Raw genomic sequence first — 51,317 nt, 5'->3', positions numbered from 1 at the left:
CTCGGCGAAAACAGACCATAGAGCGCAGCTTTGCTGACGCTAAACAACATCACGGACATCGCTATGCAAGATTTAGGGGAAGAGCGCAGGTTCAAATGCAGTGTTTATTGGCTGCAACGGCTCAAAATATCAAGAAAATAGCGATAAAGCTATTTTTGTTACGTTTTTTTAGGCTATTTTTTAATTTATTTAATAAAATCCAAATTAAAATCCTATTTATGGTTTAAATAAAAAAATAAACCCCGAATTATATCGAGGTTTGTCATCAATCTGAGACCGCCCTAATTGGCGGTTTTTTATTGAGTGAATACCTAAAGTGTATACTTGTGAATAGTAAACATTTAAGTATACACCACTCAAACCCTTTTAGAATAAGGCTTCAAGCAGGTAGTGAACACCGTGCATACTTTTTTATAAAATTTTATTTTTATGGGGGGGAGGTATAAAAAATCTAAAACATAATTAACGGATACCGCTCACCTAGATAAATTTTTACACCGTCAAAATTCTAAAACCAATTTTTTTTAACCTTTCAATTCGGCAAGATTAAAATACCTAATATTGGGGTCACTTTTTGTTTTAGGTATACGTTTAGGTATACGATTCGATTTTTAAAAGTTAATCTTTCAGTATTTCCAGTGTGTTTATCTATATGATTCTGTTTCCCTTGGCTCAATATTCAGAAAGATTCTTTAAAACCCACTAAAGCACACAAAACCAAGCAATGACAAGCTTTAATGACTATTTCATTATCCTGTAAGTATCATTTACGACCAAAACTTTAGGTATATTCTTAGGTAAATAAACGCAATATACCTATATATCGTATACCTAAAATAATTAAGTAAAGAAAGGCGTATTTATTAGCAGACACTCAGAATTTAGTGACAAAATCAACTGTCACCAGTTAACCGCCCGCATAAAATTTAGGATATAGCCTATTTTACTAGCTCAACTATTTAACATTAATTATTTAAAATATGTTATCTATATCACACTATAGAGAAGATTTCTTTTAACTTTTGATAGCGCTATCACATTTCTATTATTTTTTAATATCTATTATTACTCAGTATGTTAACTTGTTAGTCATTATTAATAATAACAGTTTTAAGGGAGACAAAATGTTAGAAACATGGTTAACCAGTAAAACAGTCAACATTGTTGATTCGGTCAGCAATTGGAAAGAGGCAATACAACTTTGTGCTGCCCCATTATTAAAAAATAATACTATTACACCAAATTATATTAATTCTATTATTGAGTTACATGAATCAATTGGACCTTATTATGTATTGGCACCAGGTATTGCTATGCCTCATGCCAGACCAGAACAAGGTGTAAACCAATTAGGTTTATCCATGTTATTGGTCAAACAAGGCGTTAAATTTAACTCTCAAGAAAACGATCCCGTTTATTTAATTACTTTATTAGCTGCCAATGATAACACTAGCCATATTGAGATGTTAACACAATTAGCAGCACTATTTAGTGATTCAAATGATATCCAAACAATCTTTAATTCCCGAAGTTGTGATGAAATTTTAGCTGTTATTAAACGTTATTAAATTGAAATAAACAAAAAGGATAAAAAAATGAAAATTATGGCAGTTTGTGGTTCAGGTCTTGGTAGTAGTTTTATGGTTGAAATGAATATTAAAAAAGTATTAAAAAAAATTAATATTGATGCAGAGGTTACACATGCGGATCTTGCATCTGCAACACCAGAACAAGCAGATTTATTTGTCATGACAAAAGATTTAGCAACCAGTTCTGGAATTCCTGCCGATAAACTAGTTGTTCTAAACAATATTATTGATATCAATGACTTAGAATCTAAACTTGTTGAATTTTTTGCAAAACACTAATCAAATTATGGAGTGTTGCTATGATCCAAGAAATAATAAAGTTTATTGTTGATATTCTAAAAACACCAGCAATACTAGTTGGCTTTATTGCTATGGCGGGGCTTGTCGTCCAACGCAAATCATTTGCTGATACGGTAAAAGGAACAGTTAAAACCATTTTGGGATTTTTAGTATTGAGCGGTGGTGCTAGCGTACTTATCAGTGCTATAACTCCATTAGGTATGATGTTTGAACAAGCTTTTCAATTACAAGGAATTATACCTAATAATGAAGCCATTGTTTCTATGGCCTTAAATGAGTACGGTACAGCAACTGCATTAATTATGGCTTTGGGTATGATTGCCAATATCGTAGTGGCTAGATTTACACGTTTAAAATTTATTTTCTTAACCGGCCATCATACTTTCTACATGGCTTGTATGATCAGTATTATTTTAAAAGTTGCTAATTTTGATGGTTGGCAATTAGTATTTACTGGTTCATTAGTATTAGGGCTAATTATGGCTTTCTTCCCTGCTTTAGCTCAACCTCAGATGCGTAAAATTACAGGAAATGATGATGTAGCGTTTGGTCATTTTGGTACTTTAGGCTATGTATTAGCTGGTTATCTTGGTAAATTGTTTGGTAAAAATTCTCGTTCAACTGAAGATATGAATTTGCCTAAAAATTTAAGCTTTTTACGTGATAGTTCAATTTCTATATCATTAACTATGATGATTATTTATTTAATTCTTGCCATATTTGCGGGGTCTGATTATGTTCAAAAAACGTTAAGTAAAGGCGATAACTATCTTGTTTATGCAATCATAGAAGCAATCACCTTTGCCGCTGGGGTTTTTATTATTCTACAAGGTGTTAGGCTTATTCTTGCTGAAATTGTACCTGCATTTACTGGTTTTTCAGAAAAATTAGTTCCAAATGCAAAACCTGCCTTAGATTGTCCTGTTGTTTTCCCATATGCGCCAAATGCTGTTTTGATCGGTTTCTTATTTAGCTTCCTTGGCGGATTAGTAGGTCTATTTGTTTTAGGAAAATTAAATACTGTACTTATACTTCCTAGTGTAGTTCCCCATTTCTTCTGTGGAGCAACATCAGGAGTGTTTGGTAATGCTATGGGGGGGCGCCGAGGTGCAATGCTTGGCGCATTTGCTAATGGTTTATTAGTAACATTTTTACCGGTTCTTTTATTGCCTGTTTTAGGATCACTTGGTTTTGCAAATACAACTTTCTCAGATGTGGATTTTTGTGGTATTGGGATTATTTTAGGTAATATGGCAAAATGGTTTAATAAAGATATTATTATGAGTATTTTTATTGCTATTTTTGCACTATTAGTAATATTCAACTATATTTTTAAACCTAAAAAAAGTATCAGAGAGAATGTTGAGTAAATAATTACTATTTCATTTATAAAAAATATTATGCCAGACAATTTGTCTGGCATTTTTTCATAACCCCTTTTAATTGTTTAGTTGCTAACAAAAAAACCATAAGCAACAAACAAACCTATAATAATAATTGTTGAAACTGCAATGGTTACCATTCTTTTTATTTTATATTTTTTCATTTCACCAAGAGAAAGCTCTCTATTTTTATTTTTACCATAGTAATAATAATATATTGGCAAACCGATTAAAGTCAGTACGATAGAAACCATACCATTTATGGTTTGATAAACTAACATACCGTAAATAACATAAGCCGCCCCTAGCATTGCAATGATAGGAATTATTGGATAACCAATAACTTTATAAGGTCTATGTACATCTGGGTATTTTCTTCGAGCAACCATCACTCCAATAAACGTTAGTAAATAAAATACCCAAATTGAAAACATTGAGATTTCTGATAAGCGATCTGCATCAAGAAGCGTTGAATATAAAAAAGAAAAAATAACTAAAACAATAATCGCATTAACTGGTGAACGGCTATCATCATCAATAGTACTTAAATAACGCGCCCCAATAATAGTTCCCCGCTCAGCCATACTAAATATAGTACGAGATAGCGTCATAATATATCCATTAATTCCGCCAAGAATCGAAACCATAATACCAACAGCAACAAGATTCCCTCCAAAATGCCCAAACATGCGTTGTGAAGCAACGGATGATGCGTCATGACCAAGAGAAACCATCTCTTGCACAGGAAAAATTTTAAATAACGCGATATTAATACAAGCGTAAACAACTACAAGAAAAATAATGCCAAAAATAATTGCTTTAGGTAATACTTTTGATGGATTATTAATCTCACCAGCTACTGACGCAACTTGTGCCCAACCATCATAAGCAAAAAGAGTTGCCAAGATAGCTACTGCAAAAGGAGCATACGATTCAATACCTTGCCCACTAGCAGTGAATAACGCGACTTGGCCATTACCTTCACATAATCCAAATATAGCCAATAACAATATAGGAATAAGTTTACAAACTGTAGCAATCATCTGTAAATAACCTGCTTCTCTAATACCAATAGCATTAATAAAGGCAATAAAACCCAAAACACCAGCACTCACCGCCATTCTATAAGCATCATCAATACTAAATAATAGACAAAATACTGAACTAAAATATCCAACCAACGCTCCAACTAATGAAGGAGCAAAAATAACTGTCATCATCCAACCATAAAGATGAGAAATTTTGGTGCCATATATTTTTTCTAAATAAACCAGCATCCCTCCTGTTTTTGGGAACATTACACCTAATTCACAAAGTGTTAACCCGCCACAAATAGAAATGGCGCCACCTATTATCCACGCTAATAGTGCATAATTATAATCACCAGTAACTTCTAATACTGATGGTGGTTTCATAAACGCTCCTGCACCTAAAACCATTCCAACGACTAGTGATAATGCAGAAACTAAACCAAGATCCTTGCGCAAGTTATTCTCTAAATTGTGATCTGCCATAAAGTTCCTCTTAAAACATATAAAATTAACGGCGAAATTTTGATATAATAGGGAATTATTCATAAAACACAAGGAAGATTAGTTTTTTATATAAAAAACTTAATAAATCAAATAAATAATATTTTTATTTATAAAAAAAGCCAGCATATAGCCAGCTTTTTGAATTACAAATAAGGTTAACTTATTTAGTCTTCTTCATTTTCATATCTACAACCATACGACCTCGAATTTTACCTGCTTTCATTTCTTCGATCATATCATTGATATCTTCCAACGGTCTTTTTTCGACTATCGGCACGACCTTTCCTTCTGCACTAAACTGAAATGCTTCTGCTAAATCTTCACGAGTACCAACCAATGAACCTAAAACTTGAATACCATCTAACACGGTTTTAGGAATACTTAAATCCATATTTTCTGAAGGCAAACCTAAGGCTACCACTCGCCCTAAAGGTCGCACTGAATTGATGGCCTGATTGAATGCTGTTTTAGTCACAGAAGTTACAACAGCACCGTGCACTCCCCCCCCTGTGTGTTCTTTAATATAAGCGCCCACATCCTCAACTTTTTTAGGATTAACGACCAAATCAGCACCTAGTGTTTTACATAATTCTAATTGGCTATCGCTGTTACTAATAGCAACCACTTTATTATTAAACACTTTTTTACCATATTCGACAGCAAGTGTTCCCAAACCACCAATTCCAAATACTGCAAGCCATTGCCCTGGTTTAGTAGCAGCCACTTTAATACCTTTATAGGTAGTCACACCAGCACAAGTTACACTTGTTGCTTGTGCTGGATCGAGCCCTTCTGGCACTTTAACCGCATAATCAGCTTTAACAATGCACTGCTCTGCCATACCTCCATCAACAGTATATCCAGAGTTTAATGCATTACGACAAAATGTTTCATTGCCTGAAATACAATACTCACAAGTACCACACCCAGCATGGAACCAAGCAATGCTAACCCGATCACCAACTTTTAAGCTTTTTACATCTGGGGCAACTTTAGTCACAATTCCTACACCTTCGTGCCCAATAACACGACCTGGTTTTTTACCAAAATCGCCAGCCGCAACATGAAGATCAGTATGACAAAGACCACAATACTCAACATCAACTAAGGCCTCTCCTGCTTCTAAAGGACGAATAGGGATATCTTTGATTTCGACTTGACCATCACACTCTTGCTTAATAACTGCTGCTTTCATTTTTTCTCCTAGGAAATTTTAAAATTAAAATATCATTGAATTTATTTTAACCTAATCCCACTTAAAAAATTTGAGTTATTTCACAATTTTATAAAAAAATAATTATTTCTATAATTGTGTACTTACTACGTGATATTTGCACAAATATTCACTTTTCAGGTTATGTTTTTTGTAAAAAATATTCAGGAGTCTATACCGTTTCATTATCAAAAAACCGAAAATAACGATAGATACTTTTAATTGTTAGCATAATCAGTCAATATTTAGTCATGAAAAATAGAGATAGCAAAAGTTGGATTTTTTATTTTCTTATTAATTACTATATACTACAGCTTTAGCTATTTTTTGTACTATTTATGTTAAAACGAAGTGTTAACCTTTTTATTGCTTTATTTGCTATTTCTATCATTGCTTTTGAAACCTATATCTATTGGCATACTCAGTTACGCCCTTGGCAGCCTAGCTCTTCAATACAAAGGTTAGTTTATTATTATAGTTTTTTTACGGTATTATCAAATTTAATGTTAGCATTGAGCTGTTTTTGGCTAGCTATTAATCCCAATTGTTCTCGGTATAGCTTTAAAGTTATTCGATTAAATGGACTAGTTGGTGTGGTTATAACTGCAATTGTGTATAACATAATATTAAGAGGAATTCATACGCCTCCTAATATATTACTAAAAATTGCTAATGAAAGTTTGCATGTTGTTATTCCTACTTTGGGAATATTGACTTGGTTTATTTGGGGGCCATTTCGGCAAATCAATATTAAAGTCATCACCGGATCATTATTGTCATTAATGGGATATGGCATTTATATTTTTGTTCGAGGCTATTATACAAACCTATACCCGTACCCTTTTATTAATGTTGTGAAAATTGGCTATGCTAAAGCGTTGTTGGCTACGAATAATGTATTTTTACTATTTTTAGTGGTAGCTTTTTTATGTTGGGCAATTGACTATTTAAGGAGTCGAAAATGAAACTGTATATTTATGAACATTGTCCTTTTTGTGTTCGGGCAAGAATGATTTTTGGACTAAAAAACATACCCGTTGAACAGCAGGTATTACTTAGTGATGATTTTGCCACACCTGAGCGTATGATTGGTGAAAAAATGGCACCTATTTTACAAAAAAATGATGGTAGCTATATGCCTGAAAGTTTAGACATTGTTGATTATATCGATAATAATTATGGCAATAAACCCATTTTAACAGGCCCTAAATCGTCACATATCACAGATTTAATAAAACAGTTACAACAATATGACTATAAATTAGTGTGTCCACGTTATATAAAACTTGGTTTAGCGGAGTTTGCAACACAAAGTGCTATCGATTATTTTGTTACGAGTAAAGCAAAAAAAATGGGGTCTTTTGATGAGTGCTTAATGCAAACTGATTCATTAATTTCTAAAGTTTCAACTGCATTAAACAAACTTGAGTTGTTGATTGTTTCGTCTGATGCATGTAATGGCGAGTTATCTTTAGATGATATCTGTTTATTCCCAATTTTACGAAATTTAACATGTGTTAAAAACTTAACATTTCCGCCTAAAATTAAAGCTTACATTCAATCTATGGCAAGCCTTAGTAAAGTTGATCTGTTTTTTGATAAAGCCATTTAATGAGTTGGACAGAAATATAACATTGTTATTTGGTATTAAACCTGAACAGTAAAACTTAATCTTGTTAAAAAGAACAGGAAAAATAAATCCTGTTCTTTTTACTTACCAATAACATGTTACTAATGATTATTTAAAATAATTAGCTAATTACTTAATTTAACATCAATAACTTCAATATTTTCTTTACCGCCGTAAATATCATACCAAGGTGTTGCATATTGCTTTAATATTTTGTTGAGGTGCTCGACATTTTCTCGCCCCGTTTGATCTAACCAACGTTTCAAACCTTCTTTGCCACCATTTGCATAAGCAGCGACACCTTCAAACCATGTTGCACGGCCACCTAAAATACCACTGTACTTAGCGCCATTTTCACCAGCAAAAATAAGTTCTTCATGGAAAGTTTTTGTTGGTACTCCAGCACTTAAATAAATGAATGGACGAGTTGCGGCATCACTTGCTTGTTTAAAATAATCAGCAGCTTGTTTTTGAGTATAAACAACGATATTGTTGTCGTTAAAGCCTTCTACATTCTTAAACAATACGGGAACTTCGACTTTTAAAATATCAATATAATACTGTTCTTTAGTAAACTCTTTTATTGTATTGATGACTTTTTGAGGTTTGATTTTTGCAAATTCAGGACTTTTATCATCGGTTATCACATTGTCATATACAATTGGTTCAACAAATACAGGAATATCAGCAGCTCTAGCTTCATTGCCTAAACGTTCTAAAAATGCGTGTTTTTTATCTAAAATATCTTGAGGATCATCCGGATTATAATAAACCAATACTTTTGCGGCATCGGCACCTTTTTTTATTAGGCGTTGTAATGAATCCTCAGGCAAAATATCGGGTAATCGTCCTGGAGTACTAGCATCATATCCTGTTTTTTCGTATGACATGATTAATCCAGCATTGCTATTTTTGGCCGTCATGCCTTTAAAGCCATATTCTTCATCTAACAAAATTGCACTGACATATTTAGTTAATTCTTGAGAGACAAGTTCTTTAAATTCATACACCATATCGATATGATAACGATCTTTCCCCACAGCAGATTCCATCATTTTAACCATTGAACCGCGTTGATCGATCGCTAATGCTGCAATAATACCATCTTGGTTTGATAATTGTTGCATACGTGTAAATTTACCACGAGAAATACATTTTTTAGCCATTTTACGCTCCCCCATTTAATAAGAATTTTTATTGTAGTTTTTTTATTCGGTTAATTATTAATCATTTGTGCTAGTTTTAACCATACACTTGATAAAAATCAATCATTGTACAATGGCATCCTGATTAAATTGAATTGATAGCTTAATTAAATATATTCTTTAAAAATTTATGAGTTAAGGTATAGTAGTTAAGAATATTAAACTGTTTGTAAACAAAAATTTACAGGGATGACCATGTCAAATGCATTAACTCACATACCGACAAGAACCTTAAATTCTCAAGACTATAAAACATTAGTGCTTTCCGCATTAGGAGGAGCATTAGAATTTTATGACTTTATTATTTTTGTCTTTTTTTCAATGACTATTAGCCATCTTTTTTTCCCAAATGATATGCCTGCTTGGTTAAGCCAAGTTCAAACATTTGGTATTTTTGCAGCAGGATATTTAATACGTCCATTGGGTGGAATTGTTATGGCACACTTTGGTGATCGTTTAGGCCGCAAAAAAATGTTTACACTAAGCATATTGCTCATGGCATTACCCACACTATTTATAGGTTGTTTACCCACTTACATAAATATTGGTATTTTGGCTCCTGTATTACTTTTGCTTATGCGCTTGTGTCAAGGTCTAGCTGTAGGCGGTGAAGTGCCTGGAGCTTGGACTTTTGTTGCTGAACATGTGCCAAAAAATAAAATTGGCTTAGCTTGTGGCATTTTAACAAGTGGTTTAAGTCTAGGCATTTTACTTGGTTCATTAGTCTCAACAGCTATGAATAAATTTTTATCTTCTGAACAGATCATTGATTGGGGCTGGCGTATTCCATTTATTATTGGTGGTATCTTTGGATTGATTGCAATGTATTTACGTCGTTGGTTAAAAGAAACACCAATTTTTCTTGAAATTCAAAAACGTAAACAACAAGAATTATCTAAAAAAATACCTGTTATCACGGTATTAACTCAATACTTACCTCAAACCATTTTATCAATGCTACTCACGTGGGTACTTTCTGCGGGTATCATGGTGATCATGCTCATGACACCAATTTTGTTACAAAAACAGTTTGGTTATTCACCAATTGATGCGTTGCAGGGTAATATATTAGCAATTATTGGATTAATTATAAGCTGTACTTTCTATGGCATGATGATGGATAAATTTTCTATAGGCAATGTTTTGTTTATTGGATGTTTTATTGCTGCGATTATGATCATTATCTTTTATTTTTCGTTAGACAATCCTCATATTTTATTTATTACTTACTCGCTGACAGGATTTAGTATAGGTATAGTTGGTTCTTTTTCTTATTTTATGGTTAAAGTGTTTCCTGCACAAATTCGTTATAGTGGAGTCTCGTTTTCATTCAATATGGCCTATGCTATTGCAGGAGGTATAACACCTTTACTGATTTCATTTTTTAGTGATTTCGTCAGTAAAATGGCACCCGCTATTTATGTGGCTGGATTATTTTGTTTGGGCGCATTCATTGGATTATTTCTATTAATTAATAATAATTGCCAAAAATATCTTGCTAAAGATATGGAATAAACATAATTTGTAGAAATTGTTCACATTATTTACAGTAATTTGAAAAATTACTGTCATAAAGACTCATAAAAAATAAAATCAACGCGCTATCACAAACAAGCGATAGCGCGCATATCATAAAGAAAAATAACCGTCACTAATTGGGCTAAACGCTTATGATAAGTCGCTAGGTCTCTGATAACAGGCTAAATAAAGCCCAATTAGAGTTTTTCCCCCTTTAAGTAGTAAAAATGAATGTTACAAAACCATAACCATGGATTTAAATATATAATTAAAATCGAAAAATACATAAAAATAAATTAAGACGGCAAGCTAAAGGTGATAACAAAGGTTTGTCTTTACTTAAAAATCAAACAAAGCAACAAACTAGAGAATATTCACCCGATAGTATCTATTTTTAAGGTTTTTACACATAAACGTAGTACACTCCTGAAACTTTTTGATAAAATGACGTTGTTTTTATTTATTTAAATAAAATATCTGATTAGATAAACTACGTGATAACCAGCATATTTATTGACACCTAGTATATAATGTAAAAAATAACAGTAATGTAGAGATAATTTTGATGGTTAGCCAAAACACAACCGCCCAAAGCAAAATGCTAATAGAACAGTTTTTAGATTCATTATGGTTAGAAAGAAATCTTGCAGAAAATACTATTGAATCTTATAAGCTTGATTTGTTAGCATTAAGCCAGTTCTTACAACAACAAAATACTACATTTTTAACTGCTCAAACGATTGATTTACAAAAATTTTTAATGCAACGAGTAGAAGATGGCTATAAAGCAAGTAGTTCAGCACGCTTACTTAGTGCAACCAAACGATTTTTTCAGTATTTATATCAAGAAAATTACCGAACCGATGATCCATCAGCAGTATTGTCATCACCCAAACTACCTAAAAAGTTGCCTAAAGATTTAACTGAATCACAAGTTAGTGATCTACTTGAATCGCCTAGTATAGAAGATCCTATCGAACTTAGGGATAAAGCCATGTTAGAAGTGCTTTATGCCACCGGTTTACGCGTCTCTGAATTAGTAAATTTACAAATGAGCGATATGAGCTTACGACAAGGAGTTATAAGAGTTATTGGAAAAGGAAATAAAGAACGTTTAGTACCACTAGGTGAAGAAGCTGTTTATTGGCTTGAATATTATTTAAAATACGCCCGAAACGATCTTCTAAAAAATAACGCTATTGATGTACTATTTCCGAGTAGATTAGGCAAAAAAATGACACGACAGACCTTTTGGCATAGAATAAAATACTATGCCATATTGACAGGCATCAATGTTGAAGCTCTTTCACCGCATGTTCTTCGGCACGCTTTCGCAACCCATTTACTTAATCATGGGGCAGATTTGCGTGTTGTGCAAATGCTGCTTGGACACAGTAGTCTATCAACAACACAAATTTATACACATGTAGCAACAGAAAGATTAAAACAGTTACATAGCAAACATCATCCTCGAGCATAATGCTCGAAAAAATAAGGATAATTAAATGAGAAAATTAATTTTAGGTTTAGCATTAATATCAACTACCGCACTAGCAAATAATACCGATATTATTAAAACAATGGGTAAATTAGGCTACAGTAATAAAGATGTTAAAATTACAAATAGCCCTATAAACAATCTAAAAAGTGTCGAAACACCTGATGGCGTTTTTTATGTCACAGATGATGGTAAATACTTAACTCAAGGCCCTATTTATAACATTCAAAATAGCGAACCTGAAAATATCGCTAATAGCTACAATCTAAAAATGATAAAATCAATTGAAAACGATGCTATCGTTTACAAAGCTAAAAATGAAAAATATATCATTTCAGTCTTTACTGATTACACTTGTCATTACTGTAAACTACTACACGAAAATATCGATAAATATTTAGAAGCAGGTATTTCAGTACACTATTTTGCATTCCCTAGGGCTGGTGCTGATAGTGATGTTGGTAAAAATATGCAATCTATTTGGAGCATGACTAACCGAAAGGCAGCATTTGAAAATGCTTATAAAGGTAACACTATTTCTCCTGCTAGCAGCATGGTTCCTTATGTAACACAACAATTTAATGTTGGTAAAAAACTTGGCATTAATGGTACACCAGCAATTGTTTTACCTAATGGGCAGTTAGTTGCTGGCTATGTACCTGCTGATAAATTAATTGAAATTTTAGATAAAAAAGTGACTAAATAACAATTAGTAAGTTATTACTTGTTGAAAATTAGAACATAACGAAAAACACATGCTAGCGCCAATACGCTAGCATATAAAATATGAAAAAAAACAAACTAAAACATCGTAAATTATCAGGATTGCATCCAAAATTTTCAGATGATATTCCATTATTATTACAACGAATTTATGCTTTACGTGGCGTTACTAGTATGCAAGAACTTGACTACGCTACACGTAATTTATGTAATTACGATAAACTAGATGGTATAAAAAAAGCCGTTGAAATTCTTTATTTAGCGATGAAGAATAATGAAAAAATCATAATTGTTGGCGATTTTGATACAGATGGAGCAACAAGTACTGCTTTAATCATCAAAGCGCTTAAAAATATGGGGTGCCAGTCTGTTGATTATATCATACCTGATCGCTTTGAAGATGGTTATGGGTTAAGTGTTTCAATTGTAAAAAAAGCTATTTTACAAAATGTACGGCTTATTATTACCGTTGATAATGGTATATCTGCCATTGAAGCTGTTGATTTTGCTAAACAATCAAACTTATCAGTTATTATTACTGATCACCATTTATGTCCAGAACAATTACCCAATGCAGATGCGATAATTAATCCTAATTTACCCAATTGTAATTTTCCATCTAAGCATTTAGCTGGAGTCGGCGTAGCTTTTTATTTTATGTTGGCCCTACGTGCAAAATTACGCAAAGAAAATTGGTTCACGAATAATAATTTGACCGAATACAATGTAACAAATTTACTTGATTTAGTGGCACTAGGTACGATTGCTGACGTAGTTAAACTAGATCACAATAATCGTATTTTAGTTTACCAAGGCGTAAACAGAATCAGAGCGGGTTATTGTAGTGAGGGGATTAAGGCTCTATTACATATAGCAAAAAAAGAGCCTACATCTATTACTTCAACAGATTTAGCTTTTTATATTGCACCTAGATTAAATGCTGCGGGCAGAATGGATAATATGTCATTAGGTGTCGAATTGTTGCTTTGTGATAATTATGATTTAGCAATCAGCAAAGCAACCGATCTTGATAACCTCAATAGCGATCGAAAATTGATTGAACAAACCATGCATAAAGAAGCATTATTATTTATTGATGAAATTGAAAAACAAAACATATCAATTCCTAACTTACTTGTTTTTCATCACCCTGAGTGGCATCAAGGCATTATTGGTATTTTATCTTCACGTTTAAAAGATAAATATCATCGACCAGTTATATCTTTTGCTTCCACCCAAGACGGTTTTCTAAAAGGATCTGGGCGTTCAATTAAAGGGATTCATTTACGTGATCTTATGGATGAATTAAATCAACAACACCCTGATTTAATAGTAAGTTTTGGTGGTCACTCAATGGCAGTTGGATTAACCATACGAGAAGAAAATTTAGCGCGTTTTAAAAACAGCTTTGAGGTACTTTTAAACACACGATTACACCCCGAATTATTAGAACCTATCATTGAAACTGATGGTCAAATAGATACTAAAGATTTTACTTATGCAATTGCCAAACTATTAAAAGAATCAGGTCCATGGGGAGAAGGTTTTTATACACCAATTTTTGATGGTGATTTTATTATTCATCAACAGCGGTTATTTGCAGATAAGCATCTTAAACTACTGCTAGAACCTCAAAACGGTGGGCCTCTCATTGAAGGAGTGTTGTTTAATGTAAATAGAGAGCAATGGCCTGATCAGTCAATAAAAAATGTAAAAGTAGTTTATCACTTAGATGTCGATGAATTTCGTGGTAATCAAGCTCCGCAATTAATGATTAAACATCTATGGCCTATCGCATAAGCAAGTGGAATGGATTATAATTACATAATTACGTTAAATTTACACCTAATTACTAGCTAAATTGACAATAGTTATCCAACATTACCAATATAAAAATTATACTACGTATTAAGGACTAAAAATGCATATTCATATTCTTGGAATTTGTGGCACATTTATGGCAGGGATTGCTTTAATAGCTCGCTCTCTAGGTCATAAAGTAACGGGTTCAGATAAAAATGTTTACCCACCAATGAGCACACTTTTACAAAAAGAACACATTGATATCATTGAAGGATATGATCCATCACAACTGACATCAAGACCTGATTTAGTCATTATTGGCAATGCGCTATCAAGAGGTAACCCTTGTGTAGAATATCTTTTAGATAATAACATTCCTTATATTTCAGCACCTCAATGGTTACATGACAATGTATTACGGGATCGTTGGGTCATAGCTATTGCTGGAACTCATGGTAAAACTACAACTGCGGGTATGGTCAATTGGATTTTAGAAAAACAAGAATATAAACAAGGATTTGTGATTGGTGGCGTACCCGGTAATTTTGAAGTTTCAGCAAGATTAGGCGAAGGCAATTTTTTTGTCATAGAAGCTGACGAATATGACTGCTCATTCTTTGATAAACGCTCAAAATTCATGCACTACAGTCCTAAAACACTTATCATGAATAATTTAGAGTTTGATCATGCTGATATTTTTGATGATCTTAGTTCAATCCAAAAACAATTCCATCATTTAGTTCGTTTAGTACCAAGTAAAGGACTTATCATTTCACCGCAAGAAGATGTAAATTTAAAACAAGTATTAGCAAAAGGTTGTTGGAGCCAACAAGAATTTACGGAATCAGAAACAGGTTGGTTAGCGCAACGTATCAATAATGATGCAAGCCATTTTGCTGTTTACTATAAAAACCAAAAAGTAGGCGAAGTAAAATATTCATTAGTAGGCGAACATAATATGCATAATGCATTAATGGCAATCGCCGCTGCTCATAATGTAGGAATTGAGCCTGCGGATGCTTGTTTAGCATTAGGCTCATTTGTCAATGCCAAAAGACGTTTAGAACTCTACGGTGAAGTTAATAACATTCAAATCTATGATGATTTTGCTCACCACCCAACTGCAATTTTAGCAACATTAGAAGCATTACGTAGTAAAATAGGAGCTAATCGTCGCATTCTAGCCGTACTTGAACCACGCTCAAATACGATGAAATTAGGGGTATCTAAAGATGAACTAGCCCCATCACTTGGTCGAGCTGATGAAATTTTTATATTCCAACCTGAACAACTACCTTGGCTGGTTGCCGATGTGGTTGATGCTTGTATTCAACCCGCTTACTGGACTGGTGATATCGATTTATTGGTTGAAATGATCACAAAATCAGCTAAACCAACCGATGCAATTTTAATTATGAGTAATGGTGGCTTTAATGGTATCCATAAAAAGATTTTAGAAAACTTAAAGAAGAAACAAATAAAAAACCAAGAACAATAACCACTAGTCTAAAAATAATATAAATAGCAATATGAGATATGCCTCGTCATGTGGCATATCAAACAAAAAGGATATTTCATGAATGAAACTACCGACATGATTGCTATGCTATGTCGTAGAATAAAATTAGCCAGAATTGAGAAAAATTTATCTCAACTAGAACTTGCGCAAAAATCCGAAATTGGCATTGCAACAATAAAACGTATTGAACAAGGCGAATCAATTACATTACAAACATTAATTTCTGTTCTTCGTGGATTAGATGAGCTTGATCAGCTGAATAACTTACTTGCTTATAACGAAGTTATTCACAACATATCGATAGAACAACCAAAACGAAAAAGAAGACAAAAAACAATAAAAACAGAAAAAGTAAATGTGCTAACAGAAAATGATTTTCTACGTTCTAAAGTCAATACTATGCGTTGGAAGCATTAAATTCAATCAATTAAGTACACTTAATTAACTACCGCTGATTAAAACTATTTAAGTCTTGGCCGATTACAAAATCGACCAAGATAATACAACAAATAACACAAACTAATTACAATGGACTGTAATCGCAAGTCCACCACGCGATGTTTCTCGATATTTGGCATTCATATCTTTACCTGTTTCGTACATCGTTTTAATCACTTTATCTAACGATACTTTAGCTGCTGTGATTCGTCTTAAAGCCATTCTTGTTGCATTGATTGATTTTACTGCAGCAATCGCATTACGCTCAATACAAGGCACCTGTACTTGACCAGCTACAGGATCACAAGTCAATCCTAAGTTATGCTCCATCGCAATTTCAGCAGCCATACACACTTGTTCAGGATTCCCCCCTAAAAGCTCAGCAAGCCCAGCGGCCGCCATAGAGCAAGCAACACCAACCTCGCCTTGACAACCAACTTCTGCACCAGAAATCGATGCATTAATTTGGTAAAGTTGCCCAATAGCACCACATGTCAAAAAGAATCGAATGTAAATATCAGGTGTTACTTCGTTGATAAATTTATCATAATAAGCAAGTACTGCAGGAATAATGCCACATGCCCCATTTGTTGGTGCTGTCACCACACGTCCACCCGCGGCATTTTCTTCACTTACGGCAAGTGCAAACATATTTACCCAATCAATAATCACCATTGGATCACTAATAATTTTATCTTTAGTAGTAGACAATTGACGATATAATGAAAACGCACGACGAGGAACTTTAAGTGGTCCAGGTAATAACCCTTCTGTGTTCATACCTCGTTTAATACATTCCAAAATAGTTTGCCCAACGCGAGAAAAGTACGTTTCAATTTCTTCATAAGAGTGCAATTGCAGCTCATTTTTCATCATAATACTAGAAATTGATAATGAGTTATCTTCACAATGCTTTAATAATTGCTCAGCAGAGGCAAATGGATAAGGAAGTTTTACAGAATCTTGCTCTTGTTGACCAAATTTTTCCTCTTCAACAATTTTGCCTCCTCCGACAGAGTAATATGTTTTTTGAAATAATAATGTATTTCCATTATAGGCACTTAGCGTCATACCGTTTTCGTGTAACGGTAAAAATTTAGAATGAAACACCATACAACTATCCAAAGGAAAATCGATTTCGTAACGATTATTATAGATAGGTAAACGGTCAGTTTGACTTAATGTTTCGATAAAAATAGGAATATTATCAATATTAACCGTGTCAGGCATTTCACCAGCTAACCCCATAATGATAGCAATATCGGTTTGATGCCCTTTACCTGTTAGTGATAAAGAACCATAAACATCCGCCACAATTTTTGTTACTGACGGCATCATTTCATTACTGATAAGCTGATCTATAAACGCTTTCCCTGCTCTCATTGGTCCTACTGTATGTGAACTTGAAGGTCCAATACCAATTTTAAATATTTCAAATACCGAACTCATATTTTTCCTTTTTAAGGCAGCACAAATTAATCGTGCTAGCCTAGTTATACCTTTGTAAATTTACTTATAAGCTTTTTTATTAATAAAACACCACTCATCGACATATACTAACGAATTTTGTTGATAAAAAACGAATAGATTATCTATAGTCAATCAAGCAAATTTTATAGCAAATTATAGATAGCTGCTGAAATAGCAACAACTCCCATCACAACAATAAAAATATTACTTAGTTTGCCACGATATTTTGCCAATACAGGTAATTTATGAATTGCATACATTGGCATTAAAAACAACAACACAGCTAAAATTGGGCCACCAAGTGATTCAATAAGACCTAAAATACTTGGATTTAATGTTGCAACCCCCCAAGCAGTTACAAACATAAAGGCAATAGCTAATTTATCAAGTTTCTTTTCTGAAATTGTTTTATTACGGCTACGCAAGAATTTATTAACAACACCATTAAACCCTTCTTTACCACCAAGATAATGGCCTAAAAACGATTTAGCCATGGCAATAAATGCAATTGGAGGGCCAATATACTCAATAACAGGTGATTTAAAACGATTGGCCAAATATGATAACGTTGAGATATTTTGAGCTTTTGCATCCAAAAGTTCAGCAGGCGACAAGCAAAGCGCACAACTAAAAACAAAAAACATCACTGTTACAACCATCATGATATTGCTTGCTGCAATAATTCTAGTACATTTAGGTTCAGCATAAACCTCGCCATATTCTTTACGTTTAGCGACAGCTAAAGATGAAATAATTGGTGAATGATTAAATGCAAAAACCATAACAGGAATAACTAACCATAGGGTCATTAAAATACTTTGCCCACCATCGCTACCACTATTAAATGACCAATTAGCAAAGAGTTCACCATTCCACTCAGGAATTAAAAATAGTGCTAAAATCATTAAAACAGCAATAAATGGAAAAACTAATATCGACATAACTTTAACGATAAGCTCTTCACCAAATTGAACAATCAGCATTAAAAATGCGACTAAAACAAATGAAAGTAAAGCCCTTGGGATCGATGACATGCCCAGTTGATTAACCATAAAACTATCAACGGTATTAGTAATACCAACACTATATACCAATAGTATTGGATAAATTGCAAAAAAGTAAAGAACAGTGATCCAATTTCCTGCTGTGCGCCCAAACGCTTCTTCAACTACAACGGTAATATCTCCTTCACGACTTTTGCCCGATAAAACAAATCGACATAAAGCCTGATGCGCAAAAAAAGTCATAGGAAAAGCAAGAACCAACATCACTAATAGTGGAATTAAACCACCCACACCGGCATTAATTGGCAAAAAAAGCACACCTGCACCAATGGCGGTACCATAAAGACTCAGCATCCATAAAGAATCACTTTTTCGCCATTTAGGTAACGCTGACTCATTATTGGCATTTGTTACGCTATCATTTGTCCTGAGCTTACTCATTTTTGTTACAACTCCTTAATCTAAAATTCGGCGCATATAATATCAATTTAATATCTTTTACAAAGTGATCTTTATCACATAAATAACAAGAAAATAAATATAATCAATAATATAGATAGGATCAAATTTGATACATAATAAATTGAAAATAATTAAAATATCAATTTTGATTCAAAGAAAACTGAGCAAAATACTTGCTCTAACGCAAATTTAACTAATATTAAATAAAAGCACCTAAATTTAAGAAACAACTCAATAGATATTTATATAATCAAACGATTAGTAATTAATAGAAAACCTCAACGTTAAGTAATAAACGTGACGACAATAAAAACATGGGCTATGGTATTAAACACTTATTTTGGCTAACAAGGCTACAGCAGATATGTTTAAACAAAATTTTTTCGCAAGCACCAAAAGCAATATGCATAGGCACTTATGATAATTTATAGCATAATCAGCAAATAAGTCAGGATTTAAAAGATAGAAAACAAAAATTTAAGAACAATTTATTAATAATTAAATTACCGTAAAATCGCATAAAACGGTTTCCTGTAAAATGTCTTAAATGTTTTTAGAAGATTATTTTAACTATGAAGTGTAAACAACTGGGTGTTTTCCTACCTATTAAAGATTGTATTTCAATCAAGAATTGAATCATAATAACAAATTATTCCTGTTTCTAAATTCTCAATTTCTAATTCGCCGCCGGTTAGAATTTCACCGCCAGAAAAATAACTTGGCTTTGTTTTTAGGATAACTTTTCCCAAAAGCTTATCATTGTAATAAAAATACCCTTCATTACTAATTTTATAAAGATCATCAGGTTCTATTAATCCTGTGCCACAAGGACAATTGATATAATCTAACCGACGGCCATCTTTAGTTTCGCAGCCATCTCCTCTCCAACCAAAATCCAAAATTTCATCATAACTTAAATCAGTAAAATGATAGATAATAAATTTAATTGGCTGGTATAGTACCAAAACCACAAAAAAGGCAATAATGAAGTGCGATAAATTTAATTTCTTCACATCAATTCCATTTAATTACTAATGCTAATAATTTACAATTAATCTTTATTATTCACAATAATTATCAATAAAATTTCTTTAGTGTTGCGCTGGGTACTGCTAAACTAGCTCACATTTTTATTATATTTATAAATAAATTATTTTCGGGATAAATTTATGCGAACCAGTAAATATCTTCTTTCAACGTTAAAAGAAACCCCCGCTGATGCAGAAGTCATTAGCCATCAATTAATGTTACGTGCCGGCATGATCCGTAAAGTGGCTGCGGGTTTATATACTTGGCTTCCCACTGGTTACCGAGTACTAAAAAAAGTAGAAAATATTGTTCGTGAAGAGATGAACAAAGCAGGAGCAATAGAAGTATTAATGCCGGTCGTGCAGCCTGCTGATATTTGGCAAGAAAGCGGACGTTGGGAACAATATGGTCCTGAATTATTGCGTATTAAAGATCGTGGCGACCGTGATTTTGTTCTAGGTCCAACTCATGAAGAGGTCATTACAGACTTACTACGTAATGAAGTTAGCTCATATAAACAATTGCCACTTAACGTGTATCAAATTCAAACCAAATTTCGTGATGAAGTGCGCCCTCGCTTTGGTGTGATGCGTTCACGTGAATTTATTATGAAAGATGCCTATTCTTTCCACACTACACAAGAATCATTACAAGAAACTTATGATGATATGTATAAAGCCTATAGCTCTGTATTTACACGCGCAGGTTTAAACTTTAGAGCAGTGCGCGCTGATACAGGATCGATTGGTGGTAACTGGTCACATGAGTTCCAAGTATTAGCTGACAGTGGTGAAGACGACATCGTGTTTTCAACAGAATCGGACTATGCCGCTAATATCGAAATGGCACAAGCACAAGCTCCAACACAAAAAAGAGCAGAGCCAACTAAAGCCATGGAGCTTATCGATACGCCTAATGCCAAAACAATTGACGAATTAGTTGAACAGTTTAATGTACCGATTGAGAAAACAGTTAAAACGTTAATGGTCAAAGCCACAAAAGAAAGTGAACACCAACTTGTTGCATTATTAGTTAGAGGAGATCACACCTTAAACGAAATCAAAGCCGAAAAAATCGATATCGTTGCCTCACCACTAGAATTTGCAACCGAAGAAGAAATCCGTGCGATTGTGAATGCAGGGCCAGGCTCATTGGGTCCAATTAACTTAAATATGCCAGTTATTATTGACCGTGACGTGGCTGTGATGAGCGATTTTAGCGCTGGTGCCAATATCGATCATAAACACTATTTTAATATCAATTGGGAACGTGACACTGCTTTACCTCGCATTGAAGATATTCGCAATGTGGTTGAGGGCGATATTAGCCCTGATGGCAAAGGGACATTACAAATCAAACGAGGGATTGAAGTTGGGCATATCTTCCAACTTGGCACAAAATATTCACAAGCAATGAAAGCAACAGTCCAAGGTGAAGATGGGCAAAACCACGTTATGATTATGGGTTGTTACGGCATTGGCGTTAGCCGAATTGTAGCCGCTGCTATTGAACAATGTCATGACGATCGTGGTATTATTTGGCCTGAAGCAATTGCCCCATTTAGTGTTGTCATTATTCCAATGAACATGTACAAATCCGAAAAAGTTCAAGCCACTGCCGAAAAACTTTATACTGATTTACAAGCTGCTGGCATTGAAGTTTTATTTGACGATCGTAAAGAGCGCCCTGGTGTAATGTTTGCTGATGCGGAATTAATTGGGCTCCCTCACACTATCGTAATTGGTGAACGCAATCTCGATAATGGAGAAGTGGAATACAAACACCGAGCTAGTGGCGATAAAGAAATGGTAAAAGTTGACAATATTATTGATTTTATCAAATATCGCTGTCGATTAGTTTAACTTTTGAAATAACCATCAAAACACAACAGTAATAAGGCAATTGCTGTTGTGTTTTGATATCTAGCTATCGAAAACGACTATCTCATAAAGATTAAATTCGCTTTAAAAATTCAAAGTGATATTGTGCTTTTTTTCAGCTAAAATGTATTGAAATAAATCTTATCTTAATTGGTTGAAATAATGTTAAAAAAAGTCATCGCATTTACACTATCTACCTCGTTACTATTACAAAGTACCCCTATCGTTTATGCTGATAATATCAACCTACCTGATATAGGAACTGCAGCAGCTACAACCCTTAGCATCGGTCAAGAAATGGAAATGGGTGACTACTATATGCGCATGTTGCGAAATAGCTCCCCAATAATCAATGATCCCGTTCTAAACCAATACATTAATGATCTAGGAAAAAAATTAGTCGCTAAATCAGAATCAGTAAAAACACCTTTCCATTTTTATATTATGAAAAGTGATGTACTTAATGCCTTTGCCTTTTTTGGCGGTAATGTTGTCATTCACTCTAAACTAATATTAGATACCGATAATGAAAGCCAATTAGCCTCGGTTATGGCTCATGAAATAGGTCATGTTACCCAACGCCATTTAGCGCGAGCAATGGAAAACCAAAGCCGTACAAGCCCTTATGTGTGGGGAGCAACATTAGGCTCGATTTTACTGACTTTAGCCAACCCCGAAGCAGGCATGGCAGCAATGACTAGCACCATGGCAGGTTCAGCGCAAAATATGATCAGCTTTACACAAAGTAATGAGCAAGAGGCGGATCGTGTTGGCCTTAGGACACTATCAAAAGCAGGATTTGATCCTTATGCCTCATCTGAGTTTTTACAAAAACTCGCCGACCAAAGCCGTTTTAGTAGCAAACCACCAGAAATATTACTCACTCACCCACTGCCTAATAGCCGAATAACAGATATTCGCAATCGCTCCTTACAATACAATAAAAAGAATATAACACCATCATTAAACTATTATTTAGCTAAAGCACGTTTAGCAATTTTAATTAATAACAAAAAAAATGCAGGCCAACTATTAATACAATCTTATAAAAAGCTAAATAATGAACAAAGCAATATTGCCGCTATTTATGGTAATGCTTTAGCTGACAACCTAAGCGGTAACAACCAAAAAGCCAAACAACAGTTGCAACCATTACTAGACAGTGACCCGAATAACATATGGTATATTGATTTAATGACCGATATTGATTTAGCACTCAACAATAGCAGTGCTGCCATTACGCGCTTGCAAGCGGCACTAAAAAAAGTCCCCGATAGCTCGGCATTACAATTGAATCTAGCAAATGCATATATAAAAAATAAAAATTATCAACAAGCGGTGAGTTTATTGCATCGTTATACCTTTGACCATAATGACGATATCAATGGTTGGGATTTACTTGTTACTGCTTATGGAAAAATACGTTCAAGAGCGCAAGAAATGAGTGCACAAGCAGAAATTAGCGCATTAAGAGGAAATTTTAAACAAGCGATCACCATTTTACAAAATGCAAAAAATCAAACTAAAGGCAATCAAGCAATGATTTCGAAAATGGATGCAAGAATCAATCAATTACAACAACTGCAAAAACGTTACGCTGCTTATGCACGATAAGTGAATTGAATTGCGCAACAATACCGCCTCGACTCATGATGAAAAGGCTCACTAGTCGAGGTATAAAAATCTTTATCTTTGAGTCAAATGATCCACGTTATTATAGAATTTTACCGTAAATTCGCCAGTAGCCTGATCATCATCTTGCTTATAGTTAACCACACTAATGCTGGTATTTAACATTCGTGGAAAGTACTGCTCATCACGATGTAAACGCCAATCACCGCCATTTAAAACACAAAGCAATATACGCAATACCGTACCATGCGACACAACTAAAATATTTCCTGAATCTTGTGGTGCATTTTGCACAATGGTATTTAATGCTTGCTTCATACGAGCTAAAATATCAGCGTAATTTTCGCCTTGATTGACTGACGCATCAAAATTAGCCGGATCAGTTAAATAAACGTTAAACTCGGGCACATCTTGTTTTAAAGTAGGCACATGCTTACCTTCCCAAAGTCCAAAATCCATTTCGCGCAGATCGGCAAGCTCAAAAGTATCAATAGCTATATTATTTTCATTAACAATATAATTACGGGTATCGACAGCACGCTTTTGTGGGCTTGAATAAGCCTGCATAAAAGAAATATCTTTTAAATGTTGCCCTGTTAATTTAGCACCTAAAATGCCTTGCTCAGTTAATGGTGAATCTTTTGAACCTTGCATCTGGTCTTTAATATTCCACTGCGTTTGACCATGTCTAATTAAATATAAATTGAGATCTTTCATTCGTATACCTTTTTTATTTTAAGATTCTGTTTGCTGATATTTATTTTTCTAAGAATATTTATCTTTTCTAAGATAAGTTAAACAGTACTGTAAAGCATCATCCATAGGTGCATTTAATTGCATCTCTTGTTGGCTTTTAGGATGAATAAACTTGACACTTGCGGCATGTAAAAATAACCGACTAAGTTTAGTACTAGCTAACAACGCATCAAATTGCTTATCACCATAACGATCATCAAAAGCAATAGGATGATTAGCATATTGAGTATGAATGCGAATTTGATGTGTACGCCCAGTAACGGGGCTGGCTTTAATCAAAGTGGCAAAATCAAAACGCTCTTCAACTTTAAACCGTGTTTCCGATGGCTTACCCGCTTTATCGACTTTCACCACTCGCTCGCCGCTTTTCAATACATTTTTAAGCAAAGGAGCCTGAATCACCTTACATTCAGAAGGCCAATTCCCCTTAACAAGCGCCAAATAATTTTTTTGCATTTGCTTAAGGCGTAACTGTTCGTGTAACGCTTTTAATGCCGAGCGTTTTTTGGCGATCAGCAACACACCCGATGTTTCGCGGTCAATACGATGCACTAACTCCAAAAACTTCGCTTCGGGCCTTAATGCGCGTAATCCTTCGATCACACCAAAACTCAAACCACTACCACCATGAACAGCAATACCTGATGGTTTATTAATCGCTAATAAAACATCATCTTCATAGATAATTGCCTTTTCTAAATCAGCTACTTTATTAAGCTTGGTTGAAATTTCAGGTGTGGCTTTTTCGGCTATGCGAATAGGAGGAATACGAATTTCATCACCAATATTTAATTTATACTCAGGCTTAATCCGCTTTTTATTAACACGTACTTCGCCCTTTCTTAAAATACGATAAATCATACTTTTTGGCACACCTTTTAAATAGGTGATTAAAAAGTTATCAATACGTTGTGTCGCATTTTCCTCTGAAATAGTAACAAATGAGACTTGCAATTTTGTTTGTGGAGCATTTGAGTCCATAAGAAATGATTAATCCGCCATCAATAAATAAAGTCGTTTACATTATTCAAAAATAAACTACACTATCGGCATTAAGGAATAACGATAGATAATATCCAATATAATTAAAGTAAAATGATTATAACGGAATATGGGGGAATAAAATAGTATGTTATCACTGCTTAATCAATACTCACAAAGCAGACTCGCTTGGTTCTTATTGTTCTTTTCCACTCTTAGCTTTGAAATAACCGCACTTTATTTTCAACATGGTTTAGGACTAGCGCCTTGTACGCTTTGTATTTACCAACGCTGTGCCATATTGGGCATTATGTTAGCGAGCATTATTGGGCTTATTGCGCCTAAATACACAATTATTCGATTAATCGGTATTTTTATTTGGCTTTTTAGCGCTTATAAAGGATTTACTTTAGCAATATTTCATGCCCATCTACAATTTGAACCAAACTTAAGTGACACTTGCTCAATCAACGTCCAGTTTCCAACTTGGTTACCGTTAGACATATGGTTTCCTAGCTTATTTAATGCTTATGGTTCTTGCGCCGATAAAATTTGGACATTTTTAACTATCGAAATGTCACAATGGATGATTATCATCTTTGCTTGCTATATTATCACCGGCTTAGCCATATTAGTATCACAGTTCTTTTCCGCGCCTAAAGCCTCAATTTGGAGTAAATAAAGCCATTTATAAAACTAGCGCTTTTCGGTGATTTTGTTAGAATGTGTGACAATTTTATTTTACAATTTGTCACACAAAAATGCTTTTGGAATATCACCCACCTATCGAACCTTGGCTTTCTATTTTATATCAAGACGATCACATTGTTGTTGTCAACAAACAACCGGGTATCTTATCGGTATCAGGAAATAAACCGCAATTTATTGATAGTATTATTCACCGCCTACAACAAAAATATAGCTATGTCGAATCAGTACACCGACTAGACATGGCAACTAGTGGGATTATGGTTGTAGCCTTATCGAAGCTTGCCGATCGTGAAATAAAAAAACAGTTCAGAGAACGCATCCCCAAAAAAAACTATATCGCTGTTGTTCATGGACATCTTGAGCATGACACTGGTCGCGTTGAATTACCTCTAATTTGTGACTGGCCCAATCGCCCAAGGCAAATGGTCGATGTTGAAAACGGTAAGCACGCACTAACAGAATACCAAGTCATTGCTCGCAACCCTGACAACACAACGCGAATACAATTATTCCCATTTACAGGACGATCACACCAATTACGCGTTCACATGCAAGCGATTGGCCATCCTATTTTGGGTGATAAATTTTATGCACATCCTGAAGCTTTTGCCATGTCAAAACGGCTGCTATTACATGCCCAACTCCTAACAATCAATCACCCCAAAACGGGGGAAAGTATGACTTTTAGTTGTGAACCCGAGTTTTAGAACGAAAATAATGCAAATAAAACGGCTTACGCTAATAGCCAACTCCCATTAAAATAGAGGAAATTAAAATGCAAAAAATTGTATTAGCAACCAACAACCAAGGCAAAGTGAATGAATTACAAAAATTACTTGCTGATGCTGGTTTTGATATTGTTGCACAAAGCCAATTTAACGTCCCTGATGCTGATGAAACAGGCTTAACATTTATTGAAAATGCTATTTTAAAAGCAAGACATACCTCAAAATTAACCGGTTTACCTGCCATTGCCGATGATTCAGGCTTAGCGGTCGATGCACTTGGTGGAGAGCCAGGGATCTACTCAGCACGTTATGCTGGTGAACATGGTAACGACAAAAGCAACAATAACAAGCTTCTTGTTGCATTACAAAACGTCCCCAAAGAAGCCCGCACAGCTTACTTTTATTGCGCACTGGTCTTTATGCGACACGAAAACGACCCTACACCTATCATCTGCTTAGGAAAGTGGGACGGTTTAATTTTAAATGAAGAACAAGGTGATGGTGGCTTTGGTTACGATCCGCTTTTTTATATTCCAGAATTAGGCTGCACAGCAGCGCAGCTAACTAAAGAACAAAAAAGCCAAATATCACACCGAGGACAAGCACTTAAACAACTAATAGCTCAAATAAAAACAGAATATTAATGATTGAAATATTATTTATATTCAAATTGTATATCCTAAAACAAACAGTATATAATTAATGCATTAATGAGATTGGAGTTAATATTGTGATTCTAATGATAGTAAGTGGTCGCTCTGGTTCAGGCAAAACAATAGCCCTACGAGCGTTAGAAGATATGGGATTTTATTGTGTTGATAATATTCCCGTTGCGCTATTACCGCAATTAGCCAACTCATTAAAAGATAACAACACACCAGTAGCTATTAGCATTGATATACGAAATTTGCCTAAAAATTTTGACGTTAATAATGACATTTTTCAACGCTTACCGCAATCAGTAACACCAGAAATCATTTTTTTTGATTGCGGTCGCAACACCCTAATTCGACGCTATAGCGAAACACGACGCATACACCCACTCTCTAACCAACAATACTCCCTTGAAGAAGCTATTGACCTTGAAGAAACTTACCTAGAATCGTTAAAATCACACGCAAGCCTTGTTATTAACACCGATAGCCTTTCGGTTCACGAACTATCCGATCTATTAAGAGAACGCATTTTAGGTAAAAAAGAGCGCGAATTAACCATTATATTTGAATCATTCGGCTTTAAACATGGACTACCCATTGATGCTGATTTTGTATTTGATGTTAGATTTTTACCCAACCCACATTGGGATGTTTGTTTGCGCCCACTAACAGGACTCGATCAGCCAGTCAAAGAGTACTTACAAAAATACAACGACGTATCCGACTTCATCAACCAAACGGCCAATTACCTTAATCAGTGGTTGCCATTACTAGAAAAAAACAACCGCAGTTACTTAACCATTGCCATTGGTTGCACAGGTGGACAGCATCGTTCTGTTTATATTGCTGAACAATTAGCGGCATTTTTTAAAGCCAAAAACAAACAAGTGCAAATACGGCACCGAACTTTAGAAAAACGCTAAAAAACAGACCTATTCCTCAATCAGCTTAAGGTTTGTAACCGCCTCAAACTGATGTTTGCATTTTTCAACAATCTCTTTCAAGGTCATTTTAGGTCTTTCTGAAATAGGTATAGTTAACTCACTAAGTCTAGTCAATTTAATATCCGCAGGCAAGCTAGCCAACTTTGCCCTTAACACATTAACCGTCTGCTGATGTGGGTGGCCAATAACAATCGCTACGCCATTTTTACGTGCCAATTTTACTGCCAAATCAAATTGCTGACTAATTGAGCTTTCAGTTTGCGTATCATCCAAAAAAACATCACGCGTTAATACAGCAATGTTATAGCCTGCTGCGGCTTTTTTAACTTGAGTTTTACCAATAGTTTTACTATCTAAAAAAAACAACGAATAACCACTCAGAGCTTTCATCACATTTATCATACCAGGCAAATTCGATGTCATTAAACTGCCCATATGGTTATTAACGCCAATGGCATAAGGCACCCGAACAATAGCATTATCCACAATGGTTTTAACTTGGCTTTCACTCATCGAGGGGAACAAGGTGTCCTTTTCTAACCGTTGTTTACTAATTGGTGCCATGGGCAAATGGATAATCACATCATTACCATGTTTATGAGCTAACGTAGCAATGCGTCTAGCATTAGGCGAATGTGGCAAAACAGAAATGGTAATAAAGGGCGAAAGCCCAATAATCTGCTCTTCATTATGTTGGCGATAGCCAAAATCATCAATAACTATTGCAAGTTTTGCTGCCCAAGCATTGTGTGTATTTAGTATCAATAAACTTGTAATAAAAATGACTATAAAATAACGCACTATTTTAACCACCCACTTGGATCAAGCGCCTTACCATCACGACGAATTTCAAAATATAGTCCAGATGCGTTTTGTCCACCACTTGAACCAACTAATGCAATAGGTTGTCCACGTTCGATTTTATCACTTACCTCAACCAACATGCGCTGATTATAACCATATAAACTCATATCACCTTTTCCATGTTCTAACGCAACGACAAAGCCATATCCTTGTAACCAACTTGCCAAAATAACCCGACCATCAGCAACAGCTTTAACTTGAGTACCTTCTTTTGCATTAATCACCATTCCTTTCCAATATAGTTCACCTTGAAGCAACTCTCCAAATCGATGCATAACCCTACCATTCACAGGCCAATTAAACTGATGTTGTGGCTTACCAATACCACTTACACGAGCCATTAATCCTTTTTCATCAGAATTAAGAGTATAACTTTGGTTCTTCTGTTTTTCTTCAATATATTTTGCTTGTTTTGCTTCTTTTTCTGCTATGCTTCTACTTTCACGTTCTGCTTGGGCAATTTTTTCTTGTAATTTAACTTCATTATTACGCAAATCAACTAATTTTTGTTGGTTTAATTGCATTGATGCTTCAAGAGTAATTATTGTGCTTTGACGATTTTGACGCTTTTTTTCAAGCCCTGCTTGTTGTTCTTTCTGTTTGATTTGTAATGTTTTATGTAAGGCTTGTTTTTTTTGCAATTCAATTCTTTTCTCGTTCAATTGGGTTTGCGTATCTTGAAGGTCGTGAATTTGCTGTTGTCGAACTTGGTTGATGTAACCATAATAAGTAATTATGCGATCATTACGTTCACTTTTTTCGCCCGAAAAAATCAACTCTAAACCAGTTATGTTTCCTAGTTTAAATGCGTTTTCTAGTTGTTTTGATAATATAGTTCGTTGCTGTTTTTGTTTTATTGTTAATTCATCAATTTTTTTAACCAAATTATTGATCTCTTGATCTATTTTTATAAATAATAAATCGTTTTTTTCAATTGATGTTAAAAGTTTAGCAATTTCTGTTTCTTGTTTTTTTAAATTATTAATCAGTTCAATACGTTCTTTTTTTTGTTGTTCTAAACGCCTTTCTTGTTCTTTAATAGCAGAACGTAAAGATTGAAGCTGTTGATTATCATCAGCATACAAAAAACTTATTTTTATTAGTCCAATAAAAATAATAACTACAATTTTTTGACAAATAGACATGGCGTTGTATTTATAATTTATAACCAAGTAATAATAATTGTTGCCACTATACCGATAAATAACTAAAGATGCAAAATGAAAACCACCAACTAAATATATTGTAATATTATTTGTGCATTTATTCGTTTTAGTTTGATTTGTGTTATCGTGATATATTCAAAAGCAATTAATGAAAATTATTCTAATATAATGAAAAATAAATATTTTTCTATTTAAATTAGTCAAAAACACTTTAATTTATAAAATCTTGATTGATAATTTCTAAGCAGAATCTTTTAAAGATAACCATCAGGAAATTAACTATAACAACAAAATACTCATCCCAATTTAAATATAAATAGTTAACATTGCTTTATTTACTAAAAGTCACATAATGACCATAACTTTCTATAATACCTTGGATCCTATCAAGAGTTTCTCTTGGTGGTGCCTCAACACCTTCCAACTTATATTTATCACCGAGCGTATCCCATTTATAAGCTCCTAATTTATGATAAGCAAGTAATTCTACACGCTCTATATTATCCATACCTTGTATAAATTTACCTAGTAAATGAGCTGAATCATCATCGTCAGTCCACCCAGGAACAACTACATAGCGTATCCATGTTCTTTTATTGATTTTTTGTAAATATTTTGCAAACTCAAGAACTCTTTTATTAGGCACACCAACTAATTTTTGATGAATTTCATCATTAACTTGTTTTAGATCTAACATAACAAGATCTGTTACTTTCATTAATTCTTCAATAACACTATCAAGCTGTCTTGCATAACCGTTAGTATCTAAACAAGTACTAATTCCCTCTTGATGGCAAGCTTTAAACCATTGAGTAACAAATTCAGCTTGTAGCGTTGCTTCACCACCTGATGCTGTTACACCTCCTCCATTAGGCATAATAAAGCTTTTATAAGAAATAATTTCTTTCATCAATTCTTCAACTGTGACTTCCTTTCCTGCTTTTAAATCCCAAGTATCACGATTATGACAATATAAACAACGCATTAAGCAACCTTGAAAAAAAACAATAAAGCGAATTCCAGGTCCATCGACAGTGCCAAAAGATTCAAAAGAGTGAATGCGACCTTTAAGAGGCGGCTTTGTTGTCATAATAATATTTTTTTGTTCCATAGATACTCTCTAATCATTGCTTATATTGTTTTTTATAATTTTAACTCAGATATCTTTTTAATTATACCAATTGAATTAATTAAATATTATTTTAATTTTTCAAATACAGCGACTAAAAACAAGAAAAATTAGATAATAGCCGCTAATAAAAACAGTTAATACGATAAGTAAATTAATTGATGACAAATATTATCACTATGATATCCAATATAACCTGTTGCATTTAAAAATAATTTAAACAAAACAAAAAATAAGCTACGTATGTTTTAAGGAACAATAAACGTTTGAGGACTGTTTTAGTTATCGATGGATTTGTTTAATCTTCTTTCCCTCGGATCTTCCGAGACAATCGCTTAAACCCATGAGTAAACATCTTAATTGCCATTGCAAAAAAAGGAACCTTAATTTTGATATCAAAACGTTCTTGCGCCTCTATCGCATCATTGGCTTTGGTTAACCATATAAAGCCTGAGTTAGTTAAATCTATGGCTTTGATTTTTCCATCTGGTGTTAAAATAAAATTACCACCGTGCACATCATTAGACACTAAATTATAGCTGTGGAGTTTTTCAATGCAGTTTTTGACTTGATCACCATATTCTCTCATCTCTTCCCATTTTAGGGAGCGACCTTCAATAAAATTAAAGATCATATAATGACGTTTGGTTCTCTTATCGAAAGCGACCAAATAAAGTTCATAGGCGATATCACATTTATCAAGTGATATTTTTGCCAGTTTACGAATTAAATTAAAATAAAAATCACCAGTTATTTTGGCGATGAGCTTGCGTTCTAAACGGTGCTCAACACCACCATCAATTTTAAAAATAAATTTGCTTTGATTGTGATTGATTAAATAAGTATATCGTTCTAATTTATCGCTTGGGTCAAGCAATTGATGATGCCCTTCCTCAGCCAAAAATTGGTCAAACAGGTCTAGGTAATTTATTTCATCATTTTGTACATAAGCGAACTTCATATCTCCACGTTCGACTTCAATAATTTTTGCAAAATTGTTCAAATTTTATTATCCCAAAGTACATCAAAAAGTGGGGTTATCTTAAACATTATCAGCATTAAAGTAAATGAAACAGTAATGGTTAACAAGGCAGTATCGTTAAATAATATCGCTATAAGACTTAAAAATATTAGTTAGAAATAAGACAGTACCGAGCTATTTACACTTCATGGTTAAAATAATCTGCTATAAAAAGTATAAGGCGTTTTCCCTGAGCGGTTTAACGGTACTATAAAAATTAATAAAGCGTTTGAGCTTTTGTTTTCTTTCTTTTGAGTCGCTAAATATTTGCTGATTCTGCAACTTCCCATTAATGTATGTATCACTATTTCGGCTTTTCCATTGGTTTGTGAACAAGTGATTTTTGTCGATTTTTAATTGATACACTGGTTCTCACGCAGTTTATCTAAATAAACATTTTATCTGAAAAAATAAAGACAGTCCCTTTTTGTCAAAAAGTTTCAGGAGTGTACCACGTTTATGTAAAAATATTAAAAAAATCATACTAATAAAAATAGGCAAATATTCTCTAGTTGGCTGTTTAATTTAATTTTTAAGTAAAGGTAAAAAAACTACATAAAATTTGTTTTCTTTTTTGTATCACGCTCAATATACCTATTATACTACTAATTGAGTTTTAACTATAAATTAGTATAGTTATAGATGCAAAAATCAGAATATTAAGAAAGTTATATAACTATTTTGGTAATTAATGTAAGTTATTAAGCAAATGAAATGATGAAATTACTCGCTTTATATTTTTGGGCTATTTATGTCTAATAAATCACCTAAATGGTTTTTATATATTATTAGAACGGCAAATCAATCGTTATACACAGGTATTACCACTGATGTTGCTCGGCGTTTACAACAACATCAAAATGGTAAAGGCGCTAAATGTTTAAAAGGGCATAAGGATTTGACAATTGTGTATCAAGTCTTGATTGGTGACAAATCGCTAGCACTCAAAATTGAGTATCAAATAAAACAGTTTTCTAAGCCCAAAAAAGAGGCATTAGTCAAAAGCTGTCCCGATTTTGATGAATTATTAAAATTAATCAATTAATCATATTATTAACACTTACATTATCGACATTAATTTTATCGATGGCGCTTTGATTGCCTCAATCTGCTGTTTAAATTCTGATAATTGTTGTCGCCAAAAGTCTTCATCTGTTATCCACGGAAAAGCGATAGGAAAAGCAGGATCTTGCCAACGGGCAATAACCCATGCTAAATGGTGTATCATTCTCATTGCTCTTAATGGTTCAATTAATCTAAGCTGTTGTGAATCAAAATCAAAAAATTCTTGATACATTTCAATTAGCATATCTAACTGCAAGCGTTGTTCTTGTTGATTTCCATAAAGCAACATCCACAAATCTTGAATAGCAGGACCATTACGAGCATCATCAAAATCAACAAATGTTGCACCGTCTCGCCATAAAATATTACCTGCATGGCAATCAGCATGAAGGCGGATAGGTTGCCAATCATTATGCCAATAGTGCTCAACGGTTTTAATTAATTGCGCTAAAATTGTTTTCAGATCCGATTGCACTTTTTGGGGAATAAAATGACAAGATAATATTATCTCTTGGGGCTGATAAAGATATTGCTCTAACCCGATAGTGGGGCGATGTAAAAAAGGCTTTTTTGCACCAAGTTGATGAATACGCCCAAGCAACATAGCAACTGATTCCATCTGCTCTAAATTATCTACTTCGTATTGCCGCCCACCAACACTAGGAAATAGGGAAAATCGGTAACCCTCATGTTCATGTAGCGTGGTATTATTAATTGTTAAAGGAGCAACAGCAGGAATCTCAGCATCGACTAATTGCTTAGTGAACTGATGTTCTTCAATAATTTGCTCATTGCTCCAACGACAAGGCCGATAAAATTTTGCGACATAACGAATGCGATCTTCATCATGGAATTGATAAACTCGGTTTTCATAACTATTTAAAGCAGTAAGACCTGAATCAATACGAATACCGATTGACAGCAAACTATCAAAAATTAACTCGGGCGATAAAGCATGAAATGAAAAATCAGCATGGTCAATGACAGGTTTCATTGTTGGCTAAACCATTCATCTAACTTTTGCTTTAACGGCTCTAACCCCACACGTTTTGGCGATGAAAAAGGTGCTACAGTAATATCACCTTGAAAAGGTAAAATGGCTTCTTTAACCATATTAACTTGCTTTTTTTGTGCGCCAGAAGCTAGTTTATCGGCCTTTGTGAGCAGTAACATAACAGGAATATCGACCGAAACCGCCCACTCAATCATCTGCTGATCTAAATCTTTCAAAGGATGTCGTATATCCATTAATACAACCAAACCTTTTAGGCTTTCGCGTTTTTGAAGATATTCACCTAATGATTTTTGCCATTTGCGTTTTATTGCTTCGGGAACTTGTGCATAGCCATAACCAGGCAAATCAACTAAGCGACAATTTTCTTCCACTTGAAAAAGATTGATTAATTGCGTTCTTCCTGGTGTTTTACTGGTTCTTGCTAACGCTTTTTGATTGGTTAACGTATTAAGTGCGCTAGATTTGCCAGCATTAGATCTACCAGCAAAGGCAACTTCAACCCCACTATCACTCGGTAAATGAGAAATATCAGGAGCACTTAAAATAAAATGTGTTTTTGCATAATTTAATGGTCGAATATCTGTCATAAAAAGTATCCTTTAAGCACACTAACAGTGCTTAATTGATTAAAATGTCGTTACTGTATAGAAAAACTCAACTATTGACAACTTTTTCGACCGCTTTTGTTAATCGCTTCATACCTTCTTTAATTTCGTCTTCGGATATTATCAGTGACGGAGTAAAACGCAATACATTTGGACCTGCATTTAAAATCATCACCTTAAATTCAGAGGCAACATTTAAAAGATCTCGGGCTTTATTATGGAACTCAGGTTGCAGTTCAGCACCTAACAGCAGTCCTTTACCTCGATATTGGCGAAATAATTTAAATTTATCGTTAATTTCTTCTAGTTTTTCAATAAAGATAGCACGTCGTTTTTGCACACCCTCAAGTACTTCGGCAGAATTAATGATATCAAAAGCCTCACAAGCGACAGCACAAGCAAGAGGATTGCCACCGTAAGTGGTGCCATGCACACCGGGGTGCATAACTGAAGCAATTTCATTGGTGGTTAACATTACACTAATTGGAAAGCCACCACCTAAAGCCTTAGCCGAGGTCAAAATATCAGGTATGACACCATATTGTTGATAAGTATATAAACTGCCTGTTCTACCCATTCCGCATTGCACCTCATCAAATACCAATAAGGCTTTATATTCATCACAAAGTTCACGCACACCTTGCAAAAATTCAGGTGTTGCTGAAGTGAGTCCCCCTTCACCTTGAACTGGCTCTAACACAACAGCACAAGTATGGTCATCAATTACCGCTTTAACCGCATCAAGATCATTAAAAGGAACATGAATAATATCGGCAGGTTTTGGACCAAAACCATCAGAATATTTGGCTTGCCCACCTACTGAAACCGTAAAAAATGTACGACCATGAAAAGACTGATAAAAGGCAATAATTTTGGTTTTATAAGGACTGTATTTTTCGGCGGCATAATATCGAGCTAGTTTAAATGCAGCTTCATTTGCTTCAGCTCCTGAATTAGCAAAAAAAGCGCGATCAGCAAAGGTATTATCAATTAATTTTTGCGCCAAATTTAAAGCTGGCTCATTAGTAAACACATTACTAACATGCCACAGTTTTTCGCTTTGTTCTTGCAACGCTTTCACTAATCGAGGATGACAATGACCAAGCGCATTGACTGCAATACCACCGGCAAAATCAATATATTCCTCACCATGCTGATCCCAAACACGACTACCTTGACCTTTAACAGGAATAAATTGGGCAGGAGCATAAACGGGTAAAATAACTTGATCAAAAAGCTCACGAGTGATTTTTGCTGACATGGTGAAATCCTTATTTATTTTTATAAACGATTTCATATTATTTTAAGCGAATTAACTGCGGTGTAAAGCAAATAATTATGCAATAATTTTAACTTAATATTCAGTTATGACAGCAATTTTAATTTATATAGTGACTCAATAATTATCTTCTTATTGCTAATTATTTTCAGGTATAATTAGCAAAATCCATGTTGTACTTAAAAAGAGATAAAAATGAGTCGTGTTATTTATTGCCATTATTTAAAAAAAGAAGCAGAAGGTTTAGATTTCCAGCTTTATCCTGGAGAGCTTGGCAAACGTATTTTTAATGAAATATCAAAACAAGCATGGCAGGAGTGGCTCAAAAAGCAAACGATGTTAATTAATGAAAATAAATTTAACATGATGAATCTTGAACACCGCAAAAAAATTGAAACTGAAATGGTCAAATTTTTATTTGAAGGTGAAGATATTGTTATTGATGGATATAAACCCCAAAATTGAGATACAAATACAAAATGAAAAAAAAACAGAAAATCATTACATTGATGATTGCCATAAGCCTTTTAACTGGTTGTCCTAGCAAAAACTCAGTCAATCATAATAATGATTATTATGTTAAAGATACCAATGCCTTTAATATTTTAATTAGCCAATATGCTAATAACATTGAACAAATTTGGGGCCCCAAAGAAGTCGTTATTGCAGGACCTAAAGACTATGTTCAATATGAAGATAATTTAAAAACACGTGTTCATATTAACTTTGTTTCAGGAGTTATCACGTTTGAAACATTATCTGATACCCCTCTAGATAATTTAAAAGAAGCTATAGTATCAACGTTATTAATGTCTGAACCTGTTGATATTATTCGACATGACAAAATTAGTCAGGATTTATCTCAGGAACCTTTCTTATATAATCAGGTTCTTGATCAAGAGCGACAACCTATTCGTTGGAATGGTAGGGCAAGTAGTTTTGCTGATTATGTGTTATCTAATAACTTGATGCAGCGTGAATCAGGTTCGCATCAAATTACTTATGTTGAAATAAAACTCGTACCAAATCATATTAATCAACGAGCTAGAAAATTTTTACCACTTATTACCAAAGCATCTAATCGTTATTTTATTGATGAACGTCTGATTTTAGCTATTATAGAGGCGGAATCAGCGTTTAACCCTTATGCAGTTAGTCGGACTGATGCTCTTGGATTAATGCAAGTTCAACAACATACAGCAGGTCGTGATATTTTTAAATTAAGAGGTAAATCTGGTGAACCTAGTCGAAAGTTTTTGTTAGATCCTCGTAATAATGTTGATATGGGTACAGCTTATTTATCTTTATTAAAAACAAAATATTTAGCAGGAATTAATAACCCTATTTCGTTAAGATATGCCATGATTGTATCTTATAATGGTGGCGCAGGTAACGTATTGCGTATTTTTTCTAATGATCGCAATGAAGCAATCAATATTATAAACTCGATGACACCGCAACAAGTTTATCAAAGACTAGTCACTTCTCATGTTTCGCAAGAGTCACGCAATTATCTGATAAAAGTTAGCAAAATTTTAGATAACAAATAAAATATATTAAATATTATATTAGATACCTTTACCATTGCTAATTAATGATAAAGGTATCAATTCTGAAAAATAGGCGTAATAATTTTTTGTGGAATAAAAAAGGGAGAAATAACTATCCCGACCAAAATATTTTTCAAAATTAAAAGGCTCTTAAAGATAAAAGTAACGAGATAATCTAATTATGAAAAAAACAACAAATCATATCCATACTAAAAGGAATTTAAAAAAAGGTTCAACTTTATTTGAAGTTGCAAAATAGCAATTATTATACTTAAATGGACAAATCAACACATTAATTAAATTTCATCATGATTTGGATGATTATGGACATCAACAAATAACCTGATTATCTTGACATCTTCTTATTCTAAGTTTCTGCTATAATAAATAAATTATTAATCATCATACCTTCTAATATGCTAAAACTTACTGATCAAGAATTGTTTCGTTATGATAGACAAATCACATTACGCGGTTTTGACATTGATAAACAACAAATATTAAAAAACAGTTCCGCACTGATCATTGGTTTAGGTGGGCTTGGTTGCGGTGCATCGCTCTATTTAGCGGCTTCAGGTTTAGGCAAATTAACGTTAGTAGATTTTGACACGGTATCAAAATCTAACTTAAACCGACAAATTTTATATACTGAAAATGCCATCAATCAATACAAAGTTGACGTTGCAAAACAAGCTTTAGTCAATATTAATACCAACCTATTGATTGACACAGTAAATGTGCAACTTGACGACAACAACCTCATATCGCTTATCAAACAGCATGACATTATCATCGATTGTACCGATAACTTAGCAACACGAGAGCAAATTAACCGTTGCTGTTTTAAAGTAAAAAAAACGCTAGTTTCTGGAGCGACAATTCGAATGGAAGGGTTACTAAGCGTATTTACTTACCAACCCAATGAACCTTGTTATCATTGTCTAAGCCATTTATTTGGCAAAGATCAGCTTACTTGCGTTGAAACAGGTGTTATGGCACCACTAGTTGGCATGTTTGGCTCAATGCAAGCCTTAGAAGCCATAAAAGTGCTCACTCAATATGGAAAGCCATTAACTGGACGGCTATTAATGATTGATACAATGACAATGGAATTTAACCAAATTAAAGTAACCAAACAACCCAACTGTCGTGTTTGTAGCAATGATAATACTAATTAGGGTTTTCAATGAAAATTAATCGAATTATTTTAGCGCCCATGGAAGGCGTACTTGATTATCAAGTAAGGCAAATACTAACCGAAATTAATCCATTTGATTATTGTGTGACTGAATTTGTTAGAGTGACGCATCACAAATTATCTAATCGAACTTTTTACCGCCTTTGCCCTGAACTTTACCATAACGGAAAAACTCAATCAGGTACGCCTGTCCGTGTCCAAATTTTAGGACAATCACCCGAATGGATGGCAGAAAATGCCATAAAAGTCATTGAATTAGGATCTTACGGTATCGACATCAATTTTGGTTGCCCAGCCAAAACAGTGGTGGGCAATCACGGTGGTGCTTATTTATTACAATATCCCAAACAGATATTTGATATTGTCAGCCAAGTAAGGCAAGCAATAGGAAAATCACACCAATTATCGGTCAAAATTCGATTAGGTTGGGATAACAAATCGTATTGTCACGACATTGCAAGTGCAATTGAACATGCGGGTGCTAATGAAATCGTTATTCACGGCAGAACCAAAGAAGACGGCTACAAAGCCGAAAAAATAGACTGGCAAACAATTGGGCAAATCAAGCAACAATTAAACATTCCCGTTATTGCCAATGGCGAAATTTTTACTATTGAAGATGCAAAAAATTGCATAAACCAAAGCCAAACTAACGACATTATGCTAGGGCGAGGCATTTTAACCATTCCCAATTTGGCCAACATGATTCAAGCTAAACAACCTGCATTAAATTGGCAACAAGTAATGGCAATATTAATCCGCTATGCAACCGCATCAATTGATGACGTTAAACCTTTGTACCACTCCGCACGCATCAAACAGTGGCTTGCCTACTTAAAACAGCACTATGCCGAGGCGTCAGAACTCTTACAAAGTATAAGGACATTCAAATCACAACAAGAAATTAGTAGTTTTTTAACTAAACATACCTAAAATAACAGCATTAAGACACAGCAAAATAGCAATGAATGTTCATTAGTTATCTTGATATAAGGGGATGGAGTGAATTTTATAAATAATTTGGATAATTAAGTTAAGCAGCCGACTGCTTAACTTAATAACAATTATGGCTTTACTTTTTCCTTATAATAATTTTCTATATTTTATTTTAATTTAAAGGGTTGTAAATTTTTTCTTTCGTTAAAATAGTTTCGGTGGTTGTTCGTTATATTATATAGGAAGAAAAAATTTAAATATCCCTTAAAAATACCAATCTTCTACTTTAGTAAATAAAACACCTTGTGGGTTTACCGCCATAATGGCGTCAACTACTGATTTATGATAAAGATGTATAGTTGTGAATTCTATAAGTTTAAATACTAAACGTTCTTCTAGTGGGATTTTTTCCAATACTTTGCGGTCTAATTCAAATCGATCAATCCAAGCTAACGAATCCGGATCATAGAGGTCTGCTTCGCATTTAGATTTTTCCCGATCGACCGCTTTAAGGTAGTTATAGATATGAATATAAAAATAATCTTCTAAAATATCGCCCGTATGGGTCTCTATTTCGGCAGGGATAAGCTGTATGCCTTTAATATCTAACGGTGCTAATACCTCGGCTATTTTTTTGGATACAATGCTTTCCGGTTCGGAAAAATAATCGCTAATGACCGGTTTTCTTGGAATGGGTTCGCAATACTTAAAATTGGTCATTTCTGGATTTTCAATTCTTGTTGTTGTTCTTGGGTACATCATTGTATGGAAAGAATCATCTTGAGGACCAATCAAAGGGTAGGCTTTGTCACCTGCCCGATCAATAATGTAATATTCAAATTCATTCATATCTTTTAAAAACTCCATCTTCTACTTTAGTAAATAAAACACCTTGTGGGGTTTTAATTTTCTTTTCCCTTATCCTGGATTAAAACATGAATGCAACTTTAAACTCGGTAGAGTGAAGAAAATATACAGGTAATTTATACTAGCTACTTCGCACCACCACAGTTTGGAAATTGCTAGCATTATAATCACCTTTCTTGGAAGGAATGGTACCAGATTTTCGAATTATTACAAGCCTGAAAGAATAAGAAAATAGCCGAGCGACTGTAGTAGTTCAAATTTAACCTGACAATTCTAGTCCATATTAGAGTATTTGTTATTAAAAAGTGATAGTTAACTATGTTACTAAACACAAAAAACACATTAAGTTACTATTTTTACTTACAAAAAACTGGTCACGAAATGTATTGATTTTATTTAATTTTTTGGTGTTTTTTTGTGCTATCTGTGGCGGTGATAGCCTCAGAAGCGAAAGACACGAGCCAAAACCGTATAGACACGGGCACAATCAGCTTTAGTGATATCGAAAACAAAGCGGACTACCAAATCAGTAGTAGCAGTGCAAGCGTTAGCTCTAGCGGCATGCCATCAATGCCAACCAGTCGCAACAAAAACGAAAGCGAGCATTCGACGACGCATTCAGCGGTATCGGAAGGGACGATAATTATCCGCAATAAAGACAACCAAAAACAAGATATCAACGAATTAAGTCATGATACTGAGCAGGCGAATAACGAGCTCAAACACATCTTTAACAAACAAAAAGAGCAAGACATCATCGACCAAACGCAGTTAGTGAGTGAAATTGGTGGTGAAACGTTAACGATGCTTAATCATATTGACCGGATAAGAGCCGAATCCAAGGCAAAAGAAGCGGTTGAAAAGGAAAAAGAAAAAAATAAAAACAAGGGACTAACAGAAGAAGAGCAACAAAAAATCTACGAAGACGCTTACAAAGAAGCGATGAATCAAGGCATGTCAGCAATGGGCAGTGACACCCGTCAAGGTATTGACATGGCCGTTAGTATCATCAACGGCTTAATCAGTGGCGACATGGCAGGGGCTGCCGCAGGGGCACTTGCGCCAAAAATTGCGACTATTATCAAACAACAGACCGAAGGAAACATCCTCGCCAACACCGTCAGCCATGCCATACTCGGTGCGGTGGTAGCCGAACTGCAAGGCAACTCCGCACTAGTGGGTGGCTTAGGCGCTGCTGCAAGTGAACGGGGTGCTGAGGTTATCATGGGTATCCTTTACCCCGATAAAGACATCAAAGACCTAAGCCAAGAAGAAAGACAACAAATCAGCGCCCTATCACAGCTAGCGACAGGTCTTGCCATTGCGGCGATGGGCGGTGATATTCAAGATGTCAATACTGGCGTTGCGGCAGGTAAGAATGCGGTTGAGAATAACCGACTACTTACTCCAACAGAAAAGAAACGCATTGACGAGCTTGTTAAAGGAAACGAACGAGAAGATTTATTATATCGTGCAGCAGCTTGTGCATTAATTCATTGTTCAGCTGGATTAGCGGATGATGACCCAGATAAAGCAGCGTATTTAGCATTAGAAGAGCTAGGTAATAGCCCTGAGTTAGAATCTTATAGAGAACAATTGAAAGGTCAAACAGCTGAAATTGAAGTTGAATTGCCAACTTATATTACAGGAGGGAGTAAAGAGTCTTATAAAAAAATTGAAGAATTATTTGACTATACGACAGGTAATAAGATTTCAGATACAATAGCCTATTATGATAGTGAATGGAGCATAAGTACCCTAGCAGGAGGTACTCTTCAAGTTGGGATGGCTGTCTTAGATGGAATGGCAGCAGTCGCATTATCACCGGGTTGTACCACATTAGTAGGTTGTCTACCAAGTGCATATTTAACATGGTCAATGGTTGATAATGGTGCAACGGGGTTAATGGTCATTTATAATGGCAAAACTTATCATACGCAAACAGCCGAGGGACTTTCTAAGATATTAGGCGTGTCAGCATCAGATGCTGAATTGTTATTTTCACTCTCAACAGGTGGCGTTACAGCAAAAGGTTTGAGTAATTTAGCCTGGAAAGCGAGATCTACAGGGCAGAAGTTATCGGCAAAAGAAGTAGAGCAAATAAGTGAGGATATTAATAGAGTAGCTGGAAAGGGAACGACACTCCCTAACGGTTATACTTCACAAGGAGCTAATGTTGTCGGACCTAAAGGCGGCGTTTATACCCATACAGGAAAATTTGATGCCGCAGGTAACCCAATATATACTAATAACGGTGCTTATTATACTTTTGAAAATGGTGCAAAAACGAAGGTGCCATCGCCGAATACAGGGAAAACAACCAACGGTCGCCCACATTCATCCACATCAGAAAAAGATGTCGGCGCCAGCTTGCCTCCAGATTATAGAGGTCAAGTAAGTTATAAAGATGGTGTAGAAGTCCCTCACGGTACAAAAGGAAGTGTAAGACCTGATTTTTGTAATGGCACAACTTGTTCAATAGAAGTGAAAAATTATGATATAGGCAAATATGCTGATAATCTGATTAATAATATTTCTAAACAAGCAATTGAACGACAAAAACATTTACCAAATGGTATGCAGCAACAAGTTCGGATAGATGTTAGAGGGCAGCATTTAACACCCGCGTTAGAATTTAAAATTAGACGCGGAATTGTTCGAAAATCTAACGGAATAATTAGCTCAAAACAAATTGAATTTTTGAAAGATAAAAGGTAATTAAATAATGTTATTAACTATTGGTATTAGAGGTGGGGGTTCTGTATTTATTCTAGGTACAGACAGTGATATGAGATTATTTTTTGATTGTATTTCATATTATCTTTTGCCTAAATATCCCAAAGAAGATTGGTCTATTTTAACGGACCGTTTATATCGTCGATATTTGAAGTTAGAAGAGCTAGATACGGCTGAATCGTTAATGAAATTGGTCGAGGAAGAATTTAAACAGTTAGATAGAGAAGCCATTGATTGGGGGCCTATTTTATCAGGTAAAGCCAAAAGTGATTTAGACAGAACAAAATCAACTTTATATGATATTTTTGATGGTTACTTTTATGCATTTCATTATTGTGTTGAATCTGCCAAGATAAGTTATGAGGGCTTTAAATCAGAACCCGATTATGAATATGAGCCAGTAATGGTGGCTATAACTACATTACCTTACTCAATAAGTTATAAACAAATACCGCTATCTGTTTTTGATAACTTAGGCGCGGATGAAAAGCCGATTTGGTGGACAGGGAAAATTCCTAAATAACCTTGTTTTACTTTTCCAATTCTGTGATAAAGCTCGCAGAATTGGAATAGATGATTCAATTTATAACTAAGTTATGAACTCTAACACCAATTTTATTTGCCCATTGTGTCATATTTCTTTATCTTCAAAGCGTAAAAACACACTAATTCTCTATTTTTAGCTATAAAAAATCTTTCAGAAAAGATATTGATTTTATTTAAGTTTTTAGTGGTAACAAAAGTGGTTATAAAATTAATGTGGGGGTAGAGTTTGCCAAGCAGTACGGATTATCGATAGGTGCCTCGCTATCAGCGGAACAAATGAAAGCCTTAACCAGTGATATAGTTTGGCTGGAAAGCAAGACGGTGATGGTCGATGGACAACCGGCCTCGGTATTGGTGCCACAAGTATACCTTGTTAACCGCCCGCAATTAACCTCAGACGGGGCATTATTATCGGGAAAAAGTGTCACGGTGCTAGCGGAGCATGATATCGAATCCTCGGGGACGATATTAGGTAAAAAACGGGTTGCCTTATTAGGTAATAACGTTAATAACCAAGGTTTGATTGATGCAGAAGGCATCATTATTCAAGCGAAAGACAGCATTAACAGCAGCGGCAAATTAAAAGCAGATAGGTTAGCTTATTTACAGGCCAATAACGACATCAACTTAAATAGTACCACCTCCACCACCGAAACGCATTACGGTGCGAGCAAAAGCAAAAACACGGTCATTGACTAGATTTCAAGTATCAGCGTCAACGATGGCGATATCCACTTAAAAGCGGGGCATGATATCAATTTGGGTGCGGCCTTGGTAATAAATGGCGGTGAAGATGGAGTCACTAACGTGATGGCGGGGCACGATATTAATTTATCGACCTTAAAAACGCAAAGCTATCAAGACTCGAAATGGAATAAAAACCACTCACACAAAGTTGATATTGAAGAGGTGGTGGGCAGTGAACTTTTAACCCATGGCGACCTAAACTTAATTGCAGGGCATGATATTTTAGCGAAATCGGCGGAGCTATCGAGCGATAAACGCATAAACCTACTAGCCGAGCATGATATTGATATTGGTAGTGAGCAAGAACGCTTACAGTTAACCGAGCATCACAAAACCAAAACGAAAGGGTTGCTTAATAAGGGTTCAATTACTGAAGATATAGCGGTCGACAACATCACCCAAAAAGGCAGTGGAATTTATGGTGATAAGGTAAACATTAATGCGGGCAACAATTTAACGGTCACGGGCAGTGAAGTGGTAGGTACGCACAATGTGAGTCTTGGTGCAGGGAAAGATATCACCATTGATGCAGCGGAAGAGTCGTATTACCGAAAACACGAAACCAAGACCAAAAAATCCGGGTTAATGGGCAGTGGTGGAATAGGCTTTACGGCAGGTAAAGAAAGCGAATCGTTAAAACAAACAAATACCGAACAAGCCTTTGTGGGCAGTGTTGTAGGCAGCACAAAAGGCAGTGTCAATATCCAAGCGGGTAAAGACCTAAGTATTAAAGGCAGTGATGTCATCGCCCAACAAAACATCAAATTACAAGGTGAAAACGTCAATATTGAAGCATTAGATGCCAAAACGACGTATCAAGAAGAGTATGAGCGCAAAAAATCAGGGCTTACTGTTTCGATAACAGGCACGGTGAGTGATATTTACAACGCCAACCAAACCCGAGAGCAAGCGAAAAAGCAGACCAATGAAAAAACCAAAGCGCTGATGAATATTAAAGCGGGGTTACAAGCGGGTAATGCGGCGCTAGAGGGCGGCGCTAATTTACAAAATGGCACCCCTCAAGCCTCGATTGGCATTAATGTCAGTTTGGGCAGTGAAAAAACCAAACGCACGGTAAACCAAGAACAACACACCGTGGTAAGTAGTGGCATCTCAGCGGGGCATAACCTCAGCATTATTGCGACGGGCAATGGTCAAAAAGAGCGTGGCGATATCAACATCATCGGCAGTCAGGTATCTGCAGGTCATGATGCAATGCTCAAAGCGAACCATGATGTTAACATCATCGGACAAGAAAACACGATAAAAACCGACAGCAAAGAAAAAAACAGCAGTGGCTCGGTAGGCGTGGGCTATAACTTTGGTGGAGAACAAAATGGCTTTACCATCTCGGCCAGTGCTAGCCAAAGCAAATCCCGAGAAAAAGGTAACGGCACCGACTGGAGTGAAAGCGTCGTTGAAGCAGGCAACAAGCTCACGATTATCACCGGTAATGATGCCAACATTATTGCGGGACAAGTCAAAGGCGATAGGGTAGTGGCTGATATTGGTCATGACCTTAATATTGAATCAAAACAAGACAGCGACAAGTTCCACTCCAAAAGCACGTCGAGCTCGGTAGGGGGCAGTGTTTCACTCGGCGGTGGTGGTAGTTTCAATGGCTCGGCAAGCAAAACGAAAATGGACAGCAACTGGCAAAGTGTGACCGACCAATCGGGCATTTTTGCCGGCAGTGGCGGCTTTGACATTACGGTCGGCAATAACACCGACCTAAAAGGGGCGGTAATAGCCTCAGAAGCGAAAGACACGAGCCAAAACCGTCTTGACACAGGCACAATCAGCTTTAGTGATATCAAAAACAAAGCGGACTACCAAGTCAGTAGTAGCAGTGCAGGGGTAAGCTCTAGCGGCATGCCATCAATGCCAACCAGTCGCAATAAAAACGAAAGCGAGCATTCGACGACGCATTCAGCGGTATCGGAAGGGACGATAATTATCCGCAATAAGGATAACCAAAAACAAGATATCAACGAATTAAGTCATGATACCGAGCAGGCGAATAACGAGCTCAAACACATCTTTAACAAACAAAAAGAGCAAGACATCATCGACCAAACGCAGTTAGTGAGTGAAATTGGTGGTGAAACGTTAACGATGCTTAATCATATTGACCGGATAAGGGCCGAATCCAAGGCAAAAGAAGCAGTAGAAAAAGAACAAGAAAAAGCCGCAGACAAAGGCATCGTTTTAACCGACAAGCAACAACAAAAAATCTACGAAGACGCCTACAAAGAATCGATGAATCAAGGCATGTCAGCAATGGGCAGTGACACCCGTCAAGGCATTGACATGGCGGTTAGTATCATCAACGGCTTAATCAGTGGCGACATGAAAGGGGCAGCCGCAGGGGCATTAGCGCCGAAGATAGCAACTATTATCAAACAACAGACCGAAGGAAACACCCTCGCCAACACCGTCAGCCATGCCATACTCGGCGCGGTTGTTGCTGAGCTGCAAGGTAACTCTGCACTTGTAGGTGGCATGGGTGCAGCAATGGGTGAGCGTGGTGCTGAAGTTATTGCGGGCATACTTTACCCCGATAAAGACATCAAAGACCTAAGCCAAGAAGAAAGGCAACAAATCAGCGCCCTATCACAGCTAGCGACAGGTCTTGCGATAGCTGCTGCAGGTGGTGATATCCAAGATATCAATACTGGGGTAGCTGCGGGGAAAAATGCGGTTGAGAATAATTTATTAAGTAATAAACGTGGCGTTGAAAAGCTTGATAAAGAGAGTAAAAAGCTTTATGAAAAAATCAAAGATATTGTCGGTTATGATGAAGTAGATAAATTGCAGCAGCAATATAACGATTGTAAAACAGAGGAGTGTAAAGCGAATGTTTATAATCAATATATGCAAAAAGAACAAGAAGCAGGACAAAGATTAGTTGATTTATATAAAGCAGGTAAGCTATCAGAAGATGAATATTACCAATTAGTTGCATGGTATTCTGACACAATGCTTGAAGGAATAAAGCAAAGTCAGATTGACAATAGTAAAAATCATTCATTTGGTGATTGGGATATTAATGATGCGTCAGCATGGGATTGGACGGTATCAAACATTATTAACAATCCTTATTTAAATGAAATAAGGAGTTTAATTTTACTTGATAAATGGCGCTCTGAAGGTTTATCTGAATCAGAGATACAAGAAAGATTTATTAAGAACGGAATTCTCGATTCGTTTGTTTCAGGACCGGAAGTCAATAAAATTATTCATCAGGTTCGTAATGGTGGTTTAAGTTTAGAAGATGGGTTAAAATTAGCCTCGGCTGCAGCATTTAGTAAGTTTACTGATAAAACTGCTGGTGCTGCTGGAAAGGCGGCAGACGACAATTATAGTCGAATTGTTCCTGGTGGAAGTCTTTCTGCACATGAAGCTGCAGGAGGACATTTAATTGCAAGACATGTAGGTAAAACAGAGCAGGAGTTATTAGATAGAGTGTCTACCGGAAATGTTAAAACAGCATCTTCTTTTACTGATAGAGCGACAGCAGAATCAGTTACAAGTAAAGCGATTGAAGCAAATCAATCTAAAATAGATGCTTATCTAACTGGAAACCAAAAAGGTTATTTAGAAATTGAATATAAATCGTCATCACCAATAGGAATTAGTGTCTCGAAAGGACAAACAAATGTAAGTAAAGTGTCAAATGCTAGAATAATTATAGCTAGAGATTCTTCAATGCCTAATGGTTATAGAATTGTTACGGGGTATCCTACACCATGATAATAGCAACAGAAACATATCCTGCATTATCTTATTATTTGAGATGTTATTTAAATCAAGATTTTGAAGAGATCTTTGGAAGTGTTGATAAAGCGTTAGATGCTTACAGGAAAACAGAAACAATTAATGAACAAAATGAGATGATTAAAGAAATTCGATCATTGTTAGAATCTTCTTATAGCGAAAAAGAACTACAAAAAATTATATTAGATGACATTGATTGTAATTATTTTTATCCAAATGAATGGTCATCTTGTCGAAATTGGTTGTTAAATATGCTTTTAAAATTAAAAAATTCATGACACCAATAATGACACCATCCTAAATTTTGTGTATTTTCAGTTAAAGGTGACGGTTGATTCTGTCACCAAACCCTATAATTAATTTTCCAAGTACTAATTTTTTCTTAGCCTTAGTTATTATTACAAGGCAACTCAGGGCTTGTGGGTGGCTTAGGCACGGCAGCAAGTGAATGGGGTGCAGAAGTTATTGCGGGGATCCTTTACCCTGATAAAGACATCAAAGACCTAAGCCAAGAAGAAAGGCAAAAAGTCAGTGCCCTATCACAACTTGCGACAGGTCTTGCGATTGCTGCTGCCGGTGGTGATATTCAAGATGTGAATACTGGCGTTGCTGCGGGGAAAAATGCGGTTGAGAATAATTATTTAAATGTACTTGCTCAAGGGACATCGCAATTAATAAAACAAGGTGGAAAAGTTTGTGTAAAAAACACTGTCTGCCGAACATGGGCAACAGAACAATTAATTTATGCCGCTGCCACGGTGGGGATTTCGTTAGAAGTTTCAGATATCGATCCGGATCAACTTGCTAACATAATTGATGACATCAATGATAATATCAACTTATCATTAGGCCCTGTTGGTTATAGTGATTTTCTAACAGATAAACTGGTGGATTATGTTTTAAATAACAATAATAAAAAAACAATAGCCGTAGATCCTAATGATCTTCCAAAATTAGAAGGTTACCCAATACCAGAAGAACCACGAGATCCTTTACCGGGTTACAAACCACTAGATCCAGAAGAATTAGGTCCGAATCATACAGGAGGTAATCAAATCCCCGAAGCACTACCTCCGTTGCCAGGTTATGAACCACTAGATCCTGCTTGGATAAATAACGCCTTAACTGCGGATAATAGATTACCTATTCCAGAAAAAACAACTGCAAGTAATGGGCTAGATATTGAATCAAATACTAAGCACACTCCAGGAGCTCAAGGATTTAGACCTAATGCAGGAGTTGAACCAAAAAATTCACTTGAAATTTTTGAAGGTTCCATATCTATAGATGGTAATAAACATCGTTATGGGATAGACTCAGAAGGGAATATTCATAGATATTCACCGAGTAATAATGGTGTGTATCATTGGTCTGGTAGCACTGGGGATAAAAAAAATCCACTAAATAAGAATGATATTCCAAATGGTATCAAGAAACAATTAGGAGTAAAGGGAAAATAGAATGATTTTTGGTGACCCGTATCGTTTTGCAGTTATTATAGAGAATATTCCAGAATGGAGTAATGGCAGTTTTAAAAACGGTCTTTTTCATTTTTGTATTGATGGCTACTTTTTTCCAGATGAATTAAAAACATCGAGCCTTTGGGTAGATATATCTTCTTTAATTGATAGCTCTAACGCTCTAATTTCATATCCTGAAAATAAAGAATTATTTAATATGAATATTTCTGATGCTTTTAGAGTAATGTTAGGAATGATTTCACCAGAAGCTATAGGTCTGGAAGAAGCTAGTAATTTTAATCAAAACTATTGTTATCAAGCTTCAACAGAAAATATTAATGATTCAGGCTTCATTATCTTTGCTGTTTCAAATGACGATATGATAAAAATTCTTGGTGCTAAATATAATGAACTTAAAGAGGATAATAAAGGTGATCGATATTGGCAATATATAGAAAAACCAGATATTAGACAGATAATTATTTCTAAAAAGGAATTGGCTATTATTATTAATGAGGTGAAAAGATATAGTTCATCATTACAATTTCTATCATAGTGTGAATCTTTACTTAAATCACTTTAGCAAACTATCTTGCAGAACTAAAGAAATTATCTTTATATGTAGTAGCTCAAACTTAATCTGACAGACACATATTACTCATCAGCTTTCATTTTAACAAAATGCGTGTCCGATGAGCAAAATAAATTCTCCAATTGCTTTTCCTTAACCAACCCCTTTGCATCATTCCA

At 35.0% G+C, this 51,317-nt stretch carries 46 protein-coding genes; 30 read left to right on the top strand and 16 right to left on the bottom strand.

Going from position 1 to position 51,317, the window contains the following annotated elements; all coding sequences use genetic code 11:
* The 4 genes from GA0061080_RS05675 to ulaA all read left to right on the top strand — a co-directional run.
* Nucleotides 1-227, top strand: a 227-nt coding sequence (locus tag GA0061080_RS05675) for a transposase (RefSeq protein ID WP_245174443.1), incomplete at its 5' end; no start/stop codon positions are given.
* A gap of 897 nt (nt 228-1,124) precedes the next feature.
* Nucleotides 1,125-1,568 carry a PTS sugar transporter subunit IIA gene (locus tag GA0061080_RS05670; RefSeq protein WP_065636057.1) on the top strand — a complete coding sequence of 148 codons (444 nt, stop codon included), beginning with the start codon at nt 1,125-1,127 and terminating at the stop codon, nt 1,566-1,568.
* A gap of 27 nt (nt 1,569-1,595) precedes the next feature.
* Nucleotides 1,596-1,868 carry a PTS sugar transporter subunit IIB gene (locus GA0061080_RS05665; RefSeq protein WP_065560438.1) on the top strand — a complete coding sequence of 91 codons (273 nt, stop codon included), beginning with the start codon at nt 1,596-1,598 and terminating at the stop codon, nt 1,866-1,868.
* Between the two features lie 20 nt (nt 1,869-1,888).
* Nucleotides 1,889-3,259 carry a PTS ascorbate transporter subunit IIC gene (gene ulaA / locus GA0061080_RS05660; RefSeq protein WP_091122433.1) on the top strand — a complete coding sequence of 457 codons (1,371 nt, stop codon included), beginning with the start codon at nt 1,889-1,891 and terminating at the stop codon, nt 3,257-3,259.
* Between the two features lie 77 nt (nt 3,260-3,336).
* Here ulaA and GA0061080_RS05655 read toward each other — a convergent pair whose 3' ends face one another.
* Nucleotides 3,337-4,785: an APC family permease gene (locus tag GA0061080_RS05655; protein WP_209435751.1), complete on the bottom strand. Its 1,449-nt coding sequence runs from the start codon at nt 4,783-4,785 to the stop codon at nt 3,337-3,339.
* Nucleotides 4,786-4,966: 181 nt separating this feature from the next.
* Nucleotides 4,967-6,001 carry an alcohol dehydrogenase AdhP gene (adhP, locus tag GA0061080_RS05650; protein WP_091122427.1) on the bottom strand — a complete coding sequence of 345 codons (1,035 nt, stop codon included), beginning with the start codon at nt 5,999-6,001 and terminating at the stop codon, nt 4,967-4,969.
* A 356-nt stretch (nt 6,002-6,357) separates the two neighbouring features.
* On the opposite strand from adhP, the gene GA0061080_RS05645 reads away from it, so the two are divergent.
* The gene (locus tag GA0061080_RS05645; protein ID WP_091122423.1) at nt 6,358-6,984 is read left to right on the top strand and encodes a Pr6Pr family membrane protein; all 627 of its coding nucleotides are present in this window, start codon (nt 6,358-6,360) and stop codon (nt 6,982-6,984) included.
* The gene (gene grxB, locus GA0061080_RS05640) at nt 6,981-7,631 is read left to right on the top strand and encodes a glutaredoxin 2 (protein WP_091122420.1); all 651 of its coding nucleotides are present in this window, start codon (nt 6,981-6,983) and stop codon (nt 7,629-7,631) included. Before GA0061080_RS05645 ends, grxB begins: the two co-directional genes overlap by 4 nt.
* A 143-nt stretch (nt 7,632-7,774) precedes the next feature.
* On the opposite strand, the gene GA0061080_RS05635 is transcribed toward grxB, so the two are convergent.
* A complete protein-coding gene (locus GA0061080_RS05635; RefSeq protein ID WP_091122417.1) occupies nt 7,775-8,815 on the bottom strand; it encodes a tagatose 1,6-diphosphate aldolase in 1,041 nt (346 codons plus the stop codon).
* Between the two features lie 234 nt (nt 8,816-9,049).
* Here GA0061080_RS05635 and GA0061080_RS05630 point away from each other — a divergent pair, with 234 nt between their 5' ends.
* The 6 genes from GA0061080_RS05630 (at nt 9,050) to GA0061080_RS05605 (ending at nt 16,332) form a co-directional block, all read left to right on the top strand.
* A complete protein-coding gene (locus GA0061080_RS05630) occupies nt 9,050-10,369 on the top strand; it encodes an MFS transporter (protein WP_167349189.1) in 1,320 nt (439 codons plus the stop codon).
* Nucleotides 10,370-10,937: 568 nt separating this feature from the next.
* The gene (gene xerD / locus GA0061080_RS05625; RefSeq protein WP_091122410.1) at nt 10,938-11,852 is read left to right on the top strand and encodes a site-specific tyrosine recombinase XerD; all 915 of its coding nucleotides are present in this window, start codon (nt 10,938-10,940) and stop codon (nt 11,850-11,852) included.
* A gap of 25 nt (nt 11,853-11,877) precedes the next feature.
* Nucleotides 11,878-12,576, top strand: coding sequence for a bifunctional protein-disulfide isomerase/oxidoreductase DsbC (gene dsbC, locus GA0061080_RS05620; protein ID WP_091122408.1), 699 nt, complete (start codon nt 11,878-11,880; stop codon nt 12,574-12,576).
* 80 nt (nt 12,577-12,656) lie between these two features.
* Nucleotides 12,657-14,393, top strand: coding sequence for a single-stranded-DNA-specific exonuclease RecJ (recJ, locus tag GA0061080_RS05615; protein WP_091122404.1), 1,737 nt, complete (start codon nt 12,657-12,659; stop codon nt 14,391-14,393).
* Between the two features lie 121 nt (nt 14,394-14,514).
* On the top strand, nt 14,515-15,894 hold the full coding sequence (gene mpl, locus GA0061080_RS05610; RefSeq protein WP_091122400.1) for a UDP-N-acetylmuramate:L-alanyl-gamma-D-glutamyl-meso-diaminopimelate ligase: 1,380 nt from the start codon (nt 14,515-14,517) through the stop codon (nt 15,892-15,894).
* A gap of 78 nt (nt 15,895-15,972) precedes the next feature.
* A complete protein-coding gene (locus GA0061080_RS05605) occupies nt 15,973-16,332 on the top strand; it encodes a helix-turn-helix domain-containing protein (RefSeq protein ID WP_209435750.1) in 360 nt (119 codons plus the stop codon).
* Nucleotides 16,333-16,434: 102 nt separating this feature from the next.
* On the opposite strand, the gene GA0061080_RS05600 is transcribed toward GA0061080_RS05605, so the two are convergent.
* The 3 genes from GA0061080_RS05600 to GA0061080_RS05590 form a co-directional block, all read right to left on the bottom strand.
* A complete protein-coding gene (locus GA0061080_RS05600; protein WP_065635318.1) occupies nt 16,435-17,802 on the bottom strand; it encodes an L-serine ammonia-lyase in 1,368 nt (455 codons plus the stop codon).
* Between the two features lie 164 nt (nt 17,803-17,966).
* Nucleotides 17,967-19,268: a serine/threonine transporter gene (locus tag GA0061080_RS05595; RefSeq protein WP_091122394.1), complete on the bottom strand. Its 1,302-nt coding sequence runs from the start codon at nt 19,266-19,268 to the stop codon at nt 17,967-17,969.
* 641 nt (nt 19,269-19,909) lie between these two features.
* The gene (locus tag GA0061080_RS05590; RefSeq protein ID WP_091122390.1) at nt 19,910-20,302 is read right to left on the bottom strand and encodes a hypothetical protein; all 393 of its coding nucleotides are present in this window, start codon (nt 20,300-20,302) and stop codon (nt 19,910-19,912) included.
* A 156-nt stretch (nt 20,303-20,458) separates the two neighbouring features.
* Here GA0061080_RS05590 and proS point away from each other — a divergent pair, with 156 nt between their 5' ends.
* Together proS and bepA are read left to right on the top strand one after the other, a co-directional pair.
* Nucleotides 20,459-22,180, top strand: a complete 1,722-nt coding sequence (proS, locus tag GA0061080_RS05585) for a proline--tRNA ligase (RefSeq protein WP_091122385.1) — start codon at nt 20,459-20,461, stop codon at nt 22,178-22,180.
* A gap of 180 nt (nt 22,181-22,360) precedes the next feature.
* Nucleotides 22,361-23,812 (top strand): beta-barrel assembly-enhancing protease, encoded by a 1,452-nt coding sequence (gene bepA / locus GA0061080_RS05580; RefSeq protein WP_091122381.1) that lies wholly within the window; start codon nt 22,361-22,363, stop codon nt 23,810-23,812.
* 72 nt (nt 23,813-23,884) lie between these two features.
* On the opposite strand, the gene GA0061080_RS05575 is transcribed toward bepA, so the two are convergent.
* Nucleotides 23,885-24,547 carry a histidine phosphatase family protein gene (locus GA0061080_RS05575; RefSeq protein ID WP_091122377.1) on the bottom strand — a complete coding sequence of 221 codons (663 nt, stop codon included), beginning with the start codon at nt 24,545-24,547 and terminating at the stop codon, nt 23,885-23,887.
* A 48-nt stretch (nt 24,548-24,595) separates the two neighbouring features.
* On the bottom strand, nt 24,596-25,567 hold the full coding sequence (gene rluC, locus GA0061080_RS05570; protein ID WP_091122373.1) for a 23S rRNA pseudouridine(955/2504/2580) synthase RluC: 972 nt from the start codon (nt 25,565-25,567) through the stop codon (nt 24,596-24,598).
* Nucleotides 25,568-25,715: 148 nt separating this feature from the next.
* Between rluC and dsbB the strand changes: the two genes are divergently transcribed.
* The 4 genes from dsbB (at nt 25,716) to rapZ (ending at nt 28,585) form a co-directional block, all read left to right on the top strand.
* Nucleotides 25,716-26,249 carry a disulfide bond formation protein DsbB gene (dsbB, locus tag GA0061080_RS05565; RefSeq protein WP_091122371.1) on the top strand — a complete coding sequence of 178 codons (534 nt, stop codon included), beginning with the start codon at nt 25,716-25,718 and terminating at the stop codon, nt 26,247-26,249.
* A gap of 79 nt (nt 26,250-26,328) precedes the next feature.
* Entirely contained in the window at nt 26,329-26,985 is a 657-nt protein-coding gene (gene rluA, locus GA0061080_RS05560) for a bifunctional tRNA pseudouridine(32) synthase/23S rRNA pseudouridine(746) synthase RluA (protein WP_091122368.1), read from the top strand.
* A 68-nt stretch (nt 26,986-27,053) separates the two neighbouring features.
* Nucleotides 27,054-27,650, top strand: a complete 597-nt coding sequence (locus tag GA0061080_RS05555) for an XTP/dITP diphosphatase (RefSeq protein WP_091122364.1) — start codon at nt 27,054-27,056, stop codon at nt 27,648-27,650.
* Between the two features lie 86 nt (nt 27,651-27,736).
* Nucleotides 27,737-28,585, top strand: a complete 849-nt coding sequence (rapZ, locus tag GA0061080_RS05550) for an RNase adapter RapZ (RefSeq protein WP_091122361.1) — start codon at nt 27,737-27,739, stop codon at nt 28,583-28,585.
* Between the two features lie 9 nt (nt 28,586-28,594).
* Here the strand turns inward: rapZ and GA0061080_RS05545 are convergent, their stop codons facing one another.
* The 4 genes from GA0061080_RS05545 to GA0061080_RS05530 form a co-directional block, all read right to left on the bottom strand.
* Nucleotides 28,595-29,407: a divergent polysaccharide deacetylase family protein gene (locus tag GA0061080_RS05545; RefSeq protein ID WP_209435749.1), complete on the bottom strand. Its 813-nt coding sequence runs from the start codon at nt 29,405-29,407 to the stop codon at nt 28,595-28,597.
* A complete protein-coding gene (envC, locus tag GA0061080_RS05540) occupies nt 29,407-30,615 on the bottom strand; it encodes a murein hydrolase activator EnvC (protein ID WP_091122358.1) in 1,209 nt (402 codons plus the stop codon). Before envC ends, GA0061080_RS05545 begins: the two co-directional genes overlap by 1 nt.
* A 352-nt stretch (nt 30,616-30,967) precedes the next feature.
* The gene (gene pflA, locus GA0061080_RS05535; protein ID WP_245174442.1) at nt 30,968-31,747 is read right to left on the bottom strand and encodes a pyruvate formate lyase 1-activating protein; all 780 of its coding nucleotides are present in this window, start codon (nt 31,745-31,747) and stop codon (nt 30,968-30,970) included.
* A 316-nt stretch (nt 31,748-32,063) separates the two neighbouring features.
* Complete coding sequence (locus tag GA0061080_RS05530; RefSeq protein WP_091122355.1) at nt 32,064-32,768, bottom strand: lipopolysaccharide core heptose(II) kinase RfaY; 705 nt, start codon at nt 32,766-32,768, stop codon at nt 32,064-32,066.
* Nucleotides 32,769-33,537: 769 nt separating this feature from the next.
* On the opposite strand from GA0061080_RS05530, the gene GA0061080_RS05525 reads away from it, so the two are divergent.
* Nucleotides 33,538-33,831: a GIY-YIG nuclease family protein gene (locus GA0061080_RS05525; protein ID WP_065635614.1), complete on the top strand. Its 294-nt coding sequence runs from the start codon at nt 33,538-33,540 to the stop codon at nt 33,829-33,831.
* Between the two features lie 15 nt (nt 33,832-33,846).
* Here GA0061080_RS05525 and GA0061080_RS05520 read toward each other — a convergent pair whose 3' ends face one another.
* The 3 genes from GA0061080_RS05520 to argD all read right to left on the bottom strand — a co-directional run bounded on the left by GA0061080_RS05520 (nt 33,847) and on the right by argD (nt 36,732).
* A complete protein-coding gene (locus GA0061080_RS05520) occupies nt 33,847-34,833 on the bottom strand; it encodes a serine/threonine protein kinase (protein ID WP_091122437.1) in 987 nt (328 codons plus the stop codon).
* A gap of 8 nt (nt 34,834-34,841) precedes the next feature.
* Nucleotides 34,842-35,453 carry a ribosome biogenesis GTP-binding protein YihA/YsxC gene (gene yihA / locus GA0061080_RS05515; protein WP_065635615.1) on the bottom strand — a complete coding sequence of 204 codons (612 nt, stop codon included), beginning with the start codon at nt 35,451-35,453 and terminating at the stop codon, nt 34,842-34,844.
* 67 nt (nt 35,454-35,520) lie between these two features.
* On the bottom strand, nt 35,521-36,732 hold the full coding sequence (argD, locus tag GA0061080_RS05510) for a bifunctional acetylornithine/succinyldiaminopimelate transaminase (protein ID WP_091122351.1): 1,212 nt from the start codon (nt 36,730-36,732) through the stop codon (nt 35,521-35,523).
* Between the two features lie 213 nt (nt 36,733-36,945).
* On the opposite strand from argD, the gene GA0061080_RS05505 reads away from it, so the two are divergent.
* From GA0061080_RS05505 to dusC, 4 genes are all read left to right on the top strand, one after another.
* Nucleotides 36,946-37,215, top strand: coding sequence for an oxidative damage protection protein (locus GA0061080_RS05505; RefSeq protein ID WP_091122347.1), 270 nt, complete (start codon nt 36,946-36,948; stop codon nt 37,213-37,215).
* A 14-nt stretch (nt 37,216-37,229) separates the two neighbouring features.
* On the top strand, nt 37,230-38,300 hold the full coding sequence (mltC, locus tag GA0061080_RS05500) for a membrane-bound lytic murein transglycosylase MltC (protein ID WP_091122344.1): 1,071 nt from the start codon (nt 37,230-37,232) through the stop codon (nt 38,298-38,300).
* Between the two features lie 416 nt (nt 38,301-38,716).
* The gene (locus tag GA0061080_RS05495) at nt 38,717-39,478 is read left to right on the top strand and encodes a molybdopterin-synthase adenylyltransferase MoeB (protein WP_091122340.1); all 762 of its coding nucleotides are present in this window, start codon (nt 38,717-38,719) and stop codon (nt 39,476-39,478) included.
* 8 nt (nt 39,479-39,486) lie between these two features.
* A complete protein-coding gene (dusC, locus tag GA0061080_RS05490) occupies nt 39,487-40,431 on the top strand; it encodes a tRNA dihydrouridine(16) synthase DusC (RefSeq protein ID WP_091122337.1) in 945 nt (314 codons plus the stop codon).
* A gap of 267 nt (nt 40,432-40,698) precedes the next feature.
* On the opposite strand, the gene GA0061080_RS05485 is transcribed toward dusC, so the two are convergent.
* A complete protein-coding gene (locus GA0061080_RS05485; protein ID WP_141683097.1) occupies nt 40,699-41,283 on the bottom strand; it encodes an imm11 family protein in 585 nt (194 codons plus the stop codon).
* Nucleotides 41,284-41,727: 444 nt separating this feature from the next.
* On the opposite strand from GA0061080_RS05485, the gene GA0061080_RS05480 reads away from it, so the two are divergent.
* From GA0061080_RS05480 to GA0061080_RS05450, 7 genes are all read left to right on the top strand, one after another.
* Nucleotides 41,728-44,019, top strand: coding sequence for a VENN motif pre-toxin domain-containing protein (locus tag GA0061080_RS05480; RefSeq protein WP_141683096.1), 2,292 nt, complete (start codon nt 41,728-41,730; stop codon nt 44,017-44,019).
* 7 nt (nt 44,020-44,026) lie between these two features.
* Nucleotides 44,027-44,560 carry a hypothetical protein gene (locus tag GA0061080_RS05475; protein ID WP_065625221.1) on the top strand — a complete coding sequence of 178 codons (534 nt, stop codon included), beginning with the start codon at nt 44,027-44,029 and terminating at the stop codon, nt 44,558-44,560.
* Between the two features lie 347 nt (nt 44,561-44,907).
* Nucleotides 44,908-45,282, top strand: coding sequence for a hypothetical protein (locus GA0061080_RS05470; protein WP_141683095.1), 375 nt, complete (start codon nt 44,908-44,910; stop codon nt 45,280-45,282).
* 72 nt (nt 45,283-45,354) lie between these two features.
* Nucleotides 45,355-49,083 carry a hemagglutinin repeat-containing protein gene (locus GA0061080_RS05465; RefSeq protein WP_141683094.1) on the top strand — a complete coding sequence of 1,243 codons (3,729 nt, stop codon included), beginning with the start codon at nt 45,355-45,357 and terminating at the stop codon, nt 49,081-49,083.
* Nucleotides 49,080-49,385 carry a contact-dependent growth inhibition system immunity protein gene (locus tag GA0061080_RS05460; protein ID WP_162162671.1) on the top strand — a complete coding sequence of 102 codons (306 nt, stop codon included), beginning with the start codon at nt 49,080-49,082 and terminating at the stop codon, nt 49,383-49,385. Before GA0061080_RS05465 ends, GA0061080_RS05460 begins: the two co-directional genes overlap by 4 nt.
* 141 nt (nt 49,386-49,526) lie before the next feature.
* On the top strand, nt 49,527-50,567 hold the full coding sequence (locus tag GA0061080_RS05455) for a VENN motif pre-toxin domain-containing protein (protein WP_091122317.1): 1,041 nt from the start codon (nt 49,527-49,529) through the stop codon (nt 50,565-50,567).
* Nucleotide 50,568: 1 nt separating this feature from the next.
* Nucleotides 50,569-51,123, top strand: a complete 555-nt coding sequence (locus tag GA0061080_RS05450; protein WP_091122313.1) for an immunity 42 family protein — start codon at nt 50,569-50,571, stop codon at nt 51,121-51,123.
* Nucleotides 51,124-51,317 lie beyond the last annotated feature (194 nt).

The sequence above is a fragment of the Gilliamella intestini genome (assembly GCF_900094935.1).
Taxonomy (GTDB): domain Bacteria; phylum Pseudomonadota; class Gammaproteobacteria; order Enterobacterales; family Orbaceae; genus Gilliamella; species Gilliamella intestini.
Note: the sequence above shows the minus strand (reverse complement) of the source record. Positions and strands in the feature narration are given on the sequence as shown.

Excerpts from the sequence above, each read along its gene's own strand:
- GA0061080_RS05525 (WP_065635614.1), top strand. The coding sequence starts at position 33,538 with ATGTCTAATAAATCACCTAAATGGTTTTTATATATTATTAGAACGGCA.
- mltC (WP_091122344.1), top strand. The coding sequence starts at position 37,230 with ATGAAAAAAAAACAGAAAATCATTACATTGATGATTGCCATAAGCCTT.
- GA0061080_RS05505 (WP_091122347.1), top strand. The coding sequence starts at position 36,946 with ATGAGTCGTGTTATTTATTGCCATTATTTAAAAAAAGAAGCAGAAGGT.
- dusC (WP_091122337.1), top strand. The coding sequence starts at position 39,487 with ATGAAAATTAATCGAATTATTTTAGCGCCCATGGAAGGCGTACTTGAT.
- ulaA (WP_091122433.1), top strand. The coding sequence starts at position 1,889 with ATGATCCAAGAAATAATAAAGTTTATTGTTGATATTCTAAAAACACCA.
- GA0061080_RS05600 (WP_065635318.1), bottom strand. The coding sequence starts at position 17,802 with ATGAGTTCGGTATTTGAAATATTTAAAATTGGTATTGGACCTTCAAGT.
- adhP (WP_091122427.1), bottom strand. The coding sequence starts at position 6,001 with ATGAAAGCAGCAGTTATTAAGCAAGAGTGTGATGGTCAAGTCGAAATC.
- GA0061080_RS05655 (WP_209435751.1), bottom strand. The coding sequence starts at position 4,785 with ATGGCAGATCACAATTTAGAGAATAACTTGCGCAAGGATCTTGGTTTA.
- dsbC (WP_091122408.1), top strand. The coding sequence starts at position 11,878 with ATGAGAAAATTAATTTTAGGTTTAGCATTAATATCAACTACCGCACTA.
- GA0061080_RS05485 (WP_141683097.1), bottom strand. The coding sequence starts at position 41,283 with ATGAATGAATTTGAATATTACATTATTGATCGGGCAGGTGACAAAGCC.
- GA0061080_RS05605 (WP_209435750.1), top strand. The coding sequence starts at position 15,973 with ATGAATGAAACTACCGACATGATTGCTATGCTATGTCGTAGAATAAAA.
- argD (WP_091122351.1), bottom strand. The coding sequence starts at position 36,732 with ATGTCAGCAAAAATCACTCGTGAGCTTTTTGATCAAGTTATTTTACCC.
- GA0061080_RS05635 (WP_091122417.1), bottom strand. The coding sequence starts at position 8,815 with ATGGCTAAAAAATGTATTTCTCGTGGTAAATTTACACGTATGCAACAA.
- dsbB (WP_091122371.1), top strand. The coding sequence starts at position 25,716 with ATGTTATCACTGCTTAATCAATACTCACAAAGCAGACTCGCTTGGTTC.
- GA0061080_RS05575 (WP_091122377.1), bottom strand. The coding sequence starts at position 24,547 with ATGAAAGATCTCAATTTATATTTAATTAGACATGGTCAAACGCAGTGG.
- recJ (WP_091122404.1), top strand. The coding sequence starts at position 12,657 with ATGAAAAAAAACAAACTAAAACATCGTAAATTATCAGGATTGCATCCA.
- mpl (WP_091122400.1), top strand. The coding sequence starts at position 14,515 with ATGCATATTCATATTCTTGGAATTTGTGGCACATTTATGGCAGGGATT.
- GA0061080_RS05460 (WP_162162671.1), top strand. The coding sequence starts at position 49,080 with ATGATAATAGCAACAGAAACATATCCTGCATTATCTTATTATTTGAGA.
- pflA (WP_245174442.1), bottom strand. The coding sequence starts at position 31,747 with ATGGAACAAAAAAATATTATTATGACAACAAAGCCGCCTCTTAAAGGT.
- GA0061080_RS05645 (WP_091122423.1), top strand. The coding sequence starts at position 6,358 with ATGTTAAAACGAAGTGTTAACCTTTTTATTGCTTTATTTGCTATTTCT.
- GA0061080_RS05595 (WP_091122394.1), bottom strand. The coding sequence starts at position 19,268 with ATGAGTAAGCTCAGGACAAATGATAGCGTAACAAATGCCAATAATGAG.
- grxB (WP_091122420.1), top strand. The coding sequence starts at position 6,981 with ATGAAACTGTATATTTATGAACATTGTCCTTTTTGTGTTCGGGCAAGA.
- GA0061080_RS05495 (WP_091122340.1), top strand. The coding sequence starts at position 38,717 with ATGCTAAAACTTACTGATCAAGAATTGTTTCGTTATGATAGACAAATC.
- GA0061080_RS05630 (WP_167349189.1), top strand. The coding sequence starts at position 9,050 with ATGTCAAATGCATTAACTCACATACCGACAAGAACCTTAAATTCTCAA.
- rluC (WP_091122373.1), bottom strand. The coding sequence starts at position 25,567 with ATGGACTCAAATGCTCCACAAACAAAATTGCAAGTCTCATTTGTTACT.
- xerD (WP_091122410.1), top strand. The coding sequence starts at position 10,938 with ATGGTTAGCCAAAACACAACCGCCCAAAGCAAAATGCTAATAGAACAG.
- bepA (WP_091122381.1), top strand. The coding sequence starts at position 22,361 with ATGTTAAAAAAAGTCATCGCATTTACACTATCTACCTCGTTACTATTA.
- GA0061080_RS05670 (WP_065636057.1), top strand. The coding sequence starts at position 1,125 with ATGTTAGAAACATGGTTAACCAGTAAAACAGTCAACATTGTTGATTCG.
- GA0061080_RS05555 (WP_091122364.1), top strand. The coding sequence starts at position 27,054 with ATGCAAAAAATTGTATTAGCAACCAACAACCAAGGCAAAGTGAATGAA.
- envC (WP_091122358.1), bottom strand. The coding sequence starts at position 30,615 with ATGTCTATTTGTCAAAAAATTGTAGTTATTATTTTTATTGGACTAATA.
- proS (WP_091122385.1), top strand. The coding sequence starts at position 20,459 with ATGCGAACCAGTAAATATCTTCTTTCAACGTTAAAAGAAACCCCCGCT.
- GA0061080_RS05450 (WP_091122313.1), top strand. The coding sequence starts at position 50,569 with ATGATTTTTGGTGACCCGTATCGTTTTGCAGTTATTATAGAGAATATT.
- GA0061080_RS05665 (WP_065560438.1), top strand. The coding sequence starts at position 1,596 with ATGAAAATTATGGCAGTTTGTGGTTCAGGTCTTGGTAGTAGTTTTATG.
- rluA (WP_091122368.1), top strand. The coding sequence starts at position 26,329 with ATGCTTTTGGAATATCACCCACCTATCGAACCTTGGCTTTCTATTTTA.
- GA0061080_RS05475 (WP_065625221.1), top strand. The coding sequence starts at position 44,027 with ATGTTATTAACTATTGGTATTAGAGGTGGGGGTTCTGTATTTATTCTA.
- yihA (WP_065635615.1), bottom strand. The coding sequence starts at position 35,453 with ATGACAGATATTCGACCATTAAATTATGCAAAAACACATTTTATTTTA.
- GA0061080_RS05470 (WP_141683095.1), top strand. The coding sequence starts at position 44,908 with ATGGTCGATGGACAACCGGCCTCGGTATTGGTGCCACAAGTATACCTT.